The sequence below is a fragment of the Microlunatus aurantiacus genome (genome assembly GCF_039536605.1).
Taxonomy (GTDB): Bacteria; Actinomycetota; Actinomycetes; order Propionibacteriales; family Propionibacteriaceae; genus Microlunatus; species Microlunatus aurantiacus.
On record NZ_BAAAYX010000020.1, the window covers coordinates 1 to 56,505 of the forward strand.

At 72.5% G+C, this 56,505-nt stretch carries 48 protein-coding genes (1 of these 48 only partly in view); 24 read left to right on the forward strand and 24 right to left on the reverse strand.

All coding sequences use genetic code 11. The features are described 5' to 3' along the window. Positions 1-528: 528 nt before the first annotated feature. Both ABD714_RS18390 and ABD714_RS18395 read left to right on the forward strand, forming a co-directional pair. Positions 529-1,869, forward strand: a complete 1,341-nt coding sequence (locus ABD714_RS18390; protein WP_344813904.1) for a flotillin family protein — start codon at positions 529-531, stop codon at positions 1,867-1,869. A gap of 232 nt (positions 1,870-2,101) precedes the next feature. Next, positions 2,102-3,505, forward strand: coding sequence for a nucleobase:cation symporter-2 family protein (locus ABD714_RS18395; protein WP_344813905.1), 1,404 nt, complete (start codon positions 2,102-2,104; stop codon positions 3,503-3,505). A gap of 67 nt (positions 3,506-3,572) precedes the next feature. On the opposite strand, the gene recD is transcribed toward ABD714_RS18395, so the two are convergent. From recD to recC, 3 genes are read right to left on the reverse strand one after another with little or no spacing between them, the layout of a single operon-like run. Then, the gene (recD, locus tag ABD714_RS18400) at positions 3,573-5,414 is read right to left on the reverse strand and encodes an exodeoxyribonuclease V subunit alpha (RefSeq protein ID WP_344813906.1); all 1,842 of its coding nucleotides are present in this window, start codon (positions 5,412-5,414) and stop codon (positions 3,573-3,575) included. Beyond that, positions 5,411-9,040 carry a UvrD-helicase domain-containing protein gene (locus ABD714_RS18405; protein ID WP_344813907.1) on the reverse strand — a complete coding sequence of 1,210 codons (3,630 nt, stop codon included), beginning with the start codon at positions 9,038-9,040 and terminating at the stop codon, positions 5,411-5,413. Before ABD714_RS18405 ends, recD begins: the two co-directional genes overlap by 4 nt. Beyond that, complete coding sequence (gene recC, locus ABD714_RS18410) at positions 9,037-12,342, reverse strand: exodeoxyribonuclease V subunit gamma (RefSeq protein ID WP_344813908.1); 3,306 nt, start codon at positions 12,340-12,342, stop codon at positions 9,037-9,039. The genes ABD714_RS18405 and recC overlap by 4 nt, the downstream gene beginning before the upstream one ends. A gap of 234 nt (positions 12,343-12,576) precedes the next feature. Here recC and ABD714_RS18415 point away from each other — a divergent pair, with 234 nt between their 5' ends. Beyond that, complete coding sequence (locus tag ABD714_RS18415) at positions 12,577-12,906, forward strand: helix-turn-helix domain-containing protein (RefSeq protein ID WP_344813909.1); 330 nt, start codon at positions 12,577-12,579, stop codon at positions 12,904-12,906. Positions 12,907-12,933: 27 nt separating this feature from the next. Here ABD714_RS18415 and ABD714_RS18420 read toward each other — a convergent pair whose 3' ends face one another. Both ABD714_RS18420 and ABD714_RS18425 read right to left on the reverse strand, forming a co-directional pair. Beyond that, a complete protein-coding gene (locus ABD714_RS18420) occupies positions 12,934-13,536 on the reverse strand; it encodes a ClpP family protease (protein WP_344813910.1) in 603 nt (200 codons plus the stop codon). Continuing rightward, complete coding sequence (locus ABD714_RS18425) at positions 13,533-14,183, reverse strand: ClpP family protease (protein WP_344813911.1); 651 nt, start codon at positions 14,181-14,183, stop codon at positions 13,533-13,535. The genes ABD714_RS18420 and ABD714_RS18425 overlap by 4 nt, the downstream gene beginning before the upstream one ends. 183 nt (positions 14,184-14,366) lie before the next feature. Here ABD714_RS18425 and ABD714_RS18430 point away from each other — a divergent pair, with 183 nt between their 5' ends. Further along, on the forward strand, positions 14,367-14,876 hold the full coding sequence (locus ABD714_RS18430) for a hypothetical protein (RefSeq protein ID WP_344813912.1): 510 nt from the start codon (positions 14,367-14,369) through the stop codon (positions 14,874-14,876). A 20-nt stretch (positions 14,877-14,896) separates the two neighbouring features. On the opposite strand, the gene ABD714_RS18435 is transcribed toward ABD714_RS18430, so the two are convergent. Continuing rightward, on the reverse strand, positions 14,897-15,193 hold the full coding sequence (locus ABD714_RS18435; protein ID WP_344813913.1) for a DUF1330 domain-containing protein: 297 nt from the start codon (positions 15,191-15,193) through the stop codon (positions 14,897-14,899). Positions 15,194-15,259: 66 nt separating this feature from the next. Next, positions 15,260-15,952 carry a winged helix-turn-helix transcriptional regulator gene (locus ABD714_RS18440; protein WP_344813914.1) on the reverse strand — a complete coding sequence of 231 codons (693 nt, stop codon included), beginning with the start codon at positions 15,950-15,952 and terminating at the stop codon, positions 15,260-15,262. 127 nt (positions 15,953-16,079) lie between these two features. On the opposite strand from ABD714_RS18440, the gene ABD714_RS18445 reads away from it, so the two are divergent. Next, positions 16,080-16,910, forward strand: coding sequence for a class I SAM-dependent methyltransferase (locus ABD714_RS18445; protein ID WP_344813915.1), 831 nt, complete (start codon positions 16,080-16,082; stop codon positions 16,908-16,910). A 22-nt stretch (positions 16,911-16,932) separates the two neighbouring features. Here ABD714_RS18445 and ABD714_RS18450 read toward each other — a convergent pair whose 3' ends face one another. Both ABD714_RS18450 and ABD714_RS18455 read right to left on the reverse strand, forming a co-directional pair. Next, a complete protein-coding gene (locus ABD714_RS18450; RefSeq protein WP_344813916.1) occupies positions 16,933-17,583 on the reverse strand; it encodes an HAD hydrolase-like protein in 651 nt (216 codons plus the stop codon). Next, complete coding sequence (locus ABD714_RS18455; protein ID WP_344813917.1) at positions 17,583-17,831, reverse strand: mycoredoxin; 249 nt, start codon at positions 17,829-17,831, stop codon at positions 17,583-17,585. The genes ABD714_RS18450 and ABD714_RS18455 overlap by 1 nt, the downstream gene beginning before the upstream one ends. Positions 17,832-17,963: 132 nt before the next feature. Here ABD714_RS18455 and ABD714_RS18460 point away from each other — a divergent pair, with 132 nt between their 5' ends. Next, positions 17,964-19,193, forward strand: a complete 1,230-nt coding sequence (locus ABD714_RS18460; protein WP_344813918.1) for an ATP-dependent 6-phosphofructokinase — start codon at positions 17,964-17,966, stop codon at positions 19,191-19,193. A gap of 86 nt (positions 19,194-19,279) precedes the next feature. Here the strand turns inward: ABD714_RS18460 and ABD714_RS18465 are convergent, their stop codons facing one another. Continuing rightward, positions 19,280-19,879: a DedA family protein gene (locus ABD714_RS18465; RefSeq protein WP_344813919.1), complete on the reverse strand. Its 600-nt coding sequence runs from the start codon at positions 19,877-19,879 to the stop codon at positions 19,280-19,282. Positions 19,880-20,017: 138 nt separating this feature from the next. Between ABD714_RS18465 and ABD714_RS18470 the strand changes: the two genes are divergently transcribed. From ABD714_RS18470 to ABD714_RS18480, 3 genes are all read left to right on the forward strand, one after another. After that, positions 20,018-20,944 (forward strand): LLM class F420-dependent oxidoreductase, encoded by a 927-nt coding sequence (locus ABD714_RS18470; RefSeq protein ID WP_344813920.1) that lies wholly within the window; start codon positions 20,018-20,020, stop codon positions 20,942-20,944. Positions 20,945-20,953: 9 nt separating this feature from the next. Continuing rightward, a complete protein-coding gene (locus ABD714_RS18475) occupies positions 20,954-21,445 on the forward strand; it encodes a GNAT family N-acetyltransferase (RefSeq protein ID WP_344813921.1) in 492 nt (163 codons plus the stop codon). A gap of 250 nt (positions 21,446-21,695) precedes the next feature. Next, complete coding sequence (locus ABD714_RS18480) at positions 21,696-23,867, forward strand: ATP-dependent DNA helicase UvrD2 (RefSeq protein WP_344813922.1); 2,172 nt, start codon at positions 21,696-21,698, stop codon at positions 23,865-23,867. Here the strand turns inward: ABD714_RS18480 and ABD714_RS18485 are convergent. Beyond that, positions 23,839-24,564 carry an IclR family transcriptional regulator gene (locus ABD714_RS18485; protein WP_344813923.1) on the reverse strand — a complete coding sequence of 242 codons (726 nt, stop codon included), beginning with the start codon at positions 24,562-24,564 and terminating at the stop codon, positions 23,839-23,841. The two genes, ABD714_RS18480 and ABD714_RS18485, sit on opposite strands and share 29 nt — an antisense overlap. A 52-nt stretch (positions 24,565-24,616) precedes the next feature. Then, a complete protein-coding gene (locus tag ABD714_RS18490) occupies positions 24,617-26,146 on the reverse strand; it encodes an APC family permease (RefSeq protein ID WP_344813924.1) in 1,530 nt (509 codons plus the stop codon). Positions 26,147-26,337: 191 nt separating this feature from the next. Between ABD714_RS18490 and ABD714_RS18495 the strand changes: the two genes are divergently transcribed. The 5 genes from ABD714_RS18495 to ABD714_RS18515 all read left to right on the forward strand — a co-directional run bounded on the left by ABD714_RS18495 (position 26,338) and on the right by ABD714_RS18515 (position 30,033). Beyond that, positions 26,338-27,909 (forward strand): flavin monoamine oxidase family protein, encoded by a 1,572-nt coding sequence (locus ABD714_RS18495; RefSeq protein ID WP_344813925.1) that lies wholly within the window; start codon positions 26,338-26,340, stop codon positions 27,907-27,909. A gap of 40 nt (positions 27,910-27,949) precedes the next feature. Beyond that, on the forward strand, positions 27,950-28,609 hold the full coding sequence (locus ABD714_RS18500) for a Rid family hydrolase (protein ID WP_344813926.1): 660 nt from the start codon (positions 27,950-27,952) through the stop codon (positions 28,607-28,609). Then, the gene (locus tag ABD714_RS18505) at positions 28,590-29,096 is read left to right on the forward strand and encodes a flavin reductase family protein (RefSeq protein ID WP_344813927.1); all 507 of its coding nucleotides are present in this window, start codon (positions 28,590-28,592) and stop codon (positions 29,094-29,096) included. Before ABD714_RS18500 ends, ABD714_RS18505 begins: the two co-directional genes overlap by 20 nt. Positions 29,097-29,328: 232 nt before the next feature. Further along, on the forward strand, positions 29,329-29,613 hold the full coding sequence (locus ABD714_RS18510; RefSeq protein ID WP_344813928.1) for a hypothetical protein: 285 nt from the start codon (positions 29,329-29,331) through the stop codon (positions 29,611-29,613). 96 nt (positions 29,614-29,709) lie between these two features. Further along, positions 29,710-30,033, forward strand: a complete 324-nt coding sequence (locus ABD714_RS18515; RefSeq protein WP_425562418.1) for a WhiB family transcriptional regulator — start codon at positions 29,710-29,712, stop codon at positions 30,031-30,033. Between the two features lie 204 nt (positions 30,034-30,237). Here the strand turns inward: ABD714_RS18515 and ABD714_RS18520 are convergent, their stop codons facing one another. The 3 genes from ABD714_RS18520 to ABD714_RS18530 all read right to left on the reverse strand — a co-directional run bounded on the left by ABD714_RS18520 (position 30,238) and on the right by ABD714_RS18530 (position 32,942). Next, complete coding sequence (locus ABD714_RS18520) at positions 30,238-31,551, reverse strand: ABC1 kinase family protein (RefSeq protein WP_344813929.1); 1,314 nt, start codon at positions 31,549-31,551, stop codon at positions 30,238-30,240. Positions 31,552-31,631: 80 nt separating this feature from the next. After that, entirely contained in the window at positions 31,632-32,546 is a 915-nt protein-coding gene (locus tag ABD714_RS18525) for a hypothetical protein (RefSeq protein WP_344813930.1), read from the reverse strand. A 237-nt stretch (positions 32,547-32,783) separates the two neighbouring features. Next, entirely contained in the window at positions 32,784-32,942 is a 159-nt protein-coding gene (locus ABD714_RS18530) for a DUF5679 domain-containing protein (RefSeq protein WP_344813931.1), read from the reverse strand. Positions 32,943-33,356: 414 nt separating this feature from the next. Between ABD714_RS18530 and ABD714_RS18535 the strand changes: the two genes are divergently transcribed. After that, the gene (locus tag ABD714_RS18535) at positions 33,357-33,971 is read left to right on the forward strand and encodes a M48 metallopeptidase family protein (protein ID WP_344813932.1); all 615 of its coding nucleotides are present in this window, start codon (positions 33,357-33,359) and stop codon (positions 33,969-33,971) included. A 29-nt stretch (positions 33,972-34,000) separates the two neighbouring features. Here ABD714_RS18535 and soxR read toward each other — a convergent pair whose 3' ends face one another. After that, the gene (soxR, locus tag ABD714_RS18540; RefSeq protein WP_344813933.1) at positions 34,001-34,471 is read right to left on the reverse strand and encodes a redox-sensitive transcriptional activator SoxR; all 471 of its coding nucleotides are present in this window, start codon (positions 34,469-34,471) and stop codon (positions 34,001-34,003) included. Positions 34,472-34,592: 121 nt separating this feature from the next. Between soxR and ABD714_RS18545 the strand changes: the two genes are divergently transcribed. The 3 genes from ABD714_RS18545 to ABD714_RS18555 all read left to right on the forward strand — a co-directional run bounded on the left by ABD714_RS18545 (position 34,593) and on the right by ABD714_RS18555 (position 37,516). Beyond that, positions 34,593-35,270, forward strand: coding sequence for an SDR family NAD(P)-dependent oxidoreductase (locus tag ABD714_RS18545; RefSeq protein WP_344813934.1), 678 nt, complete (start codon positions 34,593-34,595; stop codon positions 35,268-35,270). A gap of 1 nt (position 35,271) precedes the next feature. Then, on the forward strand, positions 35,272-36,324 hold the full coding sequence (locus ABD714_RS18550) for an S-adenosylmethionine:tRNA ribosyltransferase-isomerase (protein WP_344813935.1): 1,053 nt from the start codon (positions 35,272-35,274) through the stop codon (positions 36,322-36,324). Positions 36,325-36,412: 88 nt separating this feature from the next. After that, positions 36,413-37,516 carry a DUF2332 domain-containing protein gene (locus ABD714_RS18555; RefSeq protein WP_344813936.1) on the forward strand — a complete coding sequence of 368 codons (1,104 nt, stop codon included), beginning with the start codon at positions 36,413-36,415 and terminating at the stop codon, positions 37,514-37,516. Here the strand turns inward: ABD714_RS18555 and ABD714_RS18560 are convergent. Beyond that, on the reverse strand, positions 37,499-38,068 hold the full coding sequence (locus tag ABD714_RS18560) for a GNAT family N-acetyltransferase (RefSeq protein ID WP_344813937.1): 570 nt from the start codon (positions 38,066-38,068) through the stop codon (positions 37,499-37,501). The two genes, ABD714_RS18555 and ABD714_RS18560, sit on opposite strands and share 18 nt — an antisense overlap. A gap of 14 nt (positions 38,069-38,082) precedes the next feature. Next, positions 38,083-39,693: a zinc-dependent metalloprotease gene (locus ABD714_RS18565; protein ID WP_344813938.1), complete on the reverse strand. Its 1,611-nt coding sequence runs from the start codon at positions 39,691-39,693 to the stop codon at positions 38,083-38,085. Positions 39,694-40,163: 470 nt separating this feature from the next. Between ABD714_RS18565 and ABD714_RS18570 the strand changes: the two genes are divergently transcribed. The 3 genes from ABD714_RS18570 to ABD714_RS18580 all read left to right on the forward strand — a co-directional run bounded on the left by ABD714_RS18570 (position 40,164) and on the right by ABD714_RS18580 (position 44,747). Next, positions 40,164-40,589: a molybdenum cofactor biosynthesis protein MoaE gene (locus tag ABD714_RS18570; RefSeq protein WP_344813939.1), complete on the forward strand. Its 426-nt coding sequence runs from the start codon at positions 40,164-40,166 to the stop codon at positions 40,587-40,589. 73 nt (positions 40,590-40,662) lie between these two features. After that, the gene (locus tag ABD714_RS18575; protein WP_344813940.1) at positions 40,663-41,715 is read left to right on the forward strand and encodes a YlbL family protein; all 1,053 of its coding nucleotides are present in this window, start codon (positions 40,663-40,665) and stop codon (positions 41,713-41,715) included. A gap of 152 nt (positions 41,716-41,867) precedes the next feature. Next, complete coding sequence (locus ABD714_RS18580; RefSeq protein ID WP_344813941.1) at positions 41,868-44,747, forward strand: UPF0182 family membrane protein; 2,880 nt, start codon at positions 41,868-41,870, stop codon at positions 44,745-44,747. Between the two features lie 72 nt (positions 44,748-44,819). Here the strand turns inward: ABD714_RS18580 and ABD714_RS18585 are convergent, their stop codons facing one another. After that, positions 44,820-46,163 carry a M16 family metallopeptidase gene (locus ABD714_RS18585; RefSeq protein ID WP_344813942.1) on the reverse strand — a complete coding sequence of 448 codons (1,344 nt, stop codon included), beginning with the start codon at positions 46,161-46,163 and terminating at the stop codon, positions 44,820-44,822. Further along, positions 46,160-47,467, reverse strand: a complete 1,308-nt coding sequence (locus ABD714_RS18590) for a M16 family metallopeptidase (RefSeq protein WP_344813943.1) — start codon at positions 47,465-47,467, stop codon at positions 46,160-46,162. Before ABD714_RS18590 ends, ABD714_RS18585 begins: the two co-directional genes overlap by 4 nt. Positions 47,468-47,491: 24 nt before the next feature. On the opposite strand from ABD714_RS18590, the gene ABD714_RS18595 reads away from it, so the two are divergent. Continuing rightward, a complete protein-coding gene (locus ABD714_RS18595; protein ID WP_344813944.1) occupies positions 47,492-48,175 on the forward strand; it encodes a GOLPH3/VPS74 family protein in 684 nt (227 codons plus the stop codon). On the opposite strand, the gene ABD714_RS18600 is transcribed toward ABD714_RS18595, so the two are convergent. The 3 genes from ABD714_RS18600 to ABD714_RS18610 form a co-directional block, all read right to left on the reverse strand. Next, positions 48,172-48,762, reverse strand: a complete 591-nt coding sequence (locus ABD714_RS18600) for a mismatch-specific DNA-glycosylase (RefSeq protein ID WP_344813945.1) — start codon at positions 48,760-48,762, stop codon at positions 48,172-48,174. The genes ABD714_RS18595 and ABD714_RS18600 overlap by 4 nt on opposite strands. 110 nt (positions 48,763-48,872) lie before the next feature. Further along, entirely contained in the window at positions 48,873-51,449 is a 2,577-nt protein-coding gene (locus ABD714_RS18605) for a glycosyl hydrolase (RefSeq protein ID WP_344813946.1), read from the reverse strand. A gap of 53 nt (positions 51,450-51,502) precedes the next feature. After that, a complete protein-coding gene (locus tag ABD714_RS18610; RefSeq protein WP_344813947.1) occupies positions 51,503-52,666 on the reverse strand; it encodes an ROK family transcriptional regulator in 1,164 nt (387 codons plus the stop codon). A 160-nt stretch (positions 52,667-52,826) separates the two neighbouring features. Between ABD714_RS18610 and ABD714_RS18615 the strand changes: the two genes are divergently transcribed. Further along, positions 52,827-54,137, forward strand: a complete 1,311-nt coding sequence (locus ABD714_RS18615) for a DUF1479 domain-containing protein (RefSeq protein ID WP_344813948.1) — start codon at positions 52,827-52,829, stop codon at positions 54,135-54,137. A 403-nt stretch (positions 54,138-54,540) separates the two neighbouring features. Here the strand turns inward: ABD714_RS18615 and ABD714_RS18620 are convergent, their stop codons facing one another. After that, positions 54,541-56,349: a S8 family serine peptidase gene (locus ABD714_RS18620; RefSeq protein ID WP_344813949.1), complete on the reverse strand. Its 1,809-nt coding sequence runs from the start codon at positions 56,347-56,349 to the stop codon at positions 54,541-54,543. A gap of 82 nt (positions 56,350-56,431) precedes the next feature. Here ABD714_RS18620 and ABD714_RS18625 point away from each other — a divergent pair, with 82 nt between their 5' ends. After that, positions 56,432-56,505: the 5' portion of a CYTH domain-containing protein gene (locus ABD714_RS18625; RefSeq protein WP_344813950.1), read on the forward strand. Its footprint extends 406 nt past the window's final position; the window shows 74 of its 480 coding nt (coding positions 1-74); its start codon is at positions 56,432-56,434; the stop codon falls past the right edge of the window.

Here is a 56,505-nt window from a genome sequence, read left to right on the forward strand (position 1 = left end):
CTGGTCAGGTGGTCCACTTCTGGAAGAGCGCTACTGGTCCACATCTAGAAGAGCGCTGACACCTTGCGCTGCGATTAGCAGGCATGACCACTCCGGCATCGCGGCAGACCGACAGTTGATCGGTGAGGTGACGGCGCGGGTCAGGCTCTGGTTTCTGTCGCCCAGGATGGCCAGGTGTCTGGGGCGGCTGTCGGGTCGATGCCTCGAAGTCGGACGAGCCGGACGTCCTGTTGAGCGTGCACGACCGCCCACAGGCTGTGCGGTCGTCCTCGGCCGTTGGCTCGGATCCACTCCAGGACCTCGTCGATGTCGGCCTGGATGAGTTCCCACTCCTCGCACGACCAGGGGCTGTTCCAGAAGTAGACGCGGTAGGCCGGGTCGTCGACCTCGCTGGTTTGATCCCGTGGGTCGATCGGCGACGCGAGCACGTCTCAGTGCGAGTCACGCCGAGTTCTCAGCTTCGGACGCGGGCGTTGAGCCGGCGTTCGACTACCGTGGGCGGCCCCTCTTCCCTCTGAACGGAGCCCCGTGCTCGAGCTCACAGCGACCTTGGTCGCCGCCATCGCCGCCGTCGTCGTCGTCCTGATCGCGCTGGTCGTCCTCATTCGCAGCTACCGTACGGCGCGCCCGGACGAGGCGTTGATCATCACCGGGCGCAGCGCGTCCAAGCCGTCGAAGGTCGTCGTGGGCGCCCGTTCGGTGGTCTATCCCTTCGTCAACAAGGCCTACACCCTGAGCCTGGCGTCGCGCTCGGTGCAGGTGACGGTGGAGGGCATCTCCAAGAACGGCATCAAGCTCCTCCTGCAGGGCGTGGCACAGGTCAAGGTCGGCGGCGACGAGGACAACGTCCGGCTCGCCGCCCAGCGCTTCCTGCAGCAGCAGGACCAGATCGAGCGCTACACCCAGGACATCCTGGCCGGGTCGCTGCGCTCGGTGGTGGGCACGCTCACCGTCGAGCAGATCATCCACGAACGCGCCGCGCTCGCGAAGTCGGTGCAGGACGTCGCCCTGGAGTCGCTCAACAACCAGGGCCTCATCGTCGACACGCTGCAGATCTCCAGCGTCGAGGACGACACGAACTACCTGCGGAACCTCGGCCGACCCGAGAGCGCCCAGGTCGAGAAGGCCGCTGCCATCGCCGAGGCAAACGCCCGGCAGGAGGCCGCCGAGAAGCAGGCCGTCTCCGACGAGGGCATCGCGATCGCCCAGCAGCGGCTGGCCATCCGGCGGGCCGAGCTCAAGGAGCAGACCGACGCCCGCCAGGCCGCCGCCGACGCCGCCGGGCCGCTGGCCCAGGCCGAGCAGCGCCAGGCCATCATCCAGCGCGAGGAGCAGGTCGCCGTCCGGCAGGCCGAGCTCAAGGAGCGCCAGCTCGACACCGAGGTCCGCCGACCCGCCGACGCGGCCAAGTACCAGGCCGAGCAGGAGGCGGCCTCCCTGCTGGCCCGCCGCCGGGCCGAGGCGGAGGCCCGCCGGGCCGACGGTCTCGCCGAGGCCGAGTCGCTGGAGGCGGCCGGTCGCGCGGAGGCGGCCGCCGTCCAGGCGAAGGCCGAGGCGTACCAGCAGTTCAACGACGCCGCCGTCATCGACCGGCTGGTCGAGGTGCTGCCCAAGATCGCCCACGAGCTGGCCGCGCCCTACGGCAACATCAAGGACCTCACGGTCATCTCCAACGACGGGGCCGGTCAGCTGTCCCGCAACGTCGCCGGGAACGTCAACGACACCGTGACCATGCTGGAGAAGATGACCGGCGTCGACCTGCGCGCGCTGGTCAACCGGATCTCGACCGACCGCCGGGACGACGCCGAGCCGGCAGTCGCGATCGTCGACGGCCACCGCTCCGAACCCGTCGCGGGGCCGGTCGGCTAGCCCGGAGGTCGGCCCAGCCCGCCGCCGAACACGCCGTCGCTCGGTGGCCGCGACCAGGAGCCGGGGGAGAGCTGCCGGCTGGAGCCGCTGTGGGGCGCCCGCAGGCCGACCAAGTCGCAGCACCCCGCTCCCGGGTTTAACAGACCCGAAACCTCGCACGCGTAGGCGTGAAACGCCGCTCTCGTAGCGTCCCGCTGACCACGTCGCGCGCCAGCTCTCAGCGAGGGAACCCATGAGCACAGTCGAGGCCGAGATCGAGACCAAGCACCCGGTGGACCGGGTTCCGCCGTTGGCCCGGCTCGCGCCGTTGGGTCTGCAGCACGTGCTGGCCATGTACGCGGGCGCGGTGGCGGTGCCGCTGATCGTCGGCGGGGCGCTGGTCGAGGCCGGGAAGCTGGCACCGAGCGACCTGCCGTACCTGATCAGCGCCGACCTGTTCGTGGCCGGCATCGCCACCTTGATCCAGTCGCTCGGCTTCTGGCGCTTCGGGGTCCGGCTGCCGCTGATGCAGGGCTGCACGTTCGCCGCCGTCACGCCGATGATCGCGATCGGCAACCAGTACGGGATCACCGCCATCTACGGCTCGGTGATCGCCTCCGGGCTCTTCATGATGCTGCTGGCACCGGTGTTCGCCAAGCTGCTCAGGTTCTTCCCACCGTTGGTGACCGGCACGGTGATCTTGATCATCGGGTTGTCGCTGATGCCGGTGGCCGCGGGCTGGGCCGGCGGTGGTGCGGGCTCCGACGACTTCGGCGCCCCGGTCAACCTCGCCTTCGCGGCGGCCACCTTGATCATCATCTTGGTGATCGAACGGTTCGCGCCACCCGCCTTCGCCCGGCTGTCCATCCTGCTGGGGTTGGTGATCGGCACCCTGGTCGCCGTACCGTTCGGGCTGACCGACTTCAGCCACGTCGCCGACCAGGCCTGGTTCGGAGTCAGCACCCCGTTCCACTTCGGTTTCCCGACGTTCCAGGTCAGCGCCATCATCTCGATGTGCATCGTGGCGCTGGTGATCATGACCGAGACGACCGGCGACATGCTGGCCGTCGGCGAGATCGTCGACCAGCACGTGAGCCCGCGCCGGTTGGCCGACGGGCTCCGGGCGGACGGGCTGTCCACCGTGCTCGGTGGCGTCTTCAACACGTTCCCGTACACGGCGTTCGCCCAGAACGTGGGCCTGGTCTCGCTGACCGGGGTGAAGTCCCGGTACGTGGCCACCTTCGCCGGCGGGGTGCTGGTCGTCCTCGGGCTGCTGCCCAAGCTGGGGGCGGTCGTGGAGGGCATCCCGCTGGCGGTGCTCGGCGGTGCCGGCATCGCCTTGTTCGGGATGGTGGCTGCCAGCGGCGTCCGGACCCTGGGCAAGGTGCACCTGACCAACAGCAACATCCTGGTGATCGCCGTCGCCGTCGGCGTCGGCCTGCTGCCGACGGTGAACGGCGAGATCTACGCCCAGTTCCCGGTCGGGTTCCAGATCATCTTCGACTCCGGCATCTCGGCCGGTGCCATGACCGCCATCGTGCTCAACCTGCTGCTCAACAGCGACGCCGCCAACCAGCGGGTCAAGGGCGACGGAGAGCACGCGTCGTACGACGCCGTCCGGGGCACCGCGGCTGACACCGAGGTCCGCCAGGGCTGACGGGCGCGACCGGTCTCGCTCGTCGGCGGGGCGGCCGGTGCCCGCGACGACCCGCCGTCCAGTCGGCTCAGCCGAGCCGACCGCGCAGCCCACTGGCCCGGTTGGCCGGACGGGCGACGGCTCGCCGGACGGCGTCCTCGGAGCCGAACACCTGCACCCGGCGGCTGGCCCGGGTGACAGCTGTGTAGAGCAGCTCCCGGGTCAGCAGCGGCGAGTCGGGCGGGGGGAGCACGAAGGACACGACGTCGAACTGGCTGCCCTGGGCCCGGTGCACGGTCATCGCGTGGGTGGTCTGCACGGCGTCCAGCCGGACGGGGGAGACGAGCATCGGCGCACTGCCCCGGCCGAACGCGGCCCGCACGCCACCGCCATCGGCCACCACCACGCCGGTGTCGCCGTTGAACAGGTTGAGGTCGTAGTCGTTCACGGTGACCAGCAGCGGCCGGCCGAGATACCACTCACCGTCCTCGCCGTAACCGGGAACTGCCTCGGCCAGCCAGCGCTCCGCCTCAGTGCTCCAGCGCGACACCCCGAACGGTCCGTGCCGGTGCGCACACAGCAGCCGGTGGCGGTCCAGAGCGGTCAGGGCGCCGCCCACGTCGCCGGCGGCCGCCGCCGACCGCAGCGCGGCCCCGGCGTCCGCCACGGCGGCGGCCAGCGGCTCGATGCCGTCCGGCCGGGCGGGGGCCAGATCGGTCTCGACGAAGACGACGTCGTCAGCGCCCCGGCGCAGCACCTCCATCGCAGCGTCGCCGTCGGAGGCGCGGACCGCTCGGGCCAGGTCCTCGATTGCCCCGCCGTACCGCCAGGTCCGCTCGAGCCGCACCACCGGGGAGGTCGTCGGGACGCTGTCGTCGGGCGGGCCGGCCACCGCGCCCAGGGCGCTGGTGATGTCGGCCAGCACCGCGCCCGCCTCCACCGAGGACAGCTGGTCGGGGTCGCCGACCAGCAGCAGCCGGGCGTCGGAACGGACCGCTTCCAGCAGCCGGGCCATCAGGGTGAGCGAGACCATCGACATCTCGTCGACCACCACGACGTCGTACGGAAGCCGGTTGTCGGCGTGGTGGCGGAAGCGGCCGCGGGTGCCGGGCAGCCAGCCGAGCAGCCGGTGCAGGGTGACGGCGGACAGGTCGGCGACCCGGGCGACGTCGTCGGGCGCGAGCCGGTTCCGGGCGTCGGCGAGCGCCTCCGACAGCCGAGCGGCGGCCTTGCCGGTGGGTGCAGCCAACGCGATCCGAGGCGCCCGACCGGGCTGGTCACCGAGCATGGCCAGCACCTTGGCCACGGTGGTCGTCTTCCCGGTGCCGGGGCCGCCGGCCAGGACGGTGACCCACTGCCGGGCGCTGACCTCCGCCGCCCGCCGCTGAAGATCCGGCTCGCCGTCATCCAGACCCTCGCCGGTGAACAGCCGGTCCAGTGCGGCGGTCAGCCGGTCCTCGTCGACCGGCGGTGGCGGCGCTGAACGGCGGTCGACCAGCTGACCGCGGACGGCCTCCTCCTGACGCCAGTAGCGCTCCAGGTAGAGGTTCCCGGCCACGAGCCGCAGCGGGCGTCCGTCCGGGGCGTCCGGGCCGTCGGCCAGGGCCCGGCTGGCGCGACAGCTGGCGAGCCACTCGGTGGGATCGGGCCAGGGCAGGTCGGCGACCTCCAACCCCTCCTCGGTCGCCTCGAACACGTCGTCGGCCACCGTGGTCAGGTCGACGCAGACCGAGCCGAGGCGCAGCGCCCGGACGGCCAGAGCCAGGGCCAGGGCCACCCTCTCGTCGGTCTCTCCGGTGATCCGGGTGACGGTGGTCGCCGTGTGCACGTCCGCCAGCTCCAGCACCCCGGCGGCGTTGAAGGTGGCGAGCAGTCCCGCCGCCCGGGTCGCCTGGAGCACGTCGGCGGTCCGGCCGTCGACGACGGTCATGACGGACCCCGATCCAGCAGGTCGGAGAGCTCGGTGATCAGAGCCGACGGCGGACGCCAGCTGAAGACGCCCGCCGGCACCCCAGCCACCCGTGGGGTGGTCGGACCGGCCATCCCGCGCAGGAACAGGTACAGCGCGCCACCGAGATGCTGGTCCGGGTCGTAGTCGGGCAGTCGCCAGCGGAGCATCCGGTGCACGGCCACCTGGTAGAGCAGGGCCTGCAGCGGGTAGTGCGCCGTCTGCATGGCCGCGGCCATCGGCTGCGGTCCGTAGTCGGCCACGCTGAGCTCGCCGGGTTCGCCGCGCCCGAGCCAGTTGGTCTTGTAGTCGACCACCAGGTAGCGCCGTCGCTCGGGCGGGCCGACCCGCAGCACCGCGTCGATGCTGCCGGTCAGGTAGCCGCGCAGGGACTCCTCGGCCAGTGGCGGCTGGCTCAGCAGCTCCGGGTAGTCGACCAGCAGGTCGTCCGCCGCCAGATGCCGGGCCAGCAGGGGTGCGAGGTCACCGAGCCGGACGTCGGCGCGGGGGCGGTCGCCACCGGCCAAGGGCAGCTCGAAGACGAGCTCGCAGAGCCGGTCGCCCGGACTCAGGTCGGCCAGCGACCGGTCGTCGGCCAGCGGTCCCAGCGGGGTGGCCAGACTCGGCAGCAGCGCCTCGGCCAGGACGTCAGCGGTGAGACCGCCGTGCGGCAGCCGGGAAAGGACGTCGGTGGTCGCGGCCAGCGTCGCCGCGGGTAGGTCGGCCGCGGTCGGGTCCAGCACCTCCAGGACCGCGTGCACGGCGGTGCCGAAGTCGACACCGGCGGGCAGGTCACGCAGGGGGGACGGCAGGTCCCAGCCCGGGCCGGCCGTGGCGGGCAGCAGCGTCGGGGGCGGCGGCGCTGCGGCGTCGGCCAGGCTCTCGTCGTCCTCCTTCACCGGTTCGGGCTCACTGCTCACCCCGGCAGCGTGCACCGCGCCGTGGGCGGCAGCGGTCAGCGACGAGTACGACGTCCGCCGCCAGGCCGTGTCCAGCAGCCGCTCGAAGCGCCGGGCCCTGAGGGAGACCGGGGCGGGGCCACCGGGCCGGCGACGGGTGGGCGGGCGGGAGTGCACCTCTTCCACACTCAGCACCCGGGTCGGGTCACCGGTCAGCAGCCGGGCGCTCACCGGCACGGGTTCCTGCGCCGGACCCGACGTCGAGGGATAGCTCGGCTCGGGGTCGCCGGCCCGGGCGGGTCGAGCCCAGAACCGGTGCAGGGCCGAGGTCGTGGTGGTGCGGGCGTCGGCCCACCAGGTCACCACCTGGCACTGCGCCCGGGTCATCCCGACGTAGGTCAACCGGAGGTTCTCCCCGGCCTCCTCGGCCAAGGAGCGCCGGAACCGCTCCGGTCGCCCGGCGGCCTGCCGTCCGCCGACGTCGAGCACCTCCGTGCCGTCCTCGTGCAGCCGCAGCACCGCGTCCCGCTCGTCGGTGGGGACGAAGCAGTCCCACGCCTCCGGCAGGTAGACCACCGGGAACTCCAGGCCCTTGCTGCGGTGCAGGGTGAGGACCTGGACGGCAGCGGCGTCGGTGGCCAGCCGCCGCAGTCCCTCGGTCACGTCGTCGTCGGCGACCGCTACGTCGATGGCCTCGGCCAGCCACTCCCGCAGACCCGCGACCCCCAGCTGGCGCCCGGTCATCAGAGCGTGCAGCCGCTGAGCCACGTGACGGAGGTCGGTCAGCAGCCGCTCCCCGTCGGGACGGGCCAGCACCCGCTCGCTGAGGGCGGTGTCGGTGCCCATCGTCTCCAGCAGGGCGGCGACCCCCCGCCCGGCCAGCACCCGGCTCCAGCGACGGAAGTCGTACGAGAGGTCGGCCAGCGCCGCCTCGTCGGCCTGGGCCAGCCGGGGGAAGGTCCAGCCGAGCAGGCTGGTCAGGGCGGCCTCCCGGACCAGCGGCTGTCGGGGTTGCTCGAGGGCCTGCAGCACCCGCAGCCAGTCCCGCGCCGCCAGCGAGGAGAACACCGAGTCGGACCCGTGCAGGACGGCCGGGATGCCGGCGGCGGCCAAGGCATCACGGATCTGCTCGCCGGCGGCGTTGCGGCGCACCAGCACCGCGAGGTCGGACGCCTGGACCCGCCGCGGTGGCCGGCCGTCCAGCGTCAGCATCGCGCCCGCGCCACCGGCCTCGGTGGTCCCGGCCGTCTGGTCGACCCCCAGGTCCAGCCGGTCGGTCCCGTCGACCACCGGCGCGGCCCCGCCCGCGCCAGCACCCAGCAGGTCGGCGATCTCGGCGACCAGGTCCTTGGTGATCCGTCGGCGCAGCCGGTTCACGTACTCGAGCTCGCCGTTCTCCTTGGGCGGCAGCACTCGGACCCGCAGCGGGGCACCAGCGCCGGTGAGGCGGCGATCCGGGTGCGCGCTGCCCACCGGCCGGACGACGATGGCCGGATCGCCGAGACTGGCCCCACCCATCACCAGGTCCAGGCCGTCGAGCAGCGCGCGGTCGCTGCGGTAGCAGGTGCTGAGGGTGGCGGTGGTGGTCGACTCACGGGCGACCTGGAGGTAGCTGTTCACGTCGGCACCGCGGAACGCGTAGATCGCCTGCTTCGGGTCGCCGATCACCACCAGCGTGCTGTGGCGGTGGAAGGCGCGCCGCAGGATGTCCCACTGGATCGGGTCGGTGTCCTGGAACTCGTCGACCAGCACCACCGGGAACCGGTCCCGCAGCCGCTGGGCGGCCAGGTCCCCATGCCGAGGGTCGGCCAGGGCGTCCCGCAGCCGGGTGAGCATGTCGTCGTACGTCAGGTAGCGGGCGCGTTCCTTGCGCCGCCGCACCTCGGCGACCACCTCGCGGGCGAAGCCGACCCGTTCGTCGGCCCGGGCGCCCGCGCCGAGCTCGGGGACCAGCCGGATCGGACCGGCGTGGACCACGTCCTCGGCCAGCTTGAGCGCGTGCTCGAAGGTCAGCAGCGGCTGGTCCGCCGTGGCGTAGCGGCGCAGGTAGACGTCGCGGGCGACCTCGGAGGTCAGCTCGGCCAGGTGCTCCACGAACACCGCATCAGGCTCGGGGTCGCCGAGCACGCCGAGGTCGTCCAGCATCCGCAGGCAGAACTCGTGGGTGGTGGCGATGGTGGCGGCGTCGAAGTCGGCCAGGGCCCGAGCCACCCGCTCCTGCCGTCGGGCCAGCTCGGTCCGGTCGACGGCGAGCAGCAGGTGCGCGACGTCGTCACGCTCCGGCACCGGGGCGCCCGGGGGCGTACGACCCAGGGCGTCGCTCAGCTGCGCCTCCAGCCGGACCAGGCGCTCCCGCACCCGCACCCGGAGCTCGTCGGTGGCCATCCGACCGAAGGTGACCATCATCAGCTGGTCCAGCTCGACGTGACCCTCGGCCACGTAGCGCGCGGCCAGCGCGGCGATCGTGTACGTCTTGCCGGTGCCGGCGCTGGCCTCCAGCACGGTGGTGCCGGTGGGCAGCGGACCGAGCACGTCGAACGGGGTCGGGGTCGGTCCGGCCGGGGTCGGAAGGGCTGCCGGCCGGGCCGGGGCGGGAGCTGCGTCCGGTCCGGGGGCCGGCTGCTCGTCCCAGCCGTCCCCGTCGGCGACCGTCGACAGCCCGGCCGGCTCGGTGCGCGCGGCGCGCTCGCCGGTCCAGTCGGGGCTCATCGCAGCTCCTCCACGGTCAGCAGGGGCTGGAAGACCCGACGGGCCAGGGTGCCGAACCGGCTGGGTTCGGCGAGGGTGCCGCGTTCCTCCTCGGGACGGGACCGGATCGCGGCCAGGTCGCCCAAGGTGACGCCGGCGCCGAAGAACCGCTCGTACGCCGCGTCGCGGTCCCAGGTCCAGTCCTTCTCCGCCGACGACTCACCCGGGGTGACCTGCAGGTCGCGGAACCGCAGCCGGGCGTACTCCAGCGACGTCCGCGGGGCGAACGGCAGCGGCTCCCGCAGACCCGTCGCGTACAGGTCGAGCTGGTCGTCGAGCACCAGGGCGGCCCAGCCCGGGTCGACCGGTCCCAGCAGCGAGGTGCCGCGCCGGCCGATGCTGACCGCTCGCCAGTCGAGACCTGGATGGGCCGCGGTGAGGGCCAGCAGCCGGGTGAAGGCGCTCAACCGCTGCTTGGCCCCGAGGCTGGAGTAGCTGACCGAGACCAGGGTGGTGCCGTAGAGGGGTCCGACGGTGCCGGTGAGCAGGCGCTCGCCGACGTCGAGGGCGAGGTCACGGCTGTCGGGCTCGCCCACCAGCCACGGGCGGGCGCGCTCGGCCACGTCGCTCGCCTGCCGCTGGATCACCTCCAGCGCGCGACCGCCCAGCGCACGCGGTGGCAGACTGCCCCGTCGCCACTCAGCGCCGACCAGCCGGTCGGGATCGGCGCCCTGCAGCAGCTGCGTCAGCATCCGGTCACCGACCGCCCAGCTCTCCAACCCGTCGAGACTGACGGGCAGCTCGTCGGTGATCGGGTCGCGGTCCTCCCAGGTGGGCAGCCCACCGCGGTCCCGCAGCAGGGCCTTGACGGGGTGCTGGAAGAAGCGGATCAGGTCGGCGATCGCCACCTGATGGGTGTCCCGGTCCGGCAGCGGGTCGTGCGGGTAGACCGCGAGCCCGTCGGTCCGCTCCCGGGCGGCCGCGCGCGCCCCGCGCAGGGCGGCGCCGTCGAAGCTGAACGGAGGACGGCCGTCGTCGGCGCTGAAGTTCTGGCGGTCGAACGGCTGCAGCGGGTGACGGTGCAGCACCTGCTCGCGGGGCAGCCGACCGTCGGTCGTGCGGACGGTCTGGTCGACGGTGTCGAGCAGCTCGCCGATCGGCACCGCGGGCGGCCGGGACGCCCCGGTCCGGGGATCGGCCCCGCTGTACAGGACGACCAGGTGCTCGGTCGCGCTCATGACCGCGTCGAGCAGCAGCTGCCGGTCCTCGCTGCGCCGGTCCCGGTCACCCACCCACGGGTCAGCGGCGAGCACGTCGTCGCCGTCGGCCCGAGCACGACGGGGGAAGGCCAGATCGTCCATCCCCAGCAGGCAGACGACGCGGTGGGGGACGGATCGCATCGGGTACATGGTGCAGACCGTCAGCGTCCCGGTCCGGAAGTTCGCCCGCCCGGCCCGACCGCCCAGACCGTCGGCCAGCAGGGCCTGCAGCTCCGCCCTGGTCAGCACGGCCTGCTCCGCCGCCTCCCCCTCGGCCAGCGCGCTGAGCACCCGGAACGCCTGGCCGGTCTGCCAGCTGTCGGCTGTGCTGGTGGCGGTGAGGGCCTCGATCGTCTCCTTGGCCAGCTCCACCCAGCGGGGCATCGGGTGGTCGGCGTCGAACGCGGTGAAGGCCGTGCCGAGCCGGTCCACCAGCTCGGCCAGGCGACCGATCAGCTCCACGTCGGAGGAGTCGACCTCGTCCAGCGGCAGCGCCGTCCCGATGAAGTGGTTGCCCTCCTCGTCCATGGTCACGCCAAGCAGCAGCCGGTCCAGTCCCGCTGCCCAGGTGTTCTGGCCGAGGTGCTCGAGCCCGTACGGCTTCCGCGACGCGGGGTCGAGACCCCACCGCACGCCGCTGGCGGCGACCAGCTGCGCCAGCCGGTCGAGGTCGTCGGCGCTGAAGGAGAAGCGTCGGGCCACCGGGGGCTGGGCGCACAGGTCGAGCACCGCTGACGCCTCGAGCCGGGAGCCGGCCAGATCCAGCACGCTGCCCAGCACCCCGAGCAGCGGGTTCAGCCGGCGCAGGGCGCGGTCGGCCAACCGGACCCGGATCCGGTGACCGGGGTGCTCGGTCTCGGTGCCGTCGTCGGCCAGCCCGAACGCGGCCGAGACCAGCGGCGCGAACCGCTCGATGTCGGGACACAGGACCACGACGTCCCGCGGCTCCAGGGTCGCGTCGTCCGCGAGCAGACCGACCAGCAGCTCGCGCAGCACCTCGACCTGACGGTCCTGGCCGTGGGCGGCGTGCACCTGCAGGCTGCGGTCCGTCGCGTCCAGCACGGGGCGTTCGGCCGACGGTCGGGGACCGGCGTTCGCGGCCAGGTCCTGCTGGAGCCGGGCCAGCAGGGTGTGCGCCGGTGGCGGTGCGGCGACCTGATGGTGCTGGTCGGCGGGTCCGGCCCCGGCGAGGACCAGCTGCAGCTCGCGCGAGTCGCGCCCGAGGTAGCCGAGCAGGCGGTTCTCCACCACCTCCAGACTCGTGTCGTCGCGGCGTCGGCCCGCCGGTCGGGACGGCCGAGCCGCGAGGGCGTCCCACAGCACCGGAGACGGGTGGGTCAGCCACAGGTGCACGTCGCGCTCGGCGCCGAGGGCGGTCAGCACCCGATGCTGCGTGCGGTCCAGGCCGGTGAGCCCGAACACCGACAGCCGCTCGGGCAGGTCCAGGTCCGGGTCGCCGGCGGTCAACCGGTCGAGCGCCGGCGGCAGCCGCTCGGCGGGGGAGGGGACCGCGAGCTCGGCGCGCAGCCGCCGCCACAGCTCGGCCTGCCAGGCGCGGTCGGCTCCCAGGGGTGCGCCGTCGGTGTCCACGTCCTCCCCGGCCCGCCACCGGTCGAGCAGCTCCGGTCGCTCGGACCCGTACCGGGCGAACAGGTCAGCCGCGCGGCGTGCGGTCAGCCAGCGCCGACCACCGCGTGACTGCTCGGCCGAGCGGCCGCGCAGGTGGCTCCACAGGAGCTCCGCCCAGGCGTCGTCCCGCGCCGCGTCGAGGATCGCCAGGATCGGCCAGACCGCACGCGACGGGTGCCACGGGTCGGTGTCGGGGTCCACGTCGGTCACCGGGCCGAGGGTCTCGGCCACCAACCGGCGGACCGAGGGGAAGTCGACCCCGGCGCACACCCCGAGCCGGTCCGACAGCTGCTGGGCCAACCACCGCTCCACCCCCCGGGTGGGCACGGCGACGACCTCGGTCGCGAACGGGTCGGGCAGCGGGGTGGTCAGCAGATCGGCCAACCCGGCCACCAACCGGTCGGACCGCTCGGCGCGGTGCAGGTGGAGACTCATGGTGCGCTGAGCCTAGACACCGGCTCGGACAGTCCGGCTCCTCCGGCCCTGCCCTGATCCCGTGGCGTCGACCGGGGAGGTGCCGGGCGGCGCCGAGAAGGAGGATCAGTCACGTCTCCGGCCGCTCAGCGTGCCTGAACCTCCTTGTCGACGAGACCATCGCCAACGCCCCGACCCCTACGCCCACAGCGAACCGTGCTTCCCCCGCCGCCGGCGCGGGCCTACGGTCGGGCCATGGGAGACGTGGTCGCCTTTCCGCGCCGGCCGGCGCCCGAGCCGGACCGCCCGACGCGCGAGCCGCTGTGGCGGGAGCTGGTCGGGCAGGTGCTCCGCGCCCGCCGCACCGATCGGGGAGAGACCCAACGCGCCGTCGCGGACCGGGCCGGCATCTCCGTGCAGTACCTGTCCGAGATCGAGCGTGGCCGCAAGGAGCCGTCCTCGGAGATGCTGGCCGCCGTCGGTGGGGCGCTCGACCTCCAGCTGGTCGATCTCACCCGGGCCGTCGGCCGTCGGTTGATCTCGACGGCGGGCCGGCCGGCCGGACCGGTCGCCCTCGCCGCCTGAGCCGCCACCCTCCCCGGCTCGCCACGCCTAGGCCGCCAGCTCCTTGCGGCTGGTGATCACCGCGTCCACGATCCCGTACGCCATCGCGCTGTCGGCGTCGAAGATCTTGTCCCGGTCGGTGTCGGCGCGGAGCCGGTCGGTGGTCTGCCCGGTGTGCCGGGCCAGCACCTCCTCCATCTGCGCCCGGATCCGCATGATCTCCCGCGCGTGCAGCACCAGGTCGGGCAGCGTGCCCCGGCCCTCCGCCGACGGCTGGTGCAGCAGCACCCGACCGTGGGGCAGGATAGCCCGCCGCCCGGGGGACCCGGCGGACAGCAGCACAGCGGCCGCCGACGCCGCCTGGCCGACGCAGGTGGTCGCCACCGGTGCGTGGATGAACTGCAGGGTGTCGTAGATGGCCAGCATCGCGGTCATCGAGCCACCGGGGGAGTTGATGTACAGGTTGATCTCCCGGTCGGAGTCCTCGGACTCCAGGTGCAGCAGCTGGGCCACGATCACGTTGGCCACGCCGTCGTCGAGCTCGGTGCCGAGGTAGACGATCCGGTCCGACAGCAGCCGGCTGTAGATGTCCAGCGCCCGCTCGCCCGTCGGTCGCTTCTCGACCACGTTCGGGATCGTGTAGCCGCTCACCGGGCTGCCCCCGTCCGAAGGGCCGGGCCGCCCAGCACGGTGGCGAGACCGACCGACTGCCGCCCGCCCGGACGGATGTCGTCGAGCGTGGTCACCACGTGGTCGACGAGCCCGTACGCCCGCGCCTCGGCGGCCGTGAACCAGCGGTCCCGCAGCGAGTCGTGCGCGATCCGTTCCAGCGGCTGACCGGTGTGCTCGGCGATCAGACCGAGCAGGACGTCGCGGGTGTGCTCGAGGTTCTGGGCCTGGATCTCGATGTCGACGGCGGTGCCGCCGATGCCGGCCGAGCCCTGGTGCAACAGCACCCGGGCGTGGGGGAGGGCGTACCGCTTGCCGGGCGTACCGGCCGACAGCAGGAACTGGCCCATGCTGGCCGCCAGCCCCATCGCCAGCGTGCTGACCTCGTTGGGGATCAGCCGCATCGTGTCCATGATCGCCAGCCCGGCCGAGACGGAGCCGCCGGGGGAGTTGATGTAGAGGCTGATGTCGGACCGCGGGTCCTCGGCCGACAGCAGCAGGAGCTGGGCGCAGATGCGGTTGGCGATCGCGTCGTCGACCTCTTGGCCGAGGACGACGATGCGTTGGTGCAGGAGTCGGCTGAGGAGCTGTTCGTCGAACAGGCCGCCGATCGGGGTGGAGTCGCTCATGGCCACCACGCTGCCCGGGCCGAGACGGCCGCACCAGAGCGTGCTGCCGCGGGCGGATCCGCTCTCGGCAGATCATGATGACCACGGATCACCGCGCCGTGAGACGCGCGTCACACCGGGAGCGGACGTGGCACGCTTCCGGCAGCGGGCGCTCGACGAGGAGCGCTCGGGCTGGGAGTGATCATGACACTGGTCGTCGGCTGGGCCCTGACGGGTCTGACCATCGTCGTCGCCGGCGTGCTGGCCGGTCGGAGCCGCCGGGCCCTGCGGGTGGGGCTGGCAGCCGTCGCCTTCTCGCTCGCCGGTCTGGGGGCGGTGGGCCTCGCGGTGCTGGTGGCCACCGACACCGACCTGTCGGCGATCGCCGCCGCATCCTACCTGCCTGTGGTGCGCGACCTCGCCGCCGCCGCTGCCGGGTCGCCGCTGGCCTCGGTCGTCGTCTCCCTGCTGATCGCCGTCCAGGCCACCGCCGGCCTGCTGATCCTGTTCGACGGACGGTGGGTCGAGACCGGGCTCGCCGCCGCTGTCGGGGTCCAGGTCGGGCTGCTGGCGCTGGGCTGGTGGGCCTTCCTGGTCAGCCCGCTCGTGATCACCGCGCTCGTGCTGCTCTGGCGGGCCCGGCGTCGAGACGTCGACCGGCCGCTCTACCTGCCCGACATCCTGGACGCACGGGAGCACGACCGGCGGTCCTGAACCGCCGGGACGAGCGTCGTCTACGAGGCGTCGACCGCGGGAACGATCCGGATGTCACGATCGGCGCCGTCACCGAGCGCCACCAGGGCCTCCTGGTATCCGGGACTGTGGTACGCCGCGACGGCCGCCTCGACGCTCGGGAACCGCACCAGGGCGCTGCGGGTCTTCTGCCCGCCCTCGAAGACCTCCGCGGGGACCCCACGCGCCAGGAACTCCCCACCGGCCGCGCGGATGGCCGGGCCGGAGAGGGCCACGTAGGCGGCGAGCTTGTCGGCGTCGCGGATGGCGGTGAAGGTGTTGATCCAGTACGCGGTCACGGGTGTCCCCTCAGAGCAGGATGACCCCTGAGCGTAGTCCTGCGCACGGCCGACGGCGGCCCCGGTTCAGGCCACGAGCTCGGGATCCGGTCGTGGTACGGCGGCGAAGCGGCTCGGCCCGAACCAGGTGGTGACGGCCGGGCGCAGCCGGGCCGGCCCGGTGATGACCACCGCGCCGGCCCGCAGCACGGCGGCCCAGGTGTGATCACCGCGCCAGACGGCGACCAGGTCGCGCAGGGACCCCTGCACGGTCAGGGAGATCTCGTGCCCGGGGTCGGCGTCGCAGACGTCCGCCTCGGACGGCGACAGCACGATCCACCAGTAGCGCTGGCGCGGCGGGACGTCGGTCAGCTCGAACCGCACCACGGTGGTCCCGGCCGGCACCGTGCTGAGATCGACGTTGCGGTGCAGATCCCACATCAGCAGCTTCGGGTCCAGGTCGGCGTCGCCGAGCACCCCGGTCCAGCGGATGCCCCAGGCCCCGAGCAGCTCGATGGCCGAGCGCAGCTCCTCGCCGGCGGCGGTCGGGGTGTAGACGACCTCCCGGCCCTCGCGCCGCCGATCGACCACCCCACTGGCCACGAGCTGGTTCAGGCGCTTGGACAGCAGGGTGGGCGACATCCGCGGCAGCCCGCGCCGCAGGTCGTTGAAGTGCCGGCTCCCGGCCAGCAGCTCCCTGACCACGAGCAGCGTCCAGCGTTCGTCGAGCAGCTCCATCGCCTTGGCGACCGGGCAGAACTGGTGGTACGGCGATCCCATGGTGACGACGCTACGGGTCGGCCACCCGGACACACCAGGTACAGATCTCGTACTAGTTCGGGGCGACCGGGCGTCCTACCGTCGAGGAGCCGGAGCAACAGCTGTTCCGGTCTCGAGGGGAGTGACCATGACCCAGACCATGATCGACGACGCCGCGCTCAAGGCCCGCCATCGGGCGATGTGGGCACTCGGGGACTACACCGCCGTCGCCACCGAGGTGATCGCCGACCTCGGACCGCGCCTGGTCGCGGCGGTCGGGGTCCGGCCCGGGGAACGGCTGCTCGACGTGGCCGCGGGTGCGGGCAACGTGGCGCTCCCGGCCGCTCGGGCCGGTGCCCGGGTCACCGCCTCCGACCTGACCCCGGAGCTGCTCGAGCGGGGCCGAGTCGTCGCGACGAACGAGGGCCTCGACATCGCCTGGGAGACCGCGGACGCCGAGGCGCTGCCGTACGGCGACGACAGCTTCGAGGTGACCACCTCCTGCGTCGGGGTCATGTTCGCCCCGCACCACCAGCCGGCGGCCGACGAGCTGCTCCGGGTGACCCGCGCCGGTGGCCGGATCGGGCTGATCTCCTGGACCCCGACCGGCTTCATCGGGCAGATGTTCGCGACCATGAAGCCCTACGCGCCACCGCCCCCGGCCGGCGCCTCGCCGGCCCCGCTGTGGGGCGAGGAGAGCCACGTCCGCGAGCTGTGGGGCGATCGGGTGCGCGATCTGCGTGCGCGCCGGGAGCGGCTGCCGATCAGCCACTTCCGCAGCCCAGAAGAGTTCCGGGACTACTTCAAGATCAACTACGGCCCGACGATCGCGGTCTACCGGTCGTTGGCCGACCAGCCCGAACGGCAGGCTGCCCTCGACCGTGACCTGCTCGAGCTCGCCCGCGGTGCCGCCACCGGCCGGGACGAGGGGATGATCATGGAGTGGGAGTACCTGCTGGTGACCGCGGTGGTGGTCTGAGCGCACGCGGCCGGGGTCGGCGTCAGAGCCCGAGGAGCCGGCCGCACTCGGCCGCGTCGCGGGCGAGCCAGTCAGCGCCGGCCTCCCGCAGCTCGTCGCCGACGCCGTAGCCCCACAGGGCCCCGACCGCGCGTACGCCCTGCGCGTGGGCGCCCTCGATGTCGTGGCGCCGGTCGCCGACCATGATCGTCGCGGCGGGCGCGGCGTCCAGCCGGTCCAGCACCCCGGCGATCGTCTGCGCCTTGGACGTCCGCCGCTCGTCGGTCCCCCCGATCACCGTGAAGTACGAGGTCAGACCGTGGGCCTCGACGATGGCCCGTGCTGTCGTCGTCCGCTTCGCGGTCGCGGTGGCCAGGGTCGCGCCCCGGTCCACCAGGGCACCCAGCAGGTCCTGGACGCCCGGGTACCGGGTGGCCCGGTGCAGCCCCTCACGCAGGTAGTACTCGTGATAGGCCTGCGCCGCCGCGTCCAGGCGATCGGGTCGGACACCGGCCAGCGCGAGGAACTCGCGCAGCGGCGGTCCGAGGTGGACCCGCAGCTCGGTCTCGCTCGGCACCGGCACCCCACCGGCTCGCAGTGCGTGCTGGAAGCCGGCCAGGATCCCGGCGGCGGAGTCCAGCAGGGTCCCGTCGATGTCGAACACGACGGTCCGCCCGTCCAGCCGGGCGGGCATCAGGACGCCAGGCTCGCCAGTCGCTCCTGCACCTGCTTGGCGCTCGGGTTGGTCATCGCGGAACCGTCACTGAAGACCAGGGTCGGGACTGTCTGGTTGCCGTTGTTGAGCGAGGCGACGAGGTCGGCGGCACCGGGCTCGCGCTCGATGTCCACCTCGTCGTAGGCCACGCCGGCTCGGCCGAGCTGCGACTTCAGTCGGAAGCAGTAGCCACACCACGTGGTCGTGTACATCGTCACCTGTGCCATGACCACAGCAACTCCGTCGGCGGGCGGCGGATTCCCGGCCCGTCCGGGACGTGACCAGAGCCACAGGGCGCCCGCGAGGAACCTGTTCCACCGCCGTCACCGGGTCGTCACACTCCGGTGCCACCCTCAGGTATGACCCTGCTCGCGGACCTGATGGTGCCCACGCTGGGCGAGCCGCGCTTCGACTCCCCGCTGGCTGACTTCATCGCCGACCGACGGACCAACGAGCACTACGTCTCCGAGGACGACCGGGTCCTCCTGCACGACACCGTGCAGCAGCTCGCCGACCTCGGGCTGCCCCCGGAGCAGGTGCCGAGCTTCGAGCCGGGCGGCCCCCGCCGCCGACTGTTCTTCGCGCCCGGCAGCACCAGGGTCGGCGTCGTCACCTGCGGTGGGTTGTGCCCGGGGCTGAACGACGTCATCCGCGGTCTGGTGATGGAGCTGGCCGAGCACTACGGGATCACCGAGCTGACCGGTTTCCGGTCCGGCTACGCCGGGCTGGTGGAGGGGGGACCGGAGCCGATGCGGCTCACCCCCGAGGTCGTCCACGGCATCAACCGTCAGGGAGGCACGGTGCTCGGGACCTCCCGGGGGGCCCAGGATCCCGACGCGATGGTCGATCGCCTGCTGACGCTGGGCATCGACCTGCTGTTCGTCATCGGCGGCGACGGGTCGATGCGGGGGGCGGCTCGGATCTCCGCGGCGATCGACCGCCGCGGCGAGACCATCGGGGTGATCGGGATCCCCAAGACGATCGACAACGACATCCCCTTCATCGGCCAGAGCTTCGGCTTCGTGACCTCCTTCACCGAGGCGGCCAAGTCGATCAACGCGGCCATGGTGGAGGCGCACTCCGCCGTCGGCGGGGTCGGGCTGGTGAAGCTGATGGGGCGGCACGCAGGTTTCATCGCCAGCTATGCGGCCCTGGCCAACCACGTCGCCGACTTCGTGCTGATCCCGGAGGTGGCGTTCCGGTTGGAGGGCTCTGGCGGCTTCCTGTCGTGTCTGGAGCAGCGGGTCAAGGACCGGGGCAGCGCGGTCGTGGTGGTGGCCGAGGGTGCCGGCCAGGACATCCTGGAGTCGGCCGAGGACACCGACGCCTCGGGCAACGCGCGGCTGGCGGACATCGGCACCTTCCTGCGCGACGCCGTCGTCCGGCACTTCGCCGCGGTCGACGTGCCGCTCACCTGCAAGTACATCGACCCCAGCTACATGATCAGGTCGGTTCCCGCCTGCCCGCACGACGCCGTCTACTGCGTACGGCTGGCCCAGGCCGCCGCCCACGCGGGGATGGCGGGTCGGACCGCCATGGTCGTCGGTCGGCGGCACAACCGCTTCATCACGTGCCGATCGCGCTGCTGACCACCGAGCGCAACCAGGTCGACCCGCACGGGGACCTGTGGCTCAGCGTCCTCGAGTCGACCGCGCAGCCGGTGTCGATGGCCTGATCAGGCGCGGCGCTGCCGGGCCAGGCGTCTGACCACGAACCAGATCACCGCCACCGCGACGACAGCCACCACCACGGCCTGCAGCGCTCCGATGGAGGACTCGACCCGGTGCCACTGCTCACCGAGCAGGAAACCGGCGAGGACGAGGGCGGTGTTCCAGATCAGGCTGCCGGCCAGGGTCAGGCCGATGAAGGCGGGCATCCGCATCCGGTTCACCCCCGCCGGCACGGAGATCAGGCTGCGGAACAGCGGGATCATCCGGCCGAAGAAGACAGCCTTGCCGCCGTGCCGGTCGAACCAGTCGTCGGTCCGGACGATGTCGTCGCCGCTGGTCAGCGGGAGCCTGTCGGCGGCCCGGCGCAGCCGCTCCAGGCCCATCCGCCGACCGATCCAGTAGAGCGCGACGGCGCCCACCACCGACCCGATGGTGGTCCAGATGAGCACCGCGACCAGGTCCAAGGTGCCGCGGCTGGCGGCGAAGCCCGCGAGCGGCAGGATCAGCTCGCTGGGGATCGGCGGGAAGATGCTCTCCAGCGCGACCGCCAGCCCGGCTCCGGGCGCGCCGAGCGTCTCCATCAGCCAGATGATCCAGTCGGTCAACGGCCGGACTCCGGGAGCTCCGCGGGCCGGGTGGTCCGGCGGCCGTCGGCGGGGTCGTCGGGCATCGGGAGAGGTTACCCGACCCGGACCGGGACCCGGGGGGTGGCGATGCCTGCACACCCCGCTGACCGTTCGGTGGTGAGCACTACGCTCGCGACGTCATCGCGCGCCCCGGCGCGGTACGGAGGGAGCACCATGCGGTTCGCCGTCCACCTGGCCGACCTGTCCTATCCCGGCGGGCCTGCGGCCCTGGCTCCGACGCTGACCTCGCTGGCCCGGGTCGCCGACCAGGGTGGGATCTCGCGGTTGACCATGATGGATCACTACTTCCAGATGGAGCCGTTCGGCGGACCGGCCGAGCCGATGCTGGAGGGCTACACCTCGCTCGGCTACCTGGCCGGGCAGACCTCCTCGGTGGAGCTCGGTCTGCTGGTCACCGGGGTGACCTACCGGCACCCGGGCCTGCTGGCCAAGATCATCACCACCCTCGACGTGCTCAGCGGGGGTCGCGCGGTGCTGGGTCTGGGCGCCGCCTGGTACGAGCGCGAGCACCTCGGTCTCGGTGTCCCCTTCCCGCCCACCGCGGAGCGGTTCGAGCGACTGGAGGAGACGCTCCAGATCGTCCGCCAGATGTGGAGCGACGACGACGGACCGTACGCGGGCAAGCACTACCAGCTGGCCGAGACCGTCTGCCTGCCGCGCCCGGTGCGGCGGCCGCCGATCATGGTCGGCGGTCAGGGGGAGCGCAAGACGCTCCGGCTGGTCGCTCGCTACGCCGATGCCTGCAACCTCTTCCCCGCCGACCTGGAGACCGTCCGGCACAAGCTGCAGGTGCTCGACGCGCACTGCGAGACCGAGGGACGCGATCCGGCCGAGGTGGCCCGGACGATCATCGCCGGGACCGACGGTGTCGCCGACCCGGACGGGTTCAGGCGCGAGCTGGAGGCGTACGCGGACCTGGGCTTCAGCATGGTCTGGGTCGGCCCGCCGCCGAAGGCGGCCGACCCGGTCGGCTGGCTGACCGAGCTCACCGAGCGCCGGCTGCCCGACCTCGCCGACCTCTGAACCCGCTTCGTGAGCGACCGCTACCGGGTCCGGAGGGCCGTCGCCGAGGACTGGTCGGTCTCCCGCGCCATCCGGCTGCAGGCGCTGGCCGAGGCGCCGCTGGCCTTCGCCTCGACCCTGGAGCGCGAGACCGCCTTCGATCCCGACCAGTGGCGGGAGCGGATCGCGGGGGCGGCACAGTTCCTGGCCGAGACCGACGACGGCGAGGTGGTCGGCACGGCCACCGGTGTCGCCGACCCGGGCGAGCCGGGCACGACGCTGCTGGTGGCGATGTTCGTCGCCCCACCGGCACGCGGTCAGGGCCTCGGTGATCGGCTGGTCGCAGCCGTCGTCGACCAGGCGCGGAGCGACGGGGCCGACCGGGTGCTGCTGCACGTCGTGGAGACCAACCCGGGGGCCGAGCGCCTCTATGCCCGCTGCGGTTTCGCCCGCACCGGGGCGACTGTGCCGCTCCCACACCGCCCGGACCTGATCGAGCACGAGATGGTGCTGGGTCTCTGACCGTCGGCGACGCGTCGGGATCCGCCGGGAGGTGCTGGATCGCAGCCTTCGCCTCTGCACCGCCTGCTCGCCGCTGCACCGCCTACCCGGTCCTGCACCCTCAGTAGCCGGTGCACGGACGCCGTGGAGGTGCAGCGAGCGGGCAACCTGTTCGTGAGCGATGGCCGAGGGACGTCGGAGTCGATCGGCGCGCAACGCTCTCGCAGCGGGGGAGCACGCAATGTCTGCCGCGGTAACTAGGGTTGGTCCCATGTCCGCCGCCGTGAGTCCGCCGCTCGACCAGCCGCGCATCGGCGGCGACCCGGAGCTGCTCCTGGCCGCGCTGGACCCGGAGCAGCGGGAGGTGGCCACCGCCCTGCACGGCCCGGTCGCCGTGATCGCCGGGGCCGGCACCGGCAAGACCCGGGCGATCACCCACCGGATCGCGTACGGCGTGGCCGTCGGGGCCTACCAGCCCACCGCGGTGCTGGCCGTCACCTTCACCACCCGGGCCGCGGGGGAGATGCGGGGACGGCTGCAGCAGCTCGGTGCCCGCGGGGTGCAGGCGCGGACGTTCCACTCCGCCGCGCTCCGGCAGGCCCAGTACTTCTGGCCGAAGGCGTACGGGGGGGAGTTCCCCTCCGTGCTGGACAACCGGATGTCGCTGGTCGCCGAGTCGGCCAGCCGGCTGCGGGTGCGGGTCGACACCGCCCGGTTGCGCGACCTGCTGGGCGAGATCTCGTGGGCCAAGGTCAGCAACACCACACCCGAGGACTACCCCCGGGTGGCGACCCCGCTCGGCCGCACCGTGTCCGGCACCGACCCGGAGACGGTGGCCCGCGTCTTCACCGGTTACGAGGACCTGAAGCGGCAGCGGGGGCGGATCGACTTCGAAGACATCCTGCTGTGCACAGCGGCGCTGCTGGCCGAGCACGACGAGATCCGCACCCAGGTGCAGCGGACGTATCGGCACCTGGTGGTCGACGAGTACCAGGACGTCTCCCCGTTGCAGCACCGGCTGCTGGAGCTCTGGCGTGGTGACCGGGCCGAGCTGTGCGTGGTCGGCGACCCGGCCCAGACCATCCACTCCTTCGCCGGCGCGCAGGCCGACTTCCTCACCGGCTTCGGGCGACGGCATCCGAAGGCGACAGTGGTCCGGCTGGTGCGGGACTACCGCTCGACCCCGCAGGTGGTGGCCGCCGCCAACGCGGTGATGCGGTCGGCACAGACCAACAGCGGCGCCCCCGGCAGCGCCGGACGGGGCGGCACCATCGACGCGGTGGTGCTGCAGGCCCAGCGGGCACCCGGTCCGGAGCCGGTGCTGCGGGAGGCCCCCGACGAGGCGGCCGAGGCGGCGGCGATCGCCGACTGGCTGTCCGGACTGGCGGCGCGCGGCGTCGACTACCGCGAGATGGCCGTGCTGTTCCGGATCAACGCCCAGTCCCCGGTGATCGAGCAGGCGCTGGCCGAGCGGAACATCCCCTACCTGGTGCGCGGCGGCGAGCGGTTCTACGAGCGCGCCGAGGTGCGGCAGGCGCTGCACGCCCTGCGCACCCAGGCGCGGGCGGTCACCGAGCTCTCCGGCGGCGAGGGGCGGGAGGCGGTGGCCGAGGTGCAGGCGGTGCTCGGGGCCCTGGGCTGGACCGCCAAGCCGCCCGAGGGGGCCGGGGCAGTGCGCGAGCGCTGGGAGTCCTTGGCGGCCCTGGTGGCGGTCGCCGAGGACCTGGCCGAGTCCGCCGAGGGTCCGGTCGACCTGGCCCGCGTGGTGACCGAGCTGGAACGCCGGGCGGAGGCCCAGCACGTGCCGACGGCGCAAGGCGTGACCGTGTCCACGCTGCACTCGGCCAAGGGGCTGGAGTGGGACGCGGTGGCGTTGTTCGGCATCCAGGAGGGATCCCTGCCGTTCGTGCTGGCCACCCGTCCTGAGCAGGTGGCCGAGGAACGCCGGCTGCTCTACGTGGGGGTGACCCGGGCCCGGGAGCATCTGCACGTGTCCTGGTCACGCAGCCGCGGGGGTGGTCAGGCCACCCGCAAGCCGTCCCGCTTCCTCGACCCGCTGCTGCCTGCCGCCCAGCGGGGTGCCGCGGCGGCCACCGGTCAGCGCCCCCGGAAGAAGGGCACGGTGCTGTCGGCGCACTGCCGCAGCTGCGGCCACGCACTGCACGATGCGGCGGAGCGCAAGATCGGTCGGCACAACGACTGCCCGGCCACGTACGACGAGCACACGTTGACGCTGCTCAAGGAGTGGCGCAAGCAGCAGGCCGGCGAGGAGAAGGTGCCGGCGTTCTGCGTCTTCACCGACGCGACCCTGGTGGCGATCGCCGAGTCGCGCCCCACCGACCCGACGTCGTTGATCAAGATCCCGGGTCTGGGGCAGTCCAAGCTGACCAAGTACGGCGAGCAGGTGCTCGCGATCATGGGGGCAGCGCCCGAGCGCCGCTGACCCCGGCCCACCCCGTGAGCCGGCGGGCGGCGGCCACGACCGGGGCGGTGATCGCGGGCTCGTCAGGGTCCAACCGACCACGGCGGCCGGTCACCAGGATGCAGCCCGTGAGCCGCCGGTCGACGGCGGTGATGGCGCTGGCCATCGCCACCCGACCGAGCACCGTCTCCTCCCGGTCGACAGCGAGCCCTGAGCAGCGCACGTCGGTGAGCTGCTCCAGCAGCGTGGGCCACGAGGTCGTCGTGTACGGGGTCAGCCGCGGAAGCGGTCCGCCGGTCAGCAGCTCGGGACGGGCAGCCAGCACCAGCTTCCCCACCGCGGAGGAGTGCGCCGCCGTGAGCATCACCTCGTCGGCGCCCACCTCGTGGTCGGGGTCACGGTCGGCCCAGCACGGCACCGGTCCGGTCAGGTCGATCAGGTGCACCCCGTGCCGGATGCCGATCCGCAGCGTCTCGACCACCTCGCTCACCGCCACCGGGCGGCTGGTGCCGACCTGCCCGGCCAGCTCCTGGGCGCGCCGGCCGAGGGCGAACCCGGTCAGACCGTCGATCCGCACCAGGTAGCCGTCGCCCACCAGCAGGTTCAGCAACCGGTACGCGGTCCCTGGCGGAACCTCGGCGTAGTCGGCGATCGCGCGTGCCGTGGTGCCCGGTCCGAGCCGGGCCACCGCCTCGAGCAGCAGCAACGCGCGCTGCACGGCCCGCGGTTCCTGCCCGCCCGGTGCGCGATCACCTGCCCCCTTCACCGGGTCAACGACCTGTGCGGTGGGGTGCGGGGGCGCCGTCCCGCCGCCCGGTCAGCTCCAGCTCGCCCTCGGCCGTCCGGCGCACCGCGACTGCTCCGGGCAGGGCGTCGTCGGACTCGGCCCGATCGACCACGCCGAGCCGGAGCCGCCGCTGGGGTCGCCACAGCCGGAGGAACAGGATCCACACCGGGCCGACCAGCAGGAGGGCGGCTAGCAGCGCCGCGCCGAGGACCGAGCCGTGCCGCAGCTGGCCGACCAGGATCACCGTCAGCATGGCCAGCAGACCGGAACCGGCGACTGCGGCGGTCACCGCGGTGCTTGGCGTCAGCTCTCCGAGACGGGTCAGCAGCACGGCCATGGCGAGCACTCCGAGTGCGTACGCCAGCAGCAGCGCGACCCGGGTGGCGGTCGAGATGGCCCCGGCCAACGCCGAGCCGCGACCGAGCAGCACCAGCACCGCTCCGGCGACCACCAGCACCGCGGAGACGGCCGCGGCCGCCCGTACCGGCGTGCGCAGCCCGGTGTCGACCTCGCCGAGCCGCCGCGGCAGCACGCCCTCGAGACCGAGGGTGTAGACGAGCCGGGAGACCCCGTTCGCCGACCCGGTGACCGTGCCCAGCCAGGAACACGCCAGAGCCAGGTGGAGGGCGACCACAAGCCCGGTCGGTGCGCCGCCGGCGGCGCCGAGCAGGTAGGCGTCGACCAGGGTGCCGCCGCGCCCGGCGACGGCGGCCAGACCCGCCACGAGCACCAGTGAGCCGCACACCACGGGTGTCCACCGGAGCACCCGGGTGGTGGTGATCAACCCGCGACGGGCCTCGGGTCCGAAGAAGGCGGCGCTCTCGAACCCGGCCAGGGCGAACACGCTGATCAGCATGATCCGCTGCAGCTCGTTGCCCTCGACCGGCGGCCACGGCGCTCCCGCGGCCCCGGTCCCGGGCACCAGGAGGCAGCCGAGAAGGAACAGCAACGAGCAGCCCTCCACGACCAGCAGAACCCATCCGGCCTGCCGGACGCCGCTGACCACCACGAGGGCGACCGCCGCCACCGTGGCGCCGACCACCGCGACCAGGGCCGCCGAGCCGAGCGCCGGTCCACCGAGGGCGACCACGATCGCCGACACCGCCAGGCTCAGGTGCATCAGGCTCATCGAGGCGCTGCCGCCGAACTTGAGCAGCAGGCCGGCCGCGACCGCGCCGGCCGCCCTCGGCCCGAGTGCGGTGGCGACCCATGAGTAGAGACCGCCCGAGGCCGCGATGCGGGCAGACAGCTGGCCCAGGCAGGCAGCTACGAACCACATCCCGACCGCGACCGCCGTGGTGACCAGCAGTCCTGTGACCGGGTCGGAGACCCGGTGCAGGAGAGTCAGCAGCACCACCATCGAGGCGACCGGCGCCGTGGTGGAAACCGCTTGGCCCAGCAACCCGAGACCGCTGAGCTGCCGCCGTCCGAGGGGGCGGTGGGGGGAGACGACCCGGTCGGGGTGCTCGCCGGCCGAGAACGACCGGTCGATCGCATCACGCAGCGCCGACATGGCCGCGAGGCTAGGAGGCAGGTGTTTCGTCCGTGTGACGAACGTCTTCCGGTTCGTCGACGTCGGGTGAGAACGCGGACGGGGCCCGCTCCCACCGGCTCGACCTCAGCCGGAACGCCGGCGTTGCCGCCTCGACGTCCCGGATGAGCAGACTCCCCGCATCCCGTTCCCCCTGAGGTGAGGAAGCCCCCATGCCCTTGACCCGTCGTCACTTCATCCAACGCATCGGCGCGGCCGGAGGTGCCGGTCTCGCGTACGGCGCTCTGTCCAGCCTCGATCTGGCGCCGTCGGCCGCAGCCGACTCCTTCAAGCCGCTCAGCCCGACGGATCGACCGCCGGCCGGGCACCGCCGGGTCGTCGTCCTCGGGGCCGGTCCGGCCGGTCTGTGCTCGGCGTACGAGCTGGCCAAGGCGGGCTACAAGGTGACGGTCCTGGAGGCGCGCAAGCGACCCGGCGGCCGTGTCTGGTCCGCCCGTCGCGGCACCGTCGAGACCGACCTGCGCGGTGAGACCCAGGAGTGCCGGTTCGCCAACGGCGGCTACATCAACGTCGGGGCCACGCGGATCCCTCAGAGCCACCTGACCCTCGACTACGCGCGGGAGCTGGGGGTCGAGGTCATCCCGTTCAGCAACCAGAACGCTGACGCCCTCGTGCGCTACGCCGGCAGCACGCCGCTCAACAACACCGCGATCCCGTACCGGCAGGCGAAGGCCGACCTGTTGGGCTACGTCTCCGAGCTGTTGACCAAGGCGACCCAGCGGGGAGCCCTCGACGATGTGCTGAGCTCCGAGGACAAGGCGCGGCTGGCGGAGTTCCTGCGCTCCTACGGGGACCTGTCCAGCGACGGGCGCTACGTCGGCAGCAGTCGCCGCGGCTACATCGAGGAACCGGGAGCCGGAGTCGACTTCGGCACCGTGGGCGCGCCGCCGTCGATGTCGGACACCATCCGCAGCGGCATCGGCCGCAACTTCGCCTTCGACTTCGGCTACGACCAGGCGATGCAGATGCTGACCATCGCGGGCGGCATGGACCAGCTCTACTACGCCTTCAGCCGGGCCCTGGGGGGCGACGTGGTCCAGTTCGGCGCCACGGTCACCTCGATGACGAACACCACCGACGGTGTCACCGTGCAGTACGCGGTGGGGGACCGCCGGGTCAATCTCAAGGCCGACTACCTGATCTGCACCATCCCGCCGAACCTGGTGGGTCGGCTCGGCCACAACCTGCCCACCAGCGTGGTGGCGGCCCTGCAGACGCCGGTGCCCGTCTCGTCCGGCAAGCTCGGTATCGAGTACAAGTCGCGGTGGTGGGAGACCAAGGAGCGCATCTACGGGGGCGCGTCCAACACCGACCAGGACATCTCCCAGATCATGTACCCACCGGACAACCACGGCAGCAAGCGTGGGGTGGTGGTGGCTTACTACGCCACCGGCGCCCGGCACGACCGGTTCGAGGCACTGCGGCACGGCGGGCGGCTGGCCAAGGCGGTGACCGAGGGTGCGACCATCCACGGCAAGCAGTACACCAAGGGCATCGCCTCGTCCTTCTCCGGTGCCTGGAAGCTGACCCGGCACTCCGAGGGCGCGTGGATGAGCTGGCCGGGCGGCGCCCGGGAGTCGCAGGCGTACAAGACGCTGCTGCAGCCCGTCGGCCGGATCTACTTCGCCGGCGATCACCTGTCCAACGCCATCGCCTGGCAGCACGGGGCGTTCGTGTCCGCGCGCTCGGTGGTCAGCCAGATCAACCAGCGTGCCCACCGCTGACGCCACGCCACATCCGTCCCCACCACCGAAGGAGCTTTCCATGATCACGTCCACCGCAGCGGTGTTGCGCCGCCCTCAGAACCTGCTCGTGCTCGTCCTCGTGATGATCATCATCGCCCTGCTCGCCGGGCCGGTGGCCACGGCCAAGAAGAAGAGCGACTACGTCCGACACGTCGACGCCGCCGCCGCGAACCCGATGATCGCCAGCGGGGTGACGCTGCTGCCCCAGGCCAAGATCTACAAGTCCAGCGGCCTGGGACCAGCCTCCCTCAACCCGTCCGCCACCCGGGGCACGCCGGAGTCCTACGTCGACGCCGACCAGTTCCCGGGCGGCACCTTGACCGGCGGGGTGACCATCACCGAGGCCCAGGGGATGAACGTCCTCCGCCAGATCCAGGCCAACCTGGGGGAGCGTGGCCTCTCGCTCTCCGACGTCACCACGATGCGCGTGTTCCTCGACAACGCCCCGGGCGCCGGCCAGGCCGACTACGCGGGCTGGAACCGGGCGTACCGGCAGTTCTTCGCCAACACGGACCTGCAGACCGGCAAGGTCCTGCTGGTTCCGATGGGCACCGGGCAGCCCGCCAAGCCCCTGGTGAAGAACGCCGCCCGTCCCAGCCGGTTCGCCCTGGAGGTCGCGTCCCTCCCGGTGGCCGGCTGGCTCGTCGAGGTCGAGGTCGATGCCGTCTACCCGCGCTGAGAGCGCCGACAGCCGCCTGCGCTTCCGTCGGTCGCTCGGGCTCTACGCCTCGGGTCTCACGGTGATCACGACCGAGGCAGGGGGTGACAGGTTCGGGGCGACCTGCCAGGCCTTCCACAGCGCGTCCCTGGACCCGCCGCTGGTCAGCGTCGCGCTGAGTGCCGGATCGGGGACGGTGGCGGCCATACGACTGGCCGGCCGATTCGCCGTCCACGTGCTCGCGATCGACCAGGAGCACCTGTCACGTCGATTCGGCCACCCGGGCACAGACCGGTGGCGCGGGCTGATCACCGACCGCACGCCGGCCGGGTTGCCCCGGCTGCCGGGTGCCCTGCTGACCCTCGACTGCAGCGTGGCCGCCGACCACCCGGCCGGCGACCACGCGCTGCTGCTCGGCCGGGTCGACTGGCTCGACGCCACCGAGTCCGTCGAGGCTCGCCCGCTGCTGTTCCACCGTGGCGACTACCACTCCCTGGCGACCCGTTGACCATGACGGCCGGTCGCCGGGACCCCGGGCCGGGCCGCCGTCGTGCGGTCCGGCCCGGGGGCGTCCGGCTCCCCGGGACCCTGCCGGACCGAACCGCACCCGGACAACGCACCAACGATCCGAAGACGTGCCTCTTATTCCGTTGCGCGCGCTCCGGGGGTTGCCCTAGCCTGTTCCTCGTGCCGCTGCTCCTCAGCGTGCGCGCAGCAGATCCGATTCCGAGAAGGTGGTGATGATCATGGAGATTCTCGAGTGCACCGTGGGTGCGGTCGACGTGTCGATCATGCGCGTCACCGCCGCCGACGCGCGTCCTGCCGCGCAGGCTGCCCGGACCCAGCTGCTGCCCGACGTCCGCACCTACTCCATGGCCGGAGTGGGCCTCTACGAGGTTCAGGGTCGCGACAAGAACATGTGGGGCGGTCACGGGACCGACATCGACGGCGCCGTTCTCGGCTTCGACCCCACCTCCTTTCCGACCCGTTTGGGACCACCACCTGATCACCCGCCGGTGAACTGACCACCGGCAGCAACCATCAGGCCGTGACTCCCAGACAACCGGGATTCACGGCCTTCGTGTTTCCTGGCCAGCAACGAGCAGACAAGTTGGCTGAACATGAACGAGACAGCACGAGACCTGATGGGTGCGATGACCACGCTCCCGGGGACGGGTCCCTCGGAGCTGGACCTGCGGACACTGCCCTGCCGCCGAAGCGATCCGGACCTGTGGTTCGCCGAGTCGCCGACCGACGTCGAGTCGGCCAAGGCCCTGTGTCGCGACTGCCCGCTGCGCCTGGAGTGCCTGGCGGGAGCCCAGGAGCGGCGGGAGCCGTGGGGGGTGTGGGGTGGAGAGCTCTTCATCCAGGGTGTCGTCGTGGCGCGCAAGCGTCCTCGCGGCCGTCCGCGGAAGCACCCGCTGCCGGAGCCGGTGGCAGCGTGACCGTCCCGGCGGAGCGGGCGAGATGAGTGAGGGAGCCGGTCCCGGCGAGCCTGGCGGTCCAGGCTTGCCGGGGCGGGTCTTCCACGCCGTACGGCTGTGGCTCGGTCGGGCGCTGTGGTGACCGAGGCACCGTGCCGTCGGTTCCGGTGACGACCGCGGTGTGACCGGAGTTCCCAGGAGCCTCCCCGGACCGCGAGCCGGGGGTCAGTCGCCGGCGTAGTCGGGCAGGAACTCCTCCAGCACGTGACCGAACGCGGCCCGGACACCGAGCTGGGAGAGCACCGCCAGCCCGCCCAACCACACCCGGTGGATCAGCAGGTAGCTCGGCGGCAGGTTGAGCCGCATCCCCACCCCGCCCGATCCCTGGATGTCGCGCACCCGGATGAACTGCTCCCGCATCCAGTCGCGGGAGAACTGGAACTCCTCGACCGCTGCCGGCTCGACGAACGGAGCCAGGTACTCCATCAGGTCGTGGGCGTCGACGTCGTCCCCGACGAAACCCTCGATCTTGAGCTGGGCGTGCACCTGCTCGGCGTCCCCTCGCTCGGCGACGCGGAGGATCCGGCCCATCGCCGACGGCAGCCCGTCCGGCATCCGCGCGACCAGACCGAAGTCGATCACTCCCAGCCGCCCGTCGGGCAGCACCTTGAAGTTGCCCGGATGCGGGTCGGCGTGCAGCAGACCGACCAGCTGAGGGCCGGCGAAGAGGAACCGGACGTAGCGCAGGCCGATCGCGTTCCGCTGGTCGACCGGGTCGTCCCGGACCGTCGACAGGGGGCGGCCCTCGATCCACTCGCTCACCATCACCCGAGAGGTGGCGGCGAGCACCGGCGGGACCACGAACTCCGGGTGGCCGGCGAACCCCTCGGCGGCCTGCTGCTGGTGACTGGCTTCGAGGGTGTAGTCGAGCTCTTCGCTGATCCGTTCGGTCATCTCGTCGATCAGCGGCTTGACGTCCATCCCCCCGGCGAGCGGGGCGATCACCTTGGACATCCGTCCGATCTGACGCAGGTCGGACCGCAGCGCCGCGTCGGCACCGGGATACTGCACCTTGACCGCCACGGCCCGCCCGTCACGCCACACCCCACGGTGGACCTGCCCGATGGAGGCGGCCGCCGCCGGACGGGGGTCGAGCTCGACCAGGTCGCGCTTCCAGTCCGATCCGAGCTCTCGGACCAGCACGGAGTGCACCCGGGACGTGGGCATCGGGGGAGCAGAGTCCTGCAGCCGGGTGAGGTGCTCGCGGTAGGGCTTGGCCATGTCCTCGGGCAGGACGCTCTCGAACAGACTCAGGGTCTGGCCGAACTTCATCGCACCGCCCTTGAGCTCGCCCAGCACCTTGAACAGCTGCTGCGCCGCTCGCTCCTGGAGCTCGGCGTTCACCCGCTCCGCGGAGGAGCCGCCCAGGCGCTTGCCCAGGCCCAGGGTCGCGCGCCCGGCGAAGCCGAGGGGCAGCGAGGCGAGCCGGGCCCCGCGGCGCAGGCTGGATCGCGCGAGCGGGTCGTCGGTGTCGCTCATCTGGTCAGGCACGCTCCTGAGTTCTGCTGGTCCTCGGCGTCCGCCGGAGGGGGTGTGGTGCGGGGTCCCGGGGCGAACAGTCACCATTCTGCGCGCGACGTCCAACAGCACCCGCACGCCGGGTCCGCCGACCAGACGCGCCGCTGCCAGGACCACGCGTCCGGGCCGAGCTCCACCGTGGCCGACGCCGTCTCCACCGTACGCCCCGCGAGGTGAGCCAGGGCCTGGGTCGTGGCCACCGCCGCCGCCCAGTCGGCGGCGAGCGGGTCCCAGTTGGCCCGGATCCGGCACAGCTGCGCCAGCAGCCGCGGCCAGGCCGGATCGACCCGGGTCCGCGCCAGGTCGCTGCAGCCGAGGCAGCTGGTCCGACCGGGCAGCACCAGCGGTCCGACCACGGCCCCGCCGGCCCGGGGCCGGACCAGCAGGTGCGGGTGTCCCGCGTGGGCCAGACCGGTGGTGATCGCCCGGTCGACCTCGAGACAGGACCCGACCACGAGGGTGAGGTCCAGGCCGTCGGCGGGCTCCGACCAGTGGCCCGCCCACTGCACCCGCTCGTCACCGGGGAAGCAGCCGAAGGCCGGAGTGGCGCCGTCGGGATCGACGAGGAGGAGTCGGCCGACGCCGGCCCCGAGCAGCTGCTCACCGATCCTGGTCCCGACCGGCCCGAGCCCGATGAGACGGACGCCGAGGTCCGCGGGCTGCGGCGTCGGGGGTTGGAGGAGACCGGCGGCGGCCAGGGCATCGACCACGGCGTCGAACCGGTCCGTCGAGACCCCGAGACGGGCGGCCGCGGTGCCGAGGTCGCGGCGCCGACACCGCCCGTCCATCAGCTCCAGCAGCCGTTGCAGCGCACGGTCGGGGTCGGCCACGACCACGGCGTCGGAGGCGTCGAAGCCCAGCTGGAGCTCGTGCTCGTCGCGACGCAGCAGGATCAGGTTCGACCGGAGCCGGACGCGGTCGTCGGGCCCGGGGGTGAGCACATCGAGGGACAGCACGCGGTCAGTGTGCCGCCGATGACCCGGCGGTGGGACGCCGTCCACGGCACCAGTTCGGAACGCCACCCCGTCTCGGTGCGATCCGGTGGGTGCGTGGACGCCGGTGGAGGACCGGTGCTGACGACGGACGCGCCGGGAACCACTGGAAGGACTCCAGTGGTTCCCGGCGCGTTCAGGTCGGTTCGTGCGCCCGGCGGAGTGCGTGCAGGGAAGGGCGCGCTGCCGATCGGGTCTGGCTCAGGCCTTGCCGAGGATGCGGTTCAGGTTGGTGCCACAGACGGGACACTTGGCCTTGGCCATCCGGGTGCCCTTGTCGTTGACGTGGACGTCGCCGCTCGCCTCGCGCTTCTCCTTGCACTTCACGCAGTAGAACTCGCCGCTGTAGGTCTCCGCCATGATGTCTCCTTGCTCGTCGGCCGGGCTTCGGTGGTCGTGACGACCCGAGTGGTCATCTGCTCAGCCCTTGGTCGCCGGTTACTTTACGACAGGTCACGGCGTACGGACCGGAGCACGCCGTCCGGGAAGGACGAAACCTCCAGGAACATCGGTGCCGCTTGCCTTCCCCTGCGAGCGGTCCGACCATCTGGAGGTTTCGTGGAACCGACCGTAACCGCCTGCTCGGGTCGACGTCAATCGCAGGATCTGCCGGAACCGCCCGACGTCATCCACCGGCTGTGGACAACTCTGTGGACGGGGTGTGAGCAAGCCGCGACTCGGTGTGGACCACCGCTGGGCACGCCGTGTTGGCCGGCGCGTCACCATGTGGAAACCTCGAGTGGACGAGGATGGCCGTCGAGACGGGGGAGTGGGATGGACGAGCACGAGCCGGCCGCCGCCGACGTCCCGAAGGTCGAGGTGCGGCGCAGCAGCCGGCGGAAGCGGACCGTCACCGCCTATCGGGAGCGGGACACCATCGTGGTCCTGCTGCCCGGTCGGATGTCGGCCCGCGAGGAGCGTGACTGGGTCGACCAGATGGTGCGCAAGGTGCTCGCCCGGGAGGCCCGGACCGCCGGGCCTCGCGGCGACGCCGAGCTCGCGGAGCGCGCCGCGGCCCTGGGGGAGCTGCATCTCGCCCCCGTCCTGGGTGAGGCACCGACTCCGGCGGCGGTCAGCTGGGTGAGCAACCAGCGGCACCGGTGGGGATCCTGCACGCCGAGCACCCGCACGATCCGGCTCTCCGACCGGTTGAGGCGGCTACCGGGGTGGGTCGTCGACTACGTCCTGCTGCACGAGCTCGTCCACCTCGTGGAACCGTCGCACTCGCCCCGCTTCTGGGCGCTGGTGGGGCGCTACCCCGAGGCCGACCGGGCCCGGGGGTACCTGGAGGGCTACCAAGCCGCCGGGGGACCGGACGGGGCCGGCGAACGAGAGCTCTGGGGTGAGCGGGACGCCTCGGGCGGGTCGGCCGGCGGCGACGTCGACTGAGCCCGACGGTTCGTCCTCGACCGGCCGGCTCAGAACCGGTGCCGGCGCCGTAGGGCGGCCGGCAGGTAGGCCGCTCCCGGGGCGTCGGCGGAGCCGGCCGCGACGTCGCGGGGGTTGGAGATGGCGCACCGGCGCAGCGACAGGCAGCCGCAGCCGATGCAGGAGTCCAACCCGTCCCGCAACCGCTCGAGGGCAGCGATCTGCTCGTCCAGCCGTGACCGCCAGTGACGGGTGATGTTCTGCCAGTCGGCCCGGGTCGGGGTGCGGCCCTGGGGCAGACGGGCCAGCTCGCCGCGGATCTCCTCGAGACTGAGGCCGACGTTTCCGGCAGCCCGGATGAAGGCGAGACGGCGCAGCACGCTGCGCTCGTAGCGTCGCTGGCCACCGCCGCTGCGCCGGGCCTCGATCAGACCCTGGCTCTCGTAGTAGCGCAGCGCCGACGCCGCGAACCCGCTGCGCTCGACCACCTCGCTGATGGTCAGCACGTCGTGACCGTCCACCGCACCTCCAGCCCGTCAGGCCCCGGCGGCGGGCTTGACCTCAACTTAACTTGAGCTTCAACAATGGCAGGAGGGAGCCGGGCAGACAAGAGATCCCGGACGGACGAGGAATCGAGAGCACATGTCTGTGGCACTGATCACCGGTGGATCGGCCGGACTGGGACTGGCACTGCTGAACGCGCTGACCGAGCAGGGCTGGACGGTGGTCACCGACGGCCGCGACGCCGAGCGGCTGGCCGCCGTCGAGCGGCGCGGCGTGGTGGCCGTCGCCGGTGATGTCGCCGACCCGGACCACCGGGCGACCCTCGTGGACGAGGTCCGACGACTCGGTCGGCTGGACCTGCTGGTCCACAACGCGAGCTCGCTGGGACCGCTGCCGCTGCGGCCGTTGCAGGACCTGAGCGTGGACGACCTCCGGGCGACCTGGGACGTGAACGCCGGGGCGCCGCACGAGCTGACCCGTGGCCTGCTCCAGTGGTTGATCACCGCCGAGGGGGTGCTGATCTCGGTGTCGTCGGACGCCGCCGTCGAGCACTACCCCACCTGGGGTGCGTACGGGTCCGCCAAGGCTGCGCTGGACCACCTGACCGGGACCTGGGCGGCCGAGGTGGGCCTGCTCGCGTACGCCGTCGACCCGGGCGACCTGCGCACGGCGCTGCACCAGGCGGCTTACCCCGGCGAGGACATCTCGGACCGGCCGTTGCCCGCCACCGTCGTGCCGGGTTTCCTGGAGATCGTCCGGCGCCGCCCTCCCGCCGGCCGCTACCGGGCGGTCGACCTGCTGCCGGCGGGGGTCTGAGATGTCTGTGCTCACCGAGTCGCCCAGCACCGTCTTCCGGCCGCCGCCGGACGCGTTCGCGCCCGCCCCGGCCGAAGCCCGCGGGTCGGAGCGGGACGACGTCCGGCTGCTCGTGGCGAGTCCGGACGGCATCGTGCACGCCCGCTTCCGCGCGCTGGCCGATCACCTGCGACCCGGGGACGTGGTCGTGGTCAACAACTCCGCCACGGTGGCCGGCGAGCTGGACGCCGTCGGGCCCTGCGGCGCCGCGGTCCTGCATCTGTCCACCCCGCTGAGCGACGGGACCTGGGTGGTGGAGGTGCGGACCGCACCGGACGCGGCCCGGTCGGTGCTCGACGCGGCGGCCGGGGACGCCTTCACCGCGGGCGGCGCCACGCTGACCCTGCGGGAGCCCTACCCGCGACCCGGCTCCTCGCCGAGCGGCCGGGGCAACCGGCTCTGGCGGGTCGGGGTCGCCGGCGACCTGCCGTCGGTGCTGGCCAGGACCGGCCGACCGATCGCCTACGGCTACCTGGACCGCCGCTACCCGCTGGTGGCGTACCAGTCCGTGTTCTCCACGGTGCCCGGCAGCGCCGAGATGCCCTCGGCCGGTCGTCCGTTCACCCGGACCCTGGTCACCGCGCTGGTCTCCCGCGGCATCGCCGTCGCGCCGATCACCCTGCACACCGGTCTGTCGTCGCAGGAGGCCGGCGAGGCGCCGCAGCCGGAGTGGTTCTCCGTGTCGGAGGCCACGGCGAGGCTGGTCAACGCCGTCCGCGCCGGGGGAGGGCGGGTCGTCGCCGTCGGCACCACCGTCACCCGGGCTCTGGAGTCGGCCGTGGCCGGCGACCGGCTGGAGGCCCGAACCGGTTGGACGGAACGGGTGGTCAGCCCGGCCGACCCACCCAGGGTCGTCAGCGGGCTCGTCACCGGCTGGCACGACCCGCAGACGTCGCACCTGCTGCTGGTCGAAGCCGTCGCGGGGGCGGCCCTGACCCAGGCGGCGTACGACGCGGCGGTGGCCGAGAGCTACCTCTGGCACGAGTTCGGCGACAGCGCTCTCCTGCTGCCCTGACCGACGCACCGCCGGAACCGGGTCGGCCCGAGCGACCGGCGCCGCCGCACCGCACGATAGAAAGACGTGGGCAGCAGACGGGGGCGGCATGGTCGGTTTCGATCGAGGGCAGACGCTGGCGCAGCGCTTCCGGGCGCACGCCGGTGAGCGGACCCACCTCTACGGCTACCTGCTGCGCGGGATGGCCGACGACCTCGAGGCGGGTGGCCCGGTGGGCGAGGTCGTCCGGGGCTACGAGCGGGCGCCGACCGGCGCGGTCATCCAGCTGCGGCTGCTGGCCGGGATCTTCCGGTTGGTGCTGACCGGCCGGGCGCCGACCCTGCTGCCCTACTACGCCTGCCTGGGTGGGACCGCATCCCCGGAGACGGCCTGGGCGGTGGCGCGGCCGGTGGTCGCCGACCACGTCGGCGAGCTGCGCCGGGCGCTGGCCATCGCCCCGCAGACCAACGAGGTGGGCCGTTCGGTCGCCCTGCTGGTCGGGTTGTTCGACCTCACCGCCGCCACCGGCACGCGCCGTGTGCGCCTGCTGGAGCTGGGCGCCAGCGCCGGGCTCAACCAGCTGATCGAGCGGTTCCGGGTGAGTGGCGAGGGATGGACCTGGGGCCCGCCGGAGTCGCCGGTGCAGCTGCGGGACGCGGTGCTGGGCCCGCTGACGGCTCTCGGTGCGGGGCGGGCACCGGTGACGCCGGGGCCCGCGGTCGAGATCGTCGCGGCCCGGGGGTGTGATCTCGAGCCGGTCGACGCCACCAGCGCCGAGGGTCGGCTCCGGCTCACCTCGTTCGTGTGGCCGTTCGACGTCCACCGGCACGAGCGGCTCGCCGGCGCGCTGGCGCTGGCCGCCCGGCACCCGCCTCAGGTCGACCGCGCCTCCGCCGCCACCTGGCTGGGCGCGCAGCTCACCACCGGCCCGGACCCGGACACCCTGACCGTGGTCTGGCACTCCATCACGCAGCTCTACTGGCCGGCGTCGGAGATCGACGCCGTCGCGGCCACCCTGAGCGCGTACGGGCAGGAGCACCGGGTGGCCGTGGTCGGGATGGAGTACCCACCCGAGGGTGGTCGACAGGAGGAGCCCGAGGTGCGGACCACGCTCTGGACCGGCACGGGCGCGCCGCCGCGGAATCGCCTGCTCGGCACCGCCCACGACCACGGCATCCCGGTCCGGATGGCCGGCTCAGGGCCCGCCGGCTGACCACTCCGCGGCCAGCAGACCGTAGACCAGCAGATCCACCCAGCCGTCGGCGGACCGCTCGACCTCGCGGAAGTGGGCCTCGGGCCGCATCCCGACCCGTACGCACAACGCCGCCGAGCGTTCGTTGCGGGCGTCGAGACGCGCCTCCACGCGATGCAGTCCCAGGGTGCCGAAGGCGAGCTCGAGGACGGCGCGGGCGGCCTCGGTGGCCAGCCCCTGACCACCGTGCTCGGGATCGAACACCCAGCCGATCTCCCCGCGGCGCGCGTCCTGACTGCGTAGGAACAAGATGACGTCGCCGGCCAGCTCGCCGGTGTCGCGTCGCCAGCACCCCAGGGTCAGCGCCTGGTCCTCACCGGTCAGGTCCGTCCGCGACAGGATCGGGCCCGCGAGCCGGTCCAGGAGGGTTGTCCGGTCCTGAGGCTCGAACGGCAGGTATCGGCAGACGTCCACCCGGCCGCGGTAGGCCAGCATGGCCTCGACGTCACCGACCACGAACGGCCGCAGGGCAAGCCGACCGGTGAGGACCGGGTACGTTGGGCGCAGCAGCATCGCCGGGAGCCGGGCTAGCGGTTCGCCCCGCCCTCGCGGCCGTCGTCGTCCCCGGGCTCATCCGGGGTGCTCCCGCCGTCGGAGCCGTCCACCGGGGTGCCGGACGGGTCGGTCGCACTCGTCGGGTCGTTCGTGGCCGCGTCGGTCTCCGCCGAGTCGAGCAGGGCGGCCAGGGCCGCGTCGAAGTCGTCGTCGCTGCTCGCCGCCGCGCCCTCCCGGGCCACGAAGCCGAGCGGGTCGTCGAGGTCGGCCGAGGTGGGCAGCAGATCGGGATGGCTCCAGACGGCGTCCCGGCCCTCGGCACCACGGGCGTCGCGGACCGCCGCCCAGAGGTTGGCGGCATCCCGCATCCGGCGGGGTCGCAGCTCCAAACCGACCAGGGTGGCGAACGTGGCCTCCGCCGGTCCGCCGGTCGCCCGGGAGCGGCGCACGGTCTCGGCCAGCGCCGAGGCGGCCGGCATCCACGGGGCGGTGGCCTGGCTGACCACGTCGTCGACCCAGCCCTCGACCAGGGCCAGCATCGTCTCCAGTCGCTCCAGGGTGGCCAGCTGCTCAGGGGTCTTCTGCGGCTCGAACAGCCCGCCCTCGAGCTGGGAGGAGAGCTCGGCCAGGTTCTCCGGATCGACGCGGCCGACGGCCTCCTCCAGGGCAGAGGTGTCGATGGTGATGCCGCGGGCGTACTCCTCGACCAGGGTGAGCATCTGCTCCCGCAGCCAGCCGGCCGCCGCGAACAGCCGTTGGCGGGCGCACTCGCGCAGCGCGAGGTACAGCGTGACGTCGGTCGAGCTCTGGTCCAGGCCTTCGCCGAACTTGGCGATGTTGGTGGGGAGCAGGGCCACGTGCCCGGGTTCGTTGAGCGGCAGGCCGATGTCGGTCACCCCGACCACCTCGGTGGCCAGCTGGCCCAGGCCCTGACCGAGCTGCAGACCGAACATGCTCGCGCCGGAGGTGCGCAGCATCGGTCGGAGCATCTGCTCCATGCCGGCCAGTCCGGGAATGGACTCGGTCTGCTCGCCGTCACCGAACTTCAGCGCACCCTCCATCGCGTCGGCGATGTGGCTCGCGACCGGCTCGACCAGCCGCTTCCAGACCGGCATCGTGTTCTCGATCCACTCGGCGCGGCTCCAGGCCGACACCACGGTGCTGACCCGGGGGAAGCCGGTGGCGGCATCGAGCCACACCTCGGCGATGGAGGCGGCCTCGGAGATCTCGTGCTGCTGGCCGAAGCCGGGGCTGGGATCGGCTCCGAGGGAGGCGACGGTCTTGCGCGCCGTGTCCTTGGTGACCTCCCAGTTGACGCCCGAGCCGGTCGCGGTGGTCGGTTGCCCGAAGAGCGAGCCGCCACCACCCAGCATCGAGAAGGCGTTCTGCAGCTGGGACATCAGCTGGTTCATGTCACCGCCACCGAACTGGTTCATGAACGCCTCGAACGGGTTGCCGGGCTGCCCACCCCCACCGCCCGGGGCTCCGGCACCGAAGCCACCGGGTCCCTGGCCGCCTGAGCCTGACCCGCCCGAGCCTCGGGAACCGCCCTGACCGCCGCCTAGCTGATAGCCGTCGGCACCCGAGCCGGGGTTCTGGTCGTCGCCGGGATCCGGCTCGCCGGGGGACCGTTCGTCGGCCATGGTGCTCCTGTCGCAGGGTGCAGCGGTGGTGTACATCCCACCGTACGCGGGTCGTCGGTGTCGACCGGGCTTGTCAGCCGAGAGCGGATTTCTCCGACCGCGTCGGTCTGCGCGAAGCGGGCGTCGCTGAACCCTGACGCCCGGGACCGCGGGTAGGTCCGACCGTGAACATTCCGTCGACTGACGGAGTGTTCGAACGCGGGGCTGGCGGGGGTTGTGCTTGCCGTCGATTGACGGAGTGTTCGACCGCAGGGCTGGCTCCAGGCGGTGGTTGCCGTCGATTGACGGAATGTTCGACCGCAGGGCTGGCCTGGGGGCGGTGGTTGCCGTCGACTGACGGAGTGTTCGACCGCGGGGCTGGCCTGGGGGCTGTGGATGCCGTCGACTGACGGAATGTTCAACGCCGGGGCTGAAAGCCGGACCGCGTCACCCCAGGTGTCGAGACAGGGGCGCGGGCTAAGGTTCCGACCATGTCATCGCGCGTCCGGCTGGTCGAGATCAGCGAGCAGCCGCTGAGTGTGGACCGGCTGCTGGGCCTGGTCAGCGACCGGGGGACCGGCGGGATCGCGATCTTCGTCGGTGTCGTCCGCGAGACCGACGGCGGGGACGGGGTCTCCTCGCTGGACTACACCCAGCACCCCACCGCGGCCGACGCCCTTCGCGCCAGCGCCGAGCGCGTCGCCGAGGCGCACGCCGTCCGCGCCGTGGCCGTGGCCCATCGGGTCGGTCACCTGGAGGTCGGGGACCTGGCCGTCGTGGTGGCGACGGGCGCCGTGCACCGCGGTCCGGCCCTGGCGGCCTGCCACGCCCTGATCGACGACCTGAAGCAGTCGGTGCCGATCTGGAAGGAGCAGCACCTGACGTCGGGTGACGTGACCTGGGTGGGCCTTCCGTGACCTCCCTGCCCCTGAGCGAGCGCCCCCGTCGTGACGGCCGTCTGTCGCTGAGAGCCGCGACGAGGGTTCCGAGGTGACGCGCCAGACCTGGACCGCCCTGATCTCCGCGCTGCTGTTCGTGGCGCTGGCCGTACCGCTGGCCGTCCTGCCGGTGCCGTTCGTGGCCTGGAGTCCCGGCGGCACCGCCGACGTGCTGGGGGAGATCGACGGGCGGCCGCTGATCGCGGTCGACGGCGTACCGACCTTCCCGACCACCGGTCAGCTCGACCTGACGGTGGTGTCGGGCACCAGCGCCGACTCCCGGCTGACCCTGCCGGAGGCGCTGGCCGCCTACTGGTTGCCCGGCCGCGACACGCTGCCCCGGGACGCGGTGTTCCCGCCCGGGCGCAGCGCCGACGAGGTGAAGCAGGCCGAGACGCAGATGATGGAGACCTCCCAGGACGACGCGGTGGTCGCGGCCCTGCGGGCGGCGGGTCAGCCGGTCGAGCAGCGGCCCGCTGTCGCCTCGGTGACGGTCGGCGGTCCGGCGTACGGGAAGCTGCTGCCGGGCGACCTGATCGCCTCGGTGGACGGGGCCGACACCGCCGACGCCGACGCCGTCAGCGCGCAGATCCGCAGCCACCGACCAGGTGAGCAGCTCGACTTCGTCGTCCTCCGGGACCGGCGGGAGACGACGGTCCGGATCGCCGCCGCCCAGTCCGGCTCCGACCCGGGGGTGGCCGTGGTCGGCATCACCGTGGGCCAGGGGTACGCGTACACCCCGCGGATCACCTTCGACCTCGGCCAGCAGATCGGCGGGCCGAGCGCGGGCCTCGTCTTCGCGCTCGGGATCTACGACAAGATCACGGCCGGGGAGATGCTGGCGGGCCGTGACGTCGCCGGCACCGGCACCATCACCCCGAGCGGGGACGTCGGCGCCATCGGCGGGGTCCGGCAGAAGCTGGCGTCGGCCGAGCGGGCCGGGGCGTCGGTGTTCCTCGTGCCGAGCGGCAACTGCGCGGACCTGACCGGGGTGCGCACCGACGTCACAGTGGTCAAGGTGTCGACCCTGAACGAGGCGATCAGCCAGCTGCGCGTGCTCGAGGTCCCGGGCGGCGAGCAGCGGGTCACCACGTGCGGGAGCTGATCCTGCCCGGCGCCGGTCGCAGGAACCTGGGAGCCCACCCGCGAGTTACCCACGAGTAGGACTTTCCCCGTCCGCATAGGCTGGGCCAACCGCCCGCGACGACGCGCCTGCTCGCAAGACAGCGCGTCACCGTCAACAGGAGAGAGACCCGAGTGAGTACGACACGGATCAGCGGACGGCGCAGTGCGATCCTGCCCACGTTGATCATCGCCGCCGTCCTGGTGGTCGCCTTCGCCATCTTCACCAGCTTCTGGACCGATCGGCTGTGGTACCAGTCGATGGACTTCGGCACGGTGTTCACCACGATGCTGGTCACCAGGATCGGGTTGTTCGCCGCCTTCGGGCTGCTGATGGCCGTTCTGGTCGGCGGCAACGCCGTCCTCGCCTACCGGCTGCGCAGCCAGACCCGACTGGGTCCGCCCACCAGCCCGCTGCTCGAGCGCTACCGCGAGCTCCTCGACGCCCGTCTGGTCTGGGTCGTGCTCGCCGTGGCGGTCCTAGTGGGGCTCTTCGCCGGCGGAGCCGCGGCCGGTCAGGTGGACACCTTCCTGGCCTGGCGCAACGGCACCCCGTTCGGCGTCACCGACCCGAAGTTCGGTCTCGACATCGGCTTCTTCATCTTCGACTACCCGTGGTGGCGCTTCGTCGCCTCGTTCGTGTTCACCGCCTTGATCTTCGCCACGCTGGTCGCGGCCGTCGTGCACTACATCACCGGTGGGCTGCGTTTCAGCGGACCGGGACGTGGCGGCAGCGGCACCGCGCAGGCGCACCTGTCGGTGCTGGTCGGTCTGGCCGTCCTGGTCAAGGGCATCAGCTACTGGTTCGACCAGTACGGGTTGGAGATCGCCAACACCACCCTCGGTGGGGACGCCTTCACCGGCATCAACTACACCGCCGACAACGCCACCGTGAACGCGAAGCTGATCCTCTCGGTGATCGCCGGCATCACCGCGCTGCTGTTCTTCGCCAACGCGATCCTGCGACGCTGGGTCATCCCGACCATCGGTCTCACCCTGCTGATCCTGTCCTCGATCGTGCTGGGCATCGTCTACCCCGGTGCGGTGCAGTACTTCAGCGTCCGACCCGACGAGCCGGACAAGGAGCGCGCCTACATCGCCAACAACATCGCGGCGACCCGGGCGGCGTACGACGTGGACACGGTGGAGATCACCGACTACTCGGCCAAGACCCAGGCCAGCGCCGGTCAGCTGCGCTCCGACGCCGAGGCGCTGCCCGGCATCCGGCTGATGGACCCGGCCGTGGTCAGCCCCGCGTACGAGCAGCTGCAGCAGGTCCGCGGCTACTACAAGTTCGCCCCGACCCTGGACGTCGACCGCTACACCATCGACGGCGCCGAGACCGACGCCGTGGTCGCGGTCCGGGAGATGGACGTCACCGGCATCGAAGGCCAGAACTGGAACAACCTGCGCACCGTCTACACCCACGGCTACGGCCTGGTGGCGGCGTACGGCAACAAGCGCCAGTCCGGCGGCGAGCCCGAGTGGATCGTCCGCGACATCCCGCCGCAGGGCAAGATCGACGAGCACGAGCCGCGCATCTACTTCGGCGAGATGCAGACCGACTACTCGATCGTCGGGGCGCCCGAGGGCAGCCCGCCGATCGAGCTGGACACCCCCGGCGGCGGTGACAGCGGCAACCCGACCACCTACACCTACGAGGGCAAGGGTGGCGTCTCGGTCGGCAGCCTGTGGCACCGGCTGCTCTACGCGGCCAAGTTCGCCGACGTGAACATCCTGCTGTCGGACCGCGTGAACAGCGACTCCAAGATCATCTACGACCGGACGCCCCGGGAGCGGGTGCAGAAGGCCGCCCCCTGGCTGAAGGTGGACGGCGACCCGTACCCGGCCGTGGTTGACGGTCGGATCGTGTGGATCGTAGACGGCTACACCACGTCCAACTCCTACCCGTACGCCCAGCGGGTCGGTCTGAACGCCGTCACGTCGGACTCCCAGACCACGGCCCAGGGCACCAACGTGGTGGCCCAGCCGGACACGAACATCAACTACATCCGCAACTCGGTCAAGGCCATCGTCGACGCGTACGACGGCAGCGTGAAGCTCTACGAGTGGGACGAGACCGACCCCGTCCTGCAGACGTGGAAGAAGGCGTTCCCCGACACGGTGCTGCCGAAGAGCGAGATCTCGGCCGACCTGCGGGAGCACCTCCGCTACCCGCAGGACCTGTTCAAGGTCCAGCGCAGCATCCTGGCCCGTTACCACATGACCGACCCGTACAACTGGTACCTGCAGTCGGGTCTGTGGGAGGTGCCGAACGACCCGGTCGGCGGGGCCAACAGCACCGCCAAGGAGACGCCGTACTACCTGTCGGTGAAGTGGCCGGGCGACGCGGACCCGATCTTCTCGCTGACCAGCGTCTACGTCCCCCGCGGTCGGTCCAACCTGGCGGCCTACATGGCCGTCGACGCCGATGCGGCCAGTCCCAACTACGGCAAGCTGCGGGTGCTGCGGATGTCGGACACGACCCAGATCGACGGTCCGGGTCAGACGGCGAACGCGATGGTGACCAACGAGACCGTGGCCGAGCGACTGCGTCCCTTCCAGCAGGGCACGGCCCAGGCCACGTACGGCAACCTGCTGACCCTGCCGGTCGGCGGCGGTCTGCTCTACGTGCAGCCCGTTTACACCCAGCGCCAGGGAAGCAGCGGCTCCTACCCGGCCCTGCGGTTCGTGCTGGCCCGGTTCGGGCAGCAGGTCGGCATCGGGGACACGCTGCAGGAGGCGCTGGACCAGGTGTTCGCCGGGAACTCCGGCGCCACCACCGGCGAGACGGACCCGACTGCGGCCCCGTCACCCAACCCGTCGGGATCCCCCTCCCCGTCGACCTCGTCGTCGCCGGACAACCCGGCTGCGGCTCGGGCCCTGGACGAGGCCAAGACGGCGTTCGAGGCGGCCCAGAAGGCCCTCACCGCCGGTGACCTGGGCACGTACCAGACCGAGATCGAGAAGGCGGAGGCCGCCACCGAGCGGGCCGCCAAGGCGATGGGTCGATAGCTTCTCGAAGCGGGTGAGACGCGGTGGTCGCTCCGGCGACCACCGCGTCTGCCGTTTCCGGGGAGGTCGAGGTCAGCCTTCGACGACCACCAGGTCGTCGTAGCCCAGGGCGCGGAGCGGCTCGGCCAGCTGGTCGGCAGCACCCACCACCACCAGACTCGCCCCGGCGACGTCGACGACGCTCGTGTACGCGGCCGTGGCCGACTCCGGGGTGACGTCACGCAGGGCGGCCAGGCTGGCGTCCAGGTAACCGGGTTCCAGCCCGGCCAGCACCTGGGCCGCGGCCTGGTCGGCCACCCCGTCGGCGGTGGCGAACCGCAACGGCGAGGTGCCGGTGTAGTACGCGACCGCGTCGGTCACCTCGTCGGCCGCGAACGGCCGCGCGGACACGTCCAGCAGCTCGCGGGCCTCCCGGACCGCGTCGACGAGCACCTCCGTACGGAACGAGCCCTGGACGGCGTACCAGCCGCCGGCGCGCAAGGGGGAGAAGCCGAGCCGCACGCCGTAGGTGTAACCGCGCTCCTCCCGCAGCACCTTGTTGAGCCGGGACAGGAAGGCCCCGCCCATCGCGTAGCCGGCGACGGTGAGGTCGGCCCACCGCGGGTCGGTGCGGTCCACCGCGTACGCCCCGAGCCGGAGATCGGCCTGCACCGCACCCGGACGGTCGACCAGCAGAGCGGTCCGGCCGCCGGGCTCGGCCCGCTGCTGCGCTGCGCGGCGCTGCCCCTCGACACGCCAGCCACCGAAGGTCCGTTCGGCCAGCGCCTCCACGTCGATCCCGGTCAGGTCGCCGGCCACGATCAGCGTCGCGCCGTCCGGCCCGTAGCGGTCGACGTGGTAGGCCGCGGCGTCGGCGGCGGTGACTGCGGCCACCGTCTCGGGCTCACCGCCGTTCATCCGCGCCGCGCGACTGTCGGCGGTGAACACGGCGCGACGGAACTCCGTGGTGGCCCGGGTCGCGGAGTTGGCCCGGCCCTGCTCGATCTCGGCCAGCCGCAGCTGGACGTGACGGTCGACGTCGTCGGCAGCGAGGGCGGGCTCGGTCACCGCCTCGGCGAACAGCTCGAAGGCCCGATCGAGCCGGCGGACCGGCACGTCCAGGACCGCCTGCAGACCGGACAACCCGATCTCGATGCCGAACCCGGCGCCCTCGGTCTCGAGCAGCTCGGCGAACTCCTCGCCGGCGTGCCGCCGGGTGCCCTCGTCCAGGCAGCGGGTGGTGATGGTGGCCACCCCCTCCCGGTCCCGGGGCTCCGCGTTCAGCGGCACCTCGAGCACCAGGTGGGCGGCGACGATCTGCTGGCCGGGCCGGTGGTAGCGGTGCAGCTCGATCCCGTTGCCCAGCCGGCTCTGTTCGACCGGGGGGAAGCTCCACGGCGGCGGCGGAGCGATCTCGGGGCGGGTGAGGGTGGTCACGCGTTCTCCTTGCGGTAGATCAGGGTCGAACGGTGCGCCGGCGCCAGCCCGGCCTGCAGGGCGGCGGCCACGGCGTCGCTGTCCACCGCGTCGATCTGGTCGAGGCGGGAGTTCACCAGCCCGGGATCGCCGTAGAGGGTGGCGAACTCGCCGAGCGCGTCGGCCCGGGAGTCGATCCGGGCGAGCTCGTGCCACCAGTGCCGCTCGAACTGGGCCTTGGCCCGGCGCAGCTCGAGCTCGGTGACGCCGTCGGCCACGATGCGCTCGACCTCGTCCAGCACCACGTCGTGGACCTGCTCCAGAGCGACGCCGTCCCGGGCCCGCGCGTACGCGTAGCCCATCGAGGTGCCGCCGATCAGTCCCATGGTGCTGGCCGAGGAGGACTCGGCGATCTCGTCCCGCCGGACCAGGCGGCGGTGCAGCCGGGAGGTCTGGCCGTGACCGAGCACCGTCATGCCGAGGTCGATGGCGTCGAACTCGGCCGTCCCGACGGCCGGCAGCCGCCAGGTCAGGTACGCCGCGTCGGCGGGGACGTCGGCGGACGTCTCCTGCCGGGGCAGCCCGCTGAGCGGGGGGAGGGGGTCGGCCGCCGGTGCCGTGGGGGTCGGGCCGGACGGCAGTGCCCCGAAGTAGGTCTCGGCCCGGGCGAAGGCGGTGTCGGGGTCGCAGTCGCCCACGATCGACAGGACGGCGTTGTTGGGCAGGTAGTAGGCGGAGAAGAACGCGGCCACGTCCTCCACGGTGGCGGCGTCCAGGTCCTCCATCGACCCGATCACGGTGTGTCCGTACGGGTGGTCGGCGGGGAAGGTGAGCTCGATCAACCGGCGCATCGCGTCGCCGTACGGGACGTTGTCGTAGCGCTGCCGCTTCTCCTCCTTCACCACCTCGCGCTGGTTGTCCAGGTTCTCCTTGGTGAGGGCGTCGAGCAGGCTGCCCAGCCGGTCCGCCTCCAGCCACAGGGCCAGATCCAGACCGCCGCTGGGCAACGTCTCGAAGTAGTTGGTCCGGTCGAACCAGGTGGTCGCGTTGACCGAGGCGCCGGCGGCCTGCAGCAGACCGATGTGCTGCCCGGACTCGACGTGGGCCGAGCCCTGGAACATCACGTGCTCGAACAGGTGCGCGAAGCCGGTGCGACCCGGTTGCTCGTGACGGGAGCCGACGTCGTACCACAGGTTCACCGCCACCGACGGCGCCGCGTGGTCGGGGCTGGCGATCACCCGCAACCCGTTGGCGAGGCGGTGCTGGTGGATCGGGTACCCGGGGCCGGTGGCCGGGGGTGCCGTGGTCGGCAAGGGGGCGGACATGCTGTCCACGGTAGCGTCGAGATCATGCTGATCGCCGACGAACTGCTGTTGGTGGCCCTCGACGAGACCACCGGCAGGACGATCGCGTCGGGCCTGAACCTGGACGCCGCCCTGGGGGCGGCCCTGCTGGTCGAGCTCGCCCTGGCCGAGCGGATCTCCATCGCCCCGTCCGAGGCGGGCTGGACCCAGCGGGGCAAGGTCACGGTGATCGACACCGGGCCGACCGACGACCCCGATCTGGACGCGGTGCTGGTCAAGCTGACCGAGAAGGACGGGCAGAAGGTGAAGAACCTGATCAGCCCGATGACCTGGCGGCCGATCTCCAAGGGCCTCAAGGACCGGCGGCTGGGTCGGTTGGTGCGGCAGGGGGTGCTCGCCGAGCAGCGCAGCGCCGTCCTCGGGCTGCGGTCCCATCCCACGGTCGACCCGGGACCCGGTCGGGAGGTCCGTGGCCGGCTCTGGTCGGCGTTGGTCGACGGGCTCACGCCGACCGAGCGCACCGTGGCGCTGATCGCACTGGTCGAGGCCACCGGCATCCTGCCCAAGGTGGTCGTCGGCCCGGACAGGAAGCGGGTGAAGGCGCGGGCCAAGCAGCTGAGCCAGGGCGACTGGGCGGCCAAGGCGGTCAAGGACGCGATCGCCGAGGCCACGGCCGCGATGGCCGCCTCCGGTGGCGGCGGTGGCGGCGATGGCGGGGGCGGTAGCTAGCCGGGAAGCCCCGCCGGAGGTGTCAGCTCCAGACCCGCGGCGAGCGCCGGCTCCGCGTACGCCGCGGCCAGGCTCGCAGTGGTCTCGTGCGCGTTCAGCCCGCTGGGGTTGGGCACCACCCACAGCCGGGTACCGCTGATCTGGTCCGGCTGCTCACCGGATCGGGCCCGGGGACGACCGAACGCGGTGCGGTAGGCGGTGATGCCGGCGACGGCCACCACCACGGGTCGGTGCTCGGCCACGAACGCCTCCAGCCGCCGACGACCCGCGCGCAGCTCGTCAGCGGTCAGCTCGTCGGCCCGGGCGGTGGCCCGGTTGACCAGGTTGGTGTTGCCCAGCCCCCGAGCGATCAGGTACGCCCGGTCGGCCTCGGTGAGCGGTTCGGCCCGGTTGATCTCGTGATCCACCACGCCCGCCAGCCGGAGCGCCGGGTAGAAGCGGTTGCCGGGATGGGCGAAGTGGGTCTGGGTCGCCGCGGTCCACAGTCCCGGGTTGATGCCGACGAACAGCAGCCGGAGCCCGGGGCCGACCAGGTCGGGCACGGAGGCGTCGGCGTACGAGCGCAGCTCGGCCTTGGTGAAACCCACCGCGCGACGGTACCCGAGGCGGTGCCACCGACGGTCCCACCCGTTGCACCTCACCTGTCCGGGGCTGGGTCACGACGTCGTCGGGTGGTCAGCACCACTTCGTGGCGCTGTCAGCCGCCCGCCGGGTGGAAGGTGAGCTCGGGCACCGTCAGCAGCCCCGACGACAGTCCCTCGCGCACCCGGTCGAGGGCCTGCATCCGGAACCGCCGACCGTGCCAGCGCTCGGCGTCGGCCACCCAGTCGGCCACCGTCGGATCCGCGGCCAGGGCGTTGGCCGTGGTGTTGGAGACCTCCAGCCGCAACGTGGCCGTGCCGGTGCCACGGAGGGCCTCGGTCAGGTCGCAGACGTACGGCGGAGCCCACAGCGTCGCCACGGGCACCTCGTCCACCAGCACCCGGACAACCTCACCGACCGGCGGCACCAGGCGCACCCGGTAGGAGTGTCCCTCGATGCCGCTCTCACGGCCGGCTCCGCTCTCGTCGGCGGGCCGGCCGTCCCCCAGGTCCAGCCGGATGGGGCCGGCGGTGTCCGGCTCACGGATCGAGGTCCGGTACGTCAGCGTGCCGGAGTGGTCGGGTCCGATCCGCGGATCGTCCTCCCAACGGTGGGGGAGCGTGACCTCGCCCAGGTCGGTGCCGTCCGGCCGCAGCAGGTGCCAGCCCGTGTCCACCGGAACCCGGTGCGCGTGCGGCGACGGCGGAACGGAGACTCGGACGGCAGGGGTCGAAGGGGTCGCGTCGTGCCCGACCAGGACCACGGCCTGATAGGGCGAGAGCCCGACCTCGAGGCCCGCTCCGTCGGGATCGGTGGCGACCGCGACCACCCGACCGTCGGCCGGGTCCCAGACCTCGAGCGACCGGCGCCCGGACCGCGGGACGACCCGCTGGAGACGGCGGTGCGGACCGGTGTTGACCAGCAGGTGCACGTCGACGTCACCGACCCGGCGGTGCACCATGCCCACGTCGGTCCGGCGGGGCCGCAGGGAGAGATCGGGTGCGAGGTGCCGGCCCACAGCGGCCGCCGCGTCCTCGCCGTCGCCGAGGATGAGCACCCGCCCGTCGACCGCCGACACCCGGTCCAACCAGCTCCGCGTCGCGGCCGGGACGGTGACCTCGCCGGGCAGCACGACGACCAGGTCCGCGGTCGGGGCGACCAGCGGGACCGTCCCGTCGTCCAGCAGCGCCAGGTCGTAGCCGGCCGTCCGCAACGAGGCGATCAGGTCGGGGTCGACCAGGCCGGCCAGGGTGCGCCACAGGTCCAGCGAGGTGGCAGTGCCCAACCGGGCGTACGCGTCGGTGGTGGGCAGGTAGAGCAGGACGTCGCGGACCGGTTCCCCCAACCGGAGCAGACCCGAGAGGCGCTGCAGGTAGCCCATCAGGTCAGCTGCCGCCGGCCACCACGCGTTGCGGTCGTCGAGCGCGGCGGAGGCGTAGAAGAACCAGCCGAGCCCGCCGTCCGGGTCCGTGGGTCGCGGCGAGCACGGCCAGCCGTGCCCGATCAGCTGGTTCACGCCGAGCAGGAAGTGCTCGTGCGCCTCGCCCTTGAGGTCCAGGGGGGTGGCCCGGAACGAGGGAGCGTGCACCCAGGTCCAGGTCTCCGAGGACACGACCGGCACGCCGAGATGGTGCGCGGCCGAGCTCGCCCACCTGGTCGGGGGCATCCGGGTCCAGCCCCACTGCTCCCCCTCGATGCCGTCGACGTGCGCGTAGCTGGCCAGGGTCGCCGGCGGTTCGCCGTAGCTCTGCACCCGCAACGGCACGCCGTGTCCGTGGGCCCAGTCGGCCAGCGGGACGAGGAAGTTGTCCTCGTACAGCTCCGAGAGGGTCCGGTGGTAGTCGGCGCGGAACCCGGCCGCGTCCGGGCCGTCGGTCACCAGCTGCCAGAGCCCGGGCTCCAGCGGGTAGCCACGTCGGCGGGCGAACTCCACGGGCAGGGTGGCGGTCCAGTCGGCGTGGTAGACCTCCAGGCTGTCGCAGAACACCGAACCCAGCCGGTGGGCCCCGACGGCTGCGACGATCCGGTCGCCCAGCGCGGCGAGGTGCGAGCGGACGGCGTCGGCGCTGTAGTGGTCGTGCACGGGACCCTCGGCGCCGGCGGCGGCGCGTTTGACGTTCTGCCCGGTGAGCCCGGCGGTGGCGGTCAGCACCACCCGGGTGCCGGCCCCCGCCGGCACCTCCACCGTGCGGTCGGCGGCGATCGGCAGCGCCGCGTACGCCGTCGGCTCCTCCTGCAGCGAACCGGCGCCGAGGTAGACCCCGACCAGCTCGTCACCCGGCCAGGGCTGCCGCCCCCCGTCGACGACCATCCGGTCCGGACCGATCTCGTGGCGCTCCCAGCGGAGCCGGCGGGCGGCGTGCTCCGGGCCGATGTGCGGACCGCCGAACGACCAGCCGCTGCCCAGGGTGACGTCGAACCTCAGCCCCAGTCCCTCGGCGACGTCGGCCGCGTACGCGAGGTCGGCCAGGAACTCCTCCGATCCGAGCCGGGTGGGGTGCTCGACCAACGGGTAGACGTAGGAGACCTCCACCCCGCCGATCCCGGCCGTCGCCATGGTCGACAGGTCCCGCTCGATGTCGGCCCGGGTCACCTGAGGTCCGAACCACCACCACCGCATCATCGGGCGCGCCTCCGGTGGGGGGTTCACGAAGAGGTGACGGAGCTCGGACAGCGTCGGTGCGGTGGTCACGCCTCAACCTAACCGGGCTGCTGAATCGTTTCAAGAAACAGTGTGCCGACGTGTCAGAGCGGGTCCGCCACGTGCAGGGTCCGGATCAGGGCGGCCCGGGCCGCGGTGACGGCGGCTCGCCGGGCCCCCCGGTGGGCGGCGTCGGTGCCCAGCTCGGCGAGTCGCACCTCGGTCGGCACGGCGGCGAGCGTGGCCACGGCCCCGGGCAGTCGGTCCACGACGGTCGGGTGGTCGGCCCACGGCCCGCCGACCAGCACCGCCTGCGGATCCAGCACCGTGCCGATGGACGCGACCACCCCGGCCAGGGCGGTGACGATCGTCTCCGCGGCGCGCTCGTCGGCCGCGGACCGTCCGTCGAGCACCGTCCGCAGCCGGTCGACGTCGAGGGCGGCGCTGCCGGGCCGGCGGAGGCCGAGCTCGGCGAACACCTCGACCAGCCGGACCGCCCGCCCGTCCGGGCCGATGGTGCGCACGTGCGCGATCTCGCCGGCCAGCCCGCGACCTCCGTGCAGCACCTGGCCCGCCGTGACCACGGCGCCGCCGAGACCCGGTCCCAGGTACAGGTAGACGAAGTCGTCCAGGCCCTGTGCGCTGCCCTCGGTCCGCTCGGCCAGTGCGGCCCAGTCGACGTCGTTGTCCACGACGGGGGCCCTGCCGAGAAGGGGAGTCAGGAGCGGCACGGGGTCGAGGGCGTCGACCAGGAAGGGTGAGTCGGGCAGTCGGACGAGCGTCCCGGTGGCCCGATCCACCGGTCCGGCCACGCTCAGGGTCCCGGCCAGCACGCCGCCCGGCGAGCCGTCCACCACCTCCGCCACCGCGCCGGCCAGGATCGGCTCGAGCTCGGAGCGGGTGGCCGGCACCCGCACCGGCCGGTGCGCGCGGCGGAGGGTGTCACCGCGCAGATCGAGCAGCTCGGCCAGCACGCCATCGGGTCCGGCGGACACCGCGACGGCGCCGCCGACGTCGGTGCGGAGGCGGTAGAAGGTGCCGGCCGGCCCGCGGCGACCCACCTGGTGCCCCGCCTCCTCCAGCACGCCGGCCTCGGTCAGTCGCCGGACCGACTCCGAGATGGTCGGTTTGGAGATGGCCGTACGGCTCGCGAGCTCGGCCCGGGTGAGCTCGGGGGAGTCGAGGAGCTGGTCGACCACGTGCCGGTCGGTGAGCTCGCGGACGACGCCCAGAGTGGGTCGCCGCGGGCCCTCGGCTCGTTCGGTCACCACGCACCTCCGGGGTCGCCAGAAAGTTGTTAGGAGTCCTTGCACTTTAGCGGTCAGTCGTCGTACAGTTCTCGCAGGCCAATTGTTAGGGACCATTACAACTCTTATCCGGGCTGTCGCCGCCGGGCCGAGCGACACCCCACTGTCCAGGAGGACGAGGATGACCACCACCACCGCCAGCACCGTGTCGTCGCTGACCGGACTTCCGCACTGGGAGACGATCCCCGCTGACATCCCGGCCGCCACCGCCGAGATCAAGGCCGCCATCCGGGCGCGGATCGAGGCCTCCGGTCGCACGGTGGCCCACGTGATCGCCGAGATCGAGTCGTTCCTGGAGGGCGAGATCGCCGACATCGTGGCGGCGCGGGCGCGGGGCGAGGAGGTGTGGCCGGTGATCGACTACGCCGACATCGCCGCCGGCACCGTCTCGGCCGATCAGCTGGCCCTGCTGAAGCGTCGCGGCTGCGCCGTGATCCGGGGTCACTTCGACCGCGCCGAGGCCGAGAAGTGGGACCGCGACGCCGTGGAGTACGTCGACAGCAACAAGTTCTTCGAGGCCTACACCGGCCCCGCCGACGACTTCTTCGGCAGCCTGGGCACGGAGATGAGCAAGCCCGAGATCTACCCGATCTACTGGTCGAGCGCGCAGATGGAGGCGCGCCAGCACCCGCGGATGGCCACCGTGCAGGCCTTCCTGAACAGCCGGTGGACCGCCGAGTCCGAGGGTCACCAGTGGTTCGACCCCGAGGTGGACACCCTCTACCCCGACCGGATCCGCCGCCGCCCGCCGGGCGCGACCTCCGGCGGTCTTGGCACTCACCTCGACCCCGGCACGCTGGACCTGTGGATGACCGAGGGCTACCAGCAGCACTTCCGGCGCCTCTTCTCCGGTGACGTCGCCGCCTACGACCCGTGGGACGCGGCCTACCGGACCGAGGCGTCGCAGTACCCGGGCTCGACCATGTGCTCGGCCTTCCGCACCTTCCAGGGCTGGACGGCGCTGTCGGAGATGCGCAACGACCAGGGGGTGCTGCACACCGTGCCGATCCCCAAGGCGATGGCGTACCTGATGCTGCGGCCGCTGCTGGACGACGTCGCGGAGGACGAGATGTGCGGCGTGCAGCCCAACCGGACCTTCCCGGTGAACGAGCGCTACCACGCGATCCTGCTCGAGGCCGTCTCCGCCATCCCCGACGTCGAGCCCGGGGACTCGGTCTGGTGGCACTGCGACATGATCCACTCGGTCGCCCCGGTCACCGACCAGCAGGGCTGGGGGAACGTCATGTACATCCCGGCCGCCCCGCTGTGCGCGAAGAACGTCGCCTACCAGACCAAGGTGCGCGAGGCGTTCCTGGCCGGCAACAGCCCGTACGACTTTCCGGAGGAGAACTACGAGGCGTCCTGGACCAACCGGTTCGGCGTCGACGACCTCAACGACATCGGCCGGCGTGGGCTGGGCCTGGACGCCTGAGCCGGGCTCCGGACCGAGATGACGGAAATCTGCAGCTCAACAGCGACACGCCGGGCCGACACGCCGGGCGCGGGCCACGAGCCGCAGGTTTCCGTCAGCTCCTGGCGAGACCGCGACAGCGGCAGCGAGCGTCGCCGGTCGGCTGTGCGGGGGCGTCACCTACGGTGTGCACATGGCTGAACCCACTCACGACAGCACCCCGAAGCCCACCCCGCCGAAGCCCCGCGATCCTCGGCAGCACAGGCCAGCAGAATCGTCCGAGGGTCAGGTCTCCGAGGGACCCTCGGGCTTCGGTGGCGCCGAGACCTCGGGCGGGGGAGCCGACGCCGTCCCGGACACCCCCGACACCAATCCCGGTACGTCAGCGCCGATCCAGGAGTCAGCTGCCGACGGCTCCTAGTGGTCAGCGAGCGGTGACGGTGGCGGACTTCCTCGACCAGGCGCCGGTGCCGGCCACGTTCGTCGCCCGCACCAGGATCCGGTACTTCTTGTTCTTGACCAGACCGGCGATGGCCACCGACCGCGCGGTCGAGCGCACAACGACGGTCTTGTCCTTGCTGCTGCCCACCCGGTCCGCCCGCACCTGGTAGCTCGCCACCGGCCCGCCGGACGTGGGCTTGGCCCACCGCCCGACGACCGTGGTGCCCTTGCCCTTCTTGCTGCCGGACGAGGCCTTCGCGATCGCCGGCGGGACGGGCACGGCGAGCAGTCGCACGCTCACGCCAGTGGCCCGACCCGCACCGGCCGCGGTGATCGGCAGCACCCGGATCCAGTAGCTGCCCCCGGCAAGGAGTCCGGTGAAGGTGGTGCTGCGGGTGGTGGTCGATACGCCGGCCACGGCCACCGCCTTACCACCGCTGTCGCGGCTGCCGGTGCGGATCACCCGGTAGCCGGTCAGGGCTCCGGCACCGGCCGGAGGTGACCAGCGCACGGTGACGGTCTTCCGGCTGTCGCTGGTGGCGGCCGAGACCGCGATCGGGGCGTCGGCCAGTTCGGCCGGCGGGGTGGCGAACAGCAGCCGGTTCGGGGTCCCGACCTCGTCGGCGTCGGTGAGGGCGCCGAGGGTGGAGCGGCCTAGGAGCTGACCGACGAGCGCGGCCGGCGAGGCCAGCGGATCGTCCTGCTGCTGCCGGGCGATGGCCCCGGCGACGTGGGGCGCCGCCATCGAGGTGCCGTCCAGGTAGCCGGCTGCGGTGTTGGAGCTGACCCAGGACGACAGCACGCCGACTCCGGGGGCGTAGAGGTCGACACAGCCACCGAAGTTGGAGAAAGAGGCGCGGGTGTCGGTGTCGTCGCTGGCTCCGACCGTGATGGCGGCGGGCACGCGCGCTGGGCTGTAGCTGCAGGCGGAGAGTCCGTCCTCACCGGAGTTGCCGGCGGCCACCACCACGGGGATGCCGGCCTTGACAACGGCGTTGACAGCGCTGTCCACGGAGGCCGCGATGGTGCGGGTGGCCGACGTCACCTGGAAGCCCAGGCTCATGTTGACCACCGCCGGCCCGGCCGGCTTGTGGGCCGCCACCCACTCCAGGGCATCGATCATGTCGATGATGTAGCCGTCGCCGCTGCAGTTCAGCACTCGGACCGACACCAGGCGGACGCCCTTCGCCACGCCGTACGTGCTTCCGCCGACGGTGCCGGCGACGTGGGTCCCGTGGCCGGCGCAGTCGGAGGCGTTGGCGTCGCCGCCGACAAAGTCCCAGCCGCTGACGGCCCGGCCACCGAACTGGCTGTGGGTGAGGCGGATACCGGAGTCGATCACGAACACGGTGCCGCCGGAGCCTGCGGTCAGGTAGTCGTAGCGGCCGTCGAGCTCGGGAGTTCGCTGGTCGATCCGGTCCAGACCCCACGGCGGACTGCTCTGACTGGCGTTGGCGATCACCCGCTGGTCGTCGATCGTGTAAGCGACGTCGGCGACCACGTCTGTCACCGAGGGGTCGCTGGCCAGCCAAGCGGCCTGCGCCGGGGTCAGCTCGGCGGTGAACCCGTTCATCGTCCGAGAGAGCCGGGTGATGACGGTGCCACCGTTCTGCCGTGCCTTGGCCAGCGGTCGGGCGATGTCGGAGCCCGTCGTGGTCTTCACCAGGTAGCGGTGGTGGGTGCCGGCTGACGCGGTGTTCGGTGTAGCGGCCAGCGGAGCGCCGACCAGGGTGAGGCCGATCAGACCGGTGATCAGGCGGCGCCAAGGACGACCCGAACGAGACGCAGACATCGAGAGGCTTTCTGTTCAGGGCCGGAGCAAACCACGAGCGTGGCCGTCAGGATAGGACAGAACCCGCCGGTACGCTGCCCGCATGGGGACCGAGTTCGAGCACAAGCTGGTGGTCGTCGGCGACGAGTGGCGGGACGCGGTCATCGAGACCTCGGC

What these genes read in the sequence shown, in the direction of transcription:
- ABD714_RS18395 (WP_344813905.1), top strand. Translation starts at nt 2,102, where the DNA reads ATGAGCACAGTCGAGGCCGAGATCGAGACCAAGCACCCGGTGGACCGG.
- recD (WP_344813906.1), bottom strand. Translation starts at nt 5,414, where the DNA reads ATGACCGTCGTCGACGGCCGGACCGCCGACGTGCTCCAGGCGACCCGG.
- ABD714_RS18405 (WP_344813907.1), bottom strand. Translation starts at nt 9,040, where the DNA reads ATGAGCCCCGACTGGACCGGCGAGCGCGCCGCGCGCACCGAGCCGGCC.
- recC (WP_344813908.1), bottom strand. Translation starts at nt 12,342, where the DNA reads ATGAGTCTCCACCTGCACCGCGCCGAGCGGTCCGACCGGTTGGTGGCC.
- ABD714_RS18415 (WP_344813909.1), top strand. Translation starts at nt 12,577, where the DNA reads ATGGGAGACGTGGTCGCCTTTCCGCGCCGGCCGGCGCCCGAGCCGGAC.
- ABD714_RS18425 (WP_344813911.1), bottom strand. Translation starts at nt 14,183, where the DNA reads ATGAGCGACTCCACCCCGATCGGCGGCCTGTTCGACGAACAGCTCCTC.
- ABD714_RS18430 (WP_344813912.1), top strand. Translation starts at nt 14,367, where the DNA reads ATGACACTGGTCGTCGGCTGGGCCCTGACGGGTCTGACCATCGTCGTC.
- ABD714_RS18440 (WP_344813914.1), bottom strand. Translation starts at nt 15,952, where the DNA reads ATGGGATCGCCGTACCACCAGTTCTGCCCGGTCGCCAAGGCGATGGAG.
- ABD714_RS18445 (WP_344813915.1), top strand. Translation starts at nt 16,080, where the DNA reads ATGACCCAGACCATGATCGACGACGCCGCGCTCAAGGCCCGCCATCGG.
- ABD714_RS18450 (WP_344813916.1), bottom strand. Translation starts at nt 17,583, where the DNA reads ATGCCCGCCCGGCTGGACGGGCGGACCGTCGTGTTCGACATCGACGGG.
- ABD714_RS18455 (WP_344813917.1), bottom strand. Translation starts at nt 17,831, where the DNA reads ATGGCACAGGTGACGATGTACACGACCACGTGGTGTGGCTACTGCTTC.
- ABD714_RS18460 (WP_344813918.1), top strand. Translation starts at nt 17,964, where the DNA reads ATGACCCTGCTCGCGGACCTGATGGTGCCCACGCTGGGCGAGCCGCGC.
- ABD714_RS18480 (WP_344813922.1), top strand. Translation starts at nt 21,696, where the DNA reads ATGTCCGCCGCCGTGAGTCCGCCGCTCGACCAGCCGCGCATCGGCGGC.
- ABD714_RS18490 (WP_344813924.1), bottom strand. Translation starts at nt 26,146, where the DNA reads ATGTCGGCGCTGCGTGATGCGATCGACCGGTCGTTCTCGGCCGGCGAG.
- ABD714_RS18495 (WP_344813925.1), top strand. Translation starts at nt 26,338, where the DNA reads ATGCCCTTGACCCGTCGTCACTTCATCCAACGCATCGGCGCGGCCGGA.
- ABD714_RS18500 (WP_344813926.1), top strand. Translation starts at nt 27,950, where the DNA reads ATGATCACGTCCACCGCAGCGGTGTTGCGCCGCCCTCAGAACCTGCTC.
- ABD714_RS18505 (WP_344813927.1), top strand. Translation starts at nt 28,590, where the DNA reads ATGCCGTCTACCCGCGCTGAGAGCGCCGACAGCCGCCTGCGCTTCCGT.
- ABD714_RS18510 (WP_344813928.1), top strand. Translation starts at nt 29,329, where the DNA reads ATGATCATGGAGATTCTCGAGTGCACCGTGGGTGCGGTCGACGTGTCG.
- ABD714_RS18515 (WP_425562418.1), top strand. Translation starts at nt 29,710, where the DNA reads ATGAACGAGACAGCACGAGACCTGATGGGTGCGATGACCACGCTCCCG.
- ABD714_RS18520 (WP_344813929.1), bottom strand. Translation starts at nt 31,551, where the DNA reads ATGAGCGACACCGACGACCCGCTCGCGCGATCCAGCCTGCGCCGCGGG.
- ABD714_RS18530 (WP_344813931.1), bottom strand. Translation starts at nt 32,942, where the DNA reads ATGGCGGAGACCTACAGCGGCGAGTTCTACTGCGTGAAGTGCAAGGAG.
- ABD714_RS18535 (WP_344813932.1), top strand. Translation starts at nt 33,357, where the DNA reads ATGGACGAGCACGAGCCGGCCGCCGCCGACGTCCCGAAGGTCGAGGTG.
- ABD714_RS18545 (WP_344813934.1), top strand. Translation starts at nt 34,593, where the DNA reads ATGTCTGTGGCACTGATCACCGGTGGATCGGCCGGACTGGGACTGGCA.
- ABD714_RS18550 (WP_344813935.1), top strand. Translation starts at nt 35,272, where the DNA reads ATGTCTGTGCTCACCGAGTCGCCCAGCACCGTCTTCCGGCCGCCGCCG.
- ABD714_RS18555 (WP_344813936.1), top strand. Translation starts at nt 36,413, where the DNA reads ATGGTCGGTTTCGATCGAGGGCAGACGCTGGCGCAGCGCTTCCGGGCG.
- ABD714_RS18560 (WP_344813937.1), bottom strand. Translation starts at nt 38,068, where the DNA reads ATGCTGCTGCGCCCAACGTACCCGGTCCTCACCGGTCGGCTTGCCCTG.
- ABD714_RS18565 (WP_344813938.1), bottom strand. Translation starts at nt 39,693, where the DNA reads ATGGCCGACGAACGGTCCCCCGGCGAGCCGGATCCCGGCGACGACCAG.
- ABD714_RS18570 (WP_344813939.1), top strand. Translation starts at nt 40,164, where the DNA reads ATGTCATCGCGCGTCCGGCTGGTCGAGATCAGCGAGCAGCCGCTGAGT.
- ABD714_RS18590 (WP_344813943.1), bottom strand. Translation starts at nt 47,467, where the DNA reads ATGTCCGCCCCCTTGCCGACCACGGCACCCCCGGCCACCGGCCCCGGG.
- ABD714_RS18595 (WP_344813944.1), top strand. Translation starts at nt 47,492, where the DNA reads ATGCTGATCGCCGACGAACTGCTGTTGGTGGCCCTCGACGAGACCACC.
- ABD714_RS18615 (WP_344813948.1), top strand. Translation starts at nt 52,827, where the DNA reads ATGACCACCACCACCGCCAGCACCGTGTCGTCGCTGACCGGACTTCCG.
- ABD714_RS18620 (WP_344813949.1), bottom strand. Translation starts at nt 56,349, where the DNA reads ATGTCTGCGTCTCGTTCGGGTCGTCCTTGGCGCCGCCTGATCACCGGT.